At 65.0% G+C, this 56,084-nt stretch carries 54 protein-coding genes and 3 tRNA genes (1 of these 57 only partly in view); 17 read left to right on the top strand and 40 right to left on the bottom strand.

What is annotated here, in order from left to right; genetic code table 11:
• The 3 genes from AC3A4Z_RS18270 to AC3A4Z_RS18260 form a co-directional block, all read right to left on the bottom strand.
• Nucleotides 1-1,202: the 5' portion of a pyridoxal phosphate-dependent decarboxylase family protein gene (locus tag AC3A4Z_RS18270; RefSeq protein WP_498713059.1), read on the bottom strand. It extends 190 nt beyond the left edge of the window; only the first 1,202 of its 1,392 coding nucleotides appear in the window; the start codon lies at nt 1,200-1,202; its stop codon lies off the left edge, out of view.
• 63 nt (nt 1,203-1,265) lie between these two features.
• Nucleotides 1,266-2,063 carry a TSUP family transporter gene (locus AC3A4Z_RS18265; RefSeq protein ID WP_493970524.1) on the bottom strand — a complete coding sequence of 266 codons (798 nt, stop codon included), beginning with the start codon at nt 2,061-2,063 and terminating at the stop codon, nt 1,266-1,268.
• Nucleotides 2,064-2,071: 8 nt separating this feature from the next.
• Complete coding sequence (locus tag AC3A4Z_RS18260) at nt 2,072-3,883, bottom strand: proline--tRNA ligase (RefSeq protein WP_498713057.1); 1,812 nt, start codon at nt 3,881-3,883, stop codon at nt 2,072-2,074.
• 415 nt (nt 3,884-4,298) lie between these two features.
• Here AC3A4Z_RS18260 and AC3A4Z_RS18255 point away from each other — a divergent pair, with 415 nt between their 5' ends.
• The 3 genes from AC3A4Z_RS18255 to AC3A4Z_RS18245 are packed head-to-tail and all read left to right on the top strand — an operon-like array spanning nt 4,299 to nt 6,549.
• A complete protein-coding gene (locus tag AC3A4Z_RS18255; protein WP_498713055.1) occupies nt 4,299-5,114 on the top strand; it encodes an ABC transporter ATP-binding protein in 816 nt (271 codons plus the stop codon).
• An 11-nt stretch (nt 5,115-5,125) separates the two neighbouring features.
• Entirely contained in the window at nt 5,126-5,869 is a 744-nt protein-coding gene (locus tag AC3A4Z_RS18250; RefSeq protein WP_498713106.1) for an ABC transporter permease, read from the top strand.
• Nucleotides 5,866-6,549 carry a TetR/AcrR family transcriptional regulator gene (locus AC3A4Z_RS18245; protein ID WP_498713053.1) on the top strand — a complete coding sequence of 228 codons (684 nt, stop codon included), beginning with the start codon at nt 5,866-5,868 and terminating at the stop codon, nt 6,547-6,549. Before AC3A4Z_RS18250 ends, AC3A4Z_RS18245 begins: the two co-directional genes overlap by 4 nt.
• Here AC3A4Z_RS18245 and AC3A4Z_RS18240 read toward each other — a convergent pair.
• From AC3A4Z_RS18240 to dxr, 9 genes are all read right to left on the bottom strand, one after another.
• On the bottom strand, nt 6,526-7,272 hold the full coding sequence (locus tag AC3A4Z_RS18240; protein WP_498713050.1) for a hypothetical protein: 747 nt from the start codon (nt 7,270-7,272) through the stop codon (nt 6,526-6,528). The genes AC3A4Z_RS18245 and AC3A4Z_RS18240 overlap by 24 nt on opposite strands.
• Nucleotides 7,273-7,313: 41 nt before the next feature.
• Nucleotides 7,314-8,204, bottom strand: coding sequence for a GNAT family N-acetyltransferase (locus tag AC3A4Z_RS18235; RefSeq protein ID WP_498713104.1), 891 nt, complete (start codon nt 8,202-8,204; stop codon nt 7,314-7,316).
• Nucleotides 8,167-9,333, bottom strand: coding sequence for a flavodoxin-dependent (E)-4-hydroxy-3-methylbut-2-enyl-diphosphate synthase (ispG, locus tag AC3A4Z_RS18230; RefSeq protein ID WP_159824720.1), 1,167 nt, complete (start codon nt 9,331-9,333; stop codon nt 8,167-8,169). The genes AC3A4Z_RS18235 and ispG overlap by 38 nt, the downstream gene beginning before the upstream one ends.
• Nucleotides 9,334-9,361: 28 nt before the next feature.
• Nucleotides 9,362-9,655, bottom strand: coding sequence for a YciI family protein (locus tag AC3A4Z_RS18225; RefSeq protein ID WP_498713047.1), 294 nt, complete (start codon nt 9,653-9,655; stop codon nt 9,362-9,364).
• Nucleotides 9,656-9,797: 142 nt separating this feature from the next.
• Nucleotides 9,798-10,310: a hypothetical protein gene (locus tag AC3A4Z_RS18220; RefSeq protein WP_498713045.1), complete on the bottom strand. Its 513-nt coding sequence runs from the start codon at nt 10,308-10,310 to the stop codon at nt 9,798-9,800.
• Nucleotides 10,307-11,032 carry a MarR family transcriptional regulator gene (locus AC3A4Z_RS18215; RefSeq protein ID WP_498713043.1) on the bottom strand — a complete coding sequence of 242 codons (726 nt, stop codon included), beginning with the start codon at nt 11,030-11,032 and terminating at the stop codon, nt 10,307-10,309. The genes AC3A4Z_RS18220 and AC3A4Z_RS18215 overlap by 4 nt, the downstream gene beginning before the upstream one ends.
• 87 nt (nt 11,033-11,119) lie before the next feature.
• Nucleotides 11,120-11,800: a DUF4386 family protein gene (locus tag AC3A4Z_RS18210; protein WP_498713041.1), complete on the bottom strand. Its 681-nt coding sequence runs from the start codon at nt 11,798-11,800 to the stop codon at nt 11,120-11,122.
• Between the two features lie 57 nt (nt 11,801-11,857).
• The gene (locus AC3A4Z_RS18205) at nt 11,858-13,189 is read right to left on the bottom strand and encodes a M50 family metallopeptidase (RefSeq protein ID WP_498713039.1); all 1,332 of its coding nucleotides are present in this window, start codon (nt 13,187-13,189) and stop codon (nt 11,858-11,860) included.
• An 18-nt stretch (nt 13,190-13,207) separates the two neighbouring features.
• The gene (gene dxr, locus AC3A4Z_RS18200; RefSeq protein ID WP_498713037.1) at nt 13,208-14,392 is read right to left on the bottom strand and encodes a 1-deoxy-D-xylulose-5-phosphate reductoisomerase; all 1,185 of its coding nucleotides are present in this window, start codon (nt 14,390-14,392) and stop codon (nt 13,208-13,210) included.
• A 133-nt stretch (nt 14,393-14,525) separates the two neighbouring features.
• Between dxr and AC3A4Z_RS18195 the strand changes: the two genes are divergently transcribed.
• The gene (locus AC3A4Z_RS18195) at nt 14,526-15,992 is read left to right on the top strand and encodes a lipase maturation factor family protein (RefSeq protein WP_498713035.1); all 1,467 of its coding nucleotides are present in this window, start codon (nt 14,526-14,528) and stop codon (nt 15,990-15,992) included.
• On the opposite strand, the gene AC3A4Z_RS18190 is transcribed toward AC3A4Z_RS18195, so the two are convergent.
• The 7 genes from AC3A4Z_RS18190 to AC3A4Z_RS18160 are packed head-to-tail and all read right to left on the bottom strand — an operon-like array spanning nt 15,989 to nt 24,019.
• Nucleotides 15,989-16,828, bottom strand: coding sequence for an HpcH/HpaI aldolase/citrate lyase family protein (locus AC3A4Z_RS18190; RefSeq protein ID WP_498713033.1), 840 nt, complete (start codon nt 16,826-16,828; stop codon nt 15,989-15,991). The two genes, AC3A4Z_RS18195 and AC3A4Z_RS18190, sit on opposite strands and share 4 nt — an antisense overlap.
• Nucleotides 16,825-17,379, bottom strand: a complete 555-nt coding sequence (locus AC3A4Z_RS18185) for a MaoC/PaaZ C-terminal domain-containing protein (protein ID WP_493970510.1) — start codon at nt 17,377-17,379, stop codon at nt 16,825-16,827. Before AC3A4Z_RS18185 ends, AC3A4Z_RS18190 begins: the two co-directional genes overlap by 4 nt.
• A complete protein-coding gene (locus tag AC3A4Z_RS18180) occupies nt 17,376-18,140 on the bottom strand; it encodes a CoA transferase subunit B (protein ID WP_498713031.1) in 765 nt (254 codons plus the stop codon). The genes AC3A4Z_RS18185 and AC3A4Z_RS18180 overlap by 4 nt, the downstream gene beginning before the upstream one ends.
• A 2-nt stretch (nt 18,141-18,142) precedes the next feature.
• Nucleotides 18,143-18,964, bottom strand: a complete 822-nt coding sequence (locus AC3A4Z_RS18175) for a CoA transferase subunit A (RefSeq protein WP_498713029.1) — start codon at nt 18,962-18,964, stop codon at nt 18,143-18,145.
• A gap of 50 nt (nt 18,965-19,014) precedes the next feature.
• On the bottom strand, nt 19,015-20,178 hold the full coding sequence (locus AC3A4Z_RS18170; protein WP_493970507.1) for an acyl-CoA dehydrogenase family protein: 1,164 nt from the start codon (nt 20,176-20,178) through the stop codon (nt 19,015-19,017).
• 2 nt (nt 20,179-20,180) lie between these two features.
• A complete protein-coding gene (locus tag AC3A4Z_RS18165; RefSeq protein WP_498713027.1) occupies nt 20,181-22,406 on the bottom strand; it encodes an acetyl/propionyl/methylcrotonyl-CoA carboxylase subunit alpha in 2,226 nt (741 codons plus the stop codon).
• Nucleotides 22,407-22,411: 5 nt separating this feature from the next.
• Nucleotides 22,412-24,019, bottom strand: coding sequence for a carboxyl transferase domain-containing protein (locus AC3A4Z_RS18160; RefSeq protein WP_498713025.1), 1,608 nt, complete (start codon nt 24,017-24,019; stop codon nt 22,412-22,414).
• 181 nt (nt 24,020-24,200) lie between these two features.
• Between AC3A4Z_RS18160 and AC3A4Z_RS18155 the strand changes: the two genes are divergently transcribed.
• Nucleotides 24,201-24,893 (top strand): SACE_7040 family transcriptional regulator, encoded by a 693-nt coding sequence (locus tag AC3A4Z_RS18155; protein WP_498713102.1) that lies wholly within the window; start codon nt 24,201-24,203, stop codon nt 24,891-24,893.
• 76 nt (nt 24,894-24,969) lie between these two features.
• Here the strand turns inward: AC3A4Z_RS18155 and AC3A4Z_RS18150 are convergent, their stop codons facing one another.
• Genes AC3A4Z_RS18150 through pdhA form a run of 3 tightly spaced genes read right to left on the bottom strand, consistent with a single transcriptional unit; the run spans nt 24,970 to nt 28,582 of the window.
• Nucleotides 24,970-26,394 (bottom strand): dihydrolipoamide acetyltransferase family protein, encoded by a 1,425-nt coding sequence (locus AC3A4Z_RS18150; RefSeq protein WP_498713024.1) that lies wholly within the window; start codon nt 26,392-26,394, stop codon nt 24,970-24,972.
• On the bottom strand, nt 26,391-27,401 hold the full coding sequence (locus tag AC3A4Z_RS18145; protein WP_455833897.1) for an alpha-ketoacid dehydrogenase subunit beta: 1,011 nt from the start codon (nt 27,399-27,401) through the stop codon (nt 26,391-26,393). Before AC3A4Z_RS18145 ends, AC3A4Z_RS18150 begins: the two co-directional genes overlap by 4 nt.
• Nucleotides 27,401-28,582 carry a pyruvate dehydrogenase (acetyl-transferring) E1 component subunit alpha gene (pdhA, locus tag AC3A4Z_RS18140; protein ID WP_498713022.1) on the bottom strand — a complete coding sequence of 394 codons (1,182 nt, stop codon included), beginning with the start codon at nt 28,580-28,582 and terminating at the stop codon, nt 27,401-27,403. The genes AC3A4Z_RS18145 and pdhA overlap by 1 nt, the downstream gene beginning before the upstream one ends.
• A 194-nt stretch (nt 28,583-28,776) precedes the next feature.
• Between pdhA and AC3A4Z_RS18135 the strand changes: the two genes are divergently transcribed.
• A complete protein-coding gene (locus AC3A4Z_RS18135; protein ID WP_498713020.1) occupies nt 28,777-29,250 on the top strand; it encodes an Lrp/AsnC family transcriptional regulator in 474 nt (157 codons plus the stop codon).
• A 164-nt stretch (nt 29,251-29,414) separates the two neighbouring features.
• A complete protein-coding gene (locus AC3A4Z_RS18130) occupies nt 29,415-30,080 on the top strand; it encodes a hypothetical protein (RefSeq protein WP_498713018.1) in 666 nt (221 codons plus the stop codon).
• 94 nt (nt 30,081-30,174) lie between these two features.
• Here the strand turns inward: AC3A4Z_RS18130 and AC3A4Z_RS18125 are convergent, their stop codons facing one another.
• Nucleotides 30,175-31,791: a monocarboxylic acid transporter gene (locus tag AC3A4Z_RS18125; RefSeq protein ID WP_498713016.1), complete on the bottom strand. Its 1,617-nt coding sequence runs from the start codon at nt 31,789-31,791 to the stop codon at nt 30,175-30,177.
• Nucleotides 31,788-32,168: a DUF485 domain-containing protein gene (locus AC3A4Z_RS18120; RefSeq protein ID WP_498713014.1), complete on the bottom strand. Its 381-nt coding sequence runs from the start codon at nt 32,166-32,168 to the stop codon at nt 31,788-31,790. Before AC3A4Z_RS18120 ends, AC3A4Z_RS18125 begins: the two co-directional genes overlap by 4 nt.
• A 181-nt stretch (nt 32,169-32,349) precedes the next feature.
• Between AC3A4Z_RS18120 and AC3A4Z_RS18115 the strand changes: the two genes are divergently transcribed.
• From AC3A4Z_RS18115 to AC3A4Z_RS18095, 5 genes are all read left to right on the top strand, one after another.
• On the top strand, nt 32,350-33,558 hold the full coding sequence (locus AC3A4Z_RS18115; RefSeq protein ID WP_498713012.1) for a sensor histidine kinase: 1,209 nt from the start codon (nt 32,350-32,352) through the stop codon (nt 33,556-33,558).
• Nucleotides 33,559-33,601: 43 nt separating this feature from the next.
• Nucleotides 33,602-34,318: a response regulator gene (locus AC3A4Z_RS18110; RefSeq protein WP_493970496.1), complete on the top strand. Its 717-nt coding sequence runs from the start codon at nt 33,602-33,604 to the stop codon at nt 34,316-34,318.
• Nucleotides 34,315-34,665, top strand: coding sequence for a DUF485 domain-containing protein (locus AC3A4Z_RS18105; RefSeq protein WP_498713009.1), 351 nt, complete (start codon nt 34,315-34,317; stop codon nt 34,663-34,665). Before AC3A4Z_RS18110 ends, AC3A4Z_RS18105 begins: the two co-directional genes overlap by 4 nt.
• Before the next feature lie 52 nt (nt 34,666-34,717).
• Nucleotides 34,718-36,184 (top strand): sodium/solute symporter, encoded by a 1,467-nt coding sequence (locus tag AC3A4Z_RS18100; RefSeq protein ID WP_498713007.1) that lies wholly within the window; start codon nt 34,718-34,720, stop codon nt 36,182-36,184.
• Between the two features lie 82 nt (nt 36,185-36,266).
• Nucleotides 36,267-36,959, top strand: a complete 693-nt coding sequence (locus tag AC3A4Z_RS18095; protein WP_498713005.1) for a hypothetical protein — start codon at nt 36,267-36,269, stop codon at nt 36,957-36,959.
• 6 nt (nt 36,960-36,965) lie between these two features.
• On the opposite strand, the gene AC3A4Z_RS18090 is transcribed toward AC3A4Z_RS18095, so the two are convergent.
• The 6 genes from AC3A4Z_RS18090 to rpsB form a co-directional block, all read right to left on the bottom strand.
• On the bottom strand, nt 36,966-37,550 hold the full coding sequence (locus AC3A4Z_RS18090) for a DivIVA domain-containing protein (protein WP_498713003.1): 585 nt from the start codon (nt 37,548-37,550) through the stop codon (nt 36,966-36,968).
• 120 nt (nt 37,551-37,670) lie between these two features.
• Complete coding sequence (locus AC3A4Z_RS18085; protein ID WP_498713001.1) at nt 37,671-38,594, bottom strand: phosphatidate cytidylyltransferase; 924 nt, start codon at nt 38,592-38,594, stop codon at nt 37,671-37,673.
• On the bottom strand, nt 38,594-39,151 hold the full coding sequence (gene frr / locus AC3A4Z_RS18080) for a ribosome recycling factor (RefSeq protein WP_493970491.1): 558 nt from the start codon (nt 39,149-39,151) through the stop codon (nt 38,594-38,596). Before frr ends, AC3A4Z_RS18085 begins: the two co-directional genes overlap by 1 nt.
• 127 nt (nt 39,152-39,278) lie before the next feature.
• Nucleotides 39,279-40,016 carry a UMP kinase gene (pyrH, locus tag AC3A4Z_RS18075; RefSeq protein ID WP_050055739.1) on the bottom strand — a complete coding sequence of 246 codons (738 nt, stop codon included), beginning with the start codon at nt 40,014-40,016 and terminating at the stop codon, nt 39,279-39,281.
• A 124-nt stretch (nt 40,017-40,140) separates the two neighbouring features.
• Nucleotides 40,141-40,977 carry a translation elongation factor Ts gene (gene tsf, locus AC3A4Z_RS18070; RefSeq protein WP_133349998.1) on the bottom strand — a complete coding sequence of 279 codons (837 nt, stop codon included), beginning with the start codon at nt 40,975-40,977 and terminating at the stop codon, nt 40,141-40,143.
• Nucleotides 40,978-41,106: 129 nt separating this feature from the next.
• Complete coding sequence (gene rpsB / locus AC3A4Z_RS18065) at nt 41,107-41,976, bottom strand: 30S ribosomal protein S2 (protein ID WP_050055741.1); 870 nt, start codon at nt 41,974-41,976, stop codon at nt 41,107-41,109.
• A gap of 467 nt (nt 41,977-42,443) precedes the next feature.
• Here rpsB and AC3A4Z_RS18060 point away from each other — a divergent pair, with 467 nt between their 5' ends.
• The gene (locus AC3A4Z_RS18060) at nt 42,444-42,971 is read left to right on the top strand and encodes a M23 family metallopeptidase (protein WP_498712997.1); all 528 of its coding nucleotides are present in this window, start codon (nt 42,444-42,446) and stop codon (nt 42,969-42,971) included.
• A 39-nt stretch (nt 42,972-43,010) separates the two neighbouring features.
• Here the strand turns inward: AC3A4Z_RS18060 and AC3A4Z_RS18055 are convergent, their stop codons facing one another.
• A complete protein-coding gene (locus AC3A4Z_RS18055; protein ID WP_498712995.1) occupies nt 43,011-44,198 on the bottom strand; it encodes an acyl-CoA dehydrogenase family protein in 1,188 nt (395 codons plus the stop codon).
• Nucleotides 44,199-44,413: 215 nt separating this feature from the next.
• On the opposite strand from AC3A4Z_RS18055, the gene AC3A4Z_RS18050 reads away from it, so the two are divergent.
• Nucleotides 44,414-47,206, top strand: coding sequence for an AAA domain-containing protein (locus AC3A4Z_RS18050; protein WP_498712994.1), 2,793 nt, complete (start codon nt 44,414-44,416; stop codon nt 47,204-47,206).
• Nucleotides 47,207-47,382: 176 nt separating this feature from the next.
• Here AC3A4Z_RS18050 and AC3A4Z_RS18045 read toward each other — a convergent pair whose 3' ends face one another.
• From AC3A4Z_RS18045 to AC3A4Z_RS18015, 7 genes are all read right to left on the bottom strand, one after another.
• A complete protein-coding gene (locus tag AC3A4Z_RS18045) occupies nt 47,383-48,282 on the bottom strand; it encodes a tyrosine-type recombinase/integrase (protein WP_498712993.1) in 900 nt (299 codons plus the stop codon).
• Between the two features lie 121 nt (nt 48,283-48,403).
• On the bottom strand, nt 48,404-49,453 hold the full coding sequence (locus AC3A4Z_RS18040; protein ID WP_498712992.1) for an acyltransferase family protein: 1,050 nt from the start codon (nt 49,451-49,453) through the stop codon (nt 48,404-48,406).
• A 220-nt stretch (nt 49,454-49,673) separates the two neighbouring features.
• Nucleotides 49,674-49,747 (bottom strand) — tRNA-Ile (locus tag AC3A4Z_RS18035).
• Between the two features lie 77 nt (nt 49,748-49,824).
• Nucleotides 49,825-51,021 (bottom strand): glycosyltransferase, encoded by a 1,197-nt coding sequence (locus tag AC3A4Z_RS18030; protein WP_498712991.1) that lies wholly within the window; start codon nt 51,019-51,021, stop codon nt 49,825-49,827.
• Between the two features lie 125 nt (nt 51,022-51,146).
• The gene (locus AC3A4Z_RS18025; RefSeq protein WP_493970486.1) at nt 51,147-52,055 is read right to left on the bottom strand and encodes a DMT family transporter; all 909 of its coding nucleotides are present in this window, start codon (nt 52,053-52,055) and stop codon (nt 51,147-51,149) included.
• Entirely contained in the window at nt 52,055-52,675 is a 621-nt protein-coding gene (locus AC3A4Z_RS18020; protein ID WP_498712990.1) for a CDP-alcohol phosphatidyltransferase family protein, read from the bottom strand. Before AC3A4Z_RS18020 ends, AC3A4Z_RS18025 begins: the two co-directional genes overlap by 1 nt.
• 97 nt (nt 52,676-52,772) lie before the next feature.
• Nucleotides 52,773-53,627, bottom strand: coding sequence for a phage holin family protein (locus AC3A4Z_RS18015; protein WP_498712989.1), 855 nt, complete (start codon nt 53,625-53,627; stop codon nt 52,773-52,775).
• Between the two features lie 177 nt (nt 53,628-53,804).
• On the opposite strand from AC3A4Z_RS18015, the gene AC3A4Z_RS18010 reads away from it, so the two are divergent.
• The 3 genes from AC3A4Z_RS18010 to AC3A4Z_RS18000 all read left to right on the top strand — a co-directional run bounded on the left by AC3A4Z_RS18010 (nt 53,805) and on the right by AC3A4Z_RS18000 (nt 55,757).
• Nucleotides 53,805-55,028: a multidrug effflux MFS transporter gene (locus AC3A4Z_RS18010; RefSeq protein WP_498712988.1), complete on the top strand. Its 1,224-nt coding sequence runs from the start codon at nt 53,805-53,807 to the stop codon at nt 55,026-55,028.
• Nucleotides 55,029-55,047: 19 nt separating this feature from the next.
• Nucleotides 55,048-55,242, top strand: a complete 195-nt coding sequence (locus tag AC3A4Z_RS18005; RefSeq protein WP_142044722.1) for a hypothetical protein — start codon at nt 55,048-55,050, stop codon at nt 55,240-55,242.
• A gap of 107 nt (nt 55,243-55,349) precedes the next feature.
• Nucleotides 55,350-55,757, top strand: a complete 408-nt coding sequence (locus tag AC3A4Z_RS18000; protein ID WP_498712987.1) for a hypothetical protein — start codon at nt 55,350-55,352, stop codon at nt 55,755-55,757.
• A gap of 53 nt (nt 55,758-55,810) precedes the next feature.
• Here AC3A4Z_RS18000 and AC3A4Z_RS17995 read toward each other — a convergent pair.
• Nucleotides 55,811-55,883 (bottom strand) — tRNA-Asn (locus AC3A4Z_RS17995).
• Between the two features lie 124 nt (nt 55,884-56,007).
• Nucleotides 56,008-56,080 (bottom strand) — tRNA-Asn (locus AC3A4Z_RS17990).
• Nucleotides 56,081-56,084: the final 4 nt, after the last annotated feature.

Here is a 56,084-nt window from a genome sequence, read left to right as displayed (position 1 = left end):
CCGAACGCCACGCTCACCTGGGTGTACTCGACGTCGTTCAGCACCTCCACGCCGTCCAGCCCCGCCAGCCCCGCCGCGATCTCCGATGCAGCGGCCGCCAGCCCCCGTACCTGGGCTGCCACGCCGTCCCGGCCCAGGCTCTTCAGGGCCGCCCACACCGGCACGCCCCGGGCACGGCGCGACAGCTCCGGGACCTTCTCGAACGGGTCCCCCGGCCCTTCGGCGTCATGAATCAGGTAGCTGGTGTGCAGGCCCATCGCGGACCGGAGGGCGGAGGCGTCCCGCACGATCGCGATTCCGCAGTCGTACGGCACGTTCAGGGTCTTGTGCGCGTCGGTTCCCCACGAATCGGCGTCCTCGTACCCGCGGGTCAGGTGACGCAGTTCCGGTGCAGCCGCAGCCCAGAGGCCGAAAGCGCCGTCGACGTGGACCCAGGCGCCGTGCTCCCGGGCGACCCGGATGGCTTCAGGGAACGGATCAAAAGCGCCGGAATGCAGGTTCCCTGCCTGCAGGCAGACGAGGGCCGGCCCGCTCCCTACGGAAAGCGCGGCTTCCAATGCTGCGGGAACCAGGCGTCCCTGGTCGTCCGCGTCCACCACCACTGGCTTGCCCAGCCCGAGGTACCGGAGGCCGAGGTCCACGGTGTCGTGCCGTTCCCTGCCCACGAAGCATCGGATGCGGGGAGCGCCGGACAGCCCGTCATGGTCCAGGTCCCACCCGGCGTCCGCGAGCAGCCGCCACCGCCCCGCTGCCATCCCGGTGAAGTTGGCCATCGTGGCTCCGGTGACAAATCCGACGTCGCACCCGCCGGGAAGCCCCAACAGTTCCAGCAGCCAAGCGCCGGCACTTTCCTCGATGGCTGCCATGGCGGGGGTGGCGTAACGAAGTCCGGCGTTCTGGTCCCAGGCGCTGACCAGCCAGTCGGAGGCAAGGGCGGCGGGCAGGGTTCCGCCGATCACCCAGCCGAAGAAGCGGCCGGACGGCATGGCCATAAGTCCGGGTTCGGCTGTCCGGGCAAGGAGGTCCACAACGTCCGCTGCGGGCATACCGGAGGTTGGCAACGGCCCGCCGAACGCTCCGGTAAGGTCATGGGCCGGGAGGAGGGGGCCGACGTGGCGGTCCGGAAGGCTTCGAAGCCAGGCCGCGGCATGGCCTGCCGCTGCCGATAAAGCACTGGAGTACTCGTCGTCACCGTGGGGCATATCTGCATGCTACGCCCGCCGGTTCATTGCCACGAGGGCCGGTACTCCCCTGCCCGCTAACCCTTAATGCGCGAAGTTTTCCTGCCATACGTCATAGCCGAGCTTGATGATGAGGGCAGCCACCACCACGAGGAAGACCACCCGGACGAACTTGCTGCCTTGCGCCACCGCAGTCCGGGCACCCAGGTATCCGCCGGCCATATTGGCGGCACCCAGCAGCAGGCCCAGGGCCCACAGGATGGAGCCGTGTGGCAGGAAAAACAGCAGCGCCCCCGCGTTGGTTGCCATATTCACGATCTTGGCCTTGGCGCTGGCCTCCAGGAACGCGTACCCCATCGCCGACACCAGGGCGATCACCAGGAAGGAGCCCGTGCCCGGGCCGATCAGGCCGTCGTAGAAGCCGATCACGGCCCCGATCAGGCAGGCCACGACATAGTGTTTGTGGCCGTCGTGCCGGAGCGCGGTGATGTGCCCGGCGTCCGGTTTCAGCGCCGTGAACAGTGCCACTGCCACGAGCGCGGCGACGATGATGGGTTTGAAGACACTGGACGGCAGGCTGGCGGCCAGGACTGCGCCGCCAAAACTGCCGGCCAGGGCAATAACGGCCATCGGCACCGCCGTCCGCAGGTCCGGTCCCACCCGCCGGTAATACGTGACGGCGCTGGTGGCGGTACCAAAGATGGATCCCATCTTGTTCGTTGCCAGCGCCTGGACGGGCGTGATGCCGGGCACCAGCAGCAGGGCGGGGAGCTGGATCAGCCCGCCCCCGCCCACCACGGCGTCCACCCAGCCGGCAGCGAAACCGGCCACCACGATCAGGACCAGCGTTGTCAGCTGGATGGACTCAAGCCCGGGGAGCACTTCCGGGGTCAGGAGGCGCGGACAGCGTTGACCACGTAGTCAACTGCCTTGTCCACGGCAACGTTCTCGGCTTCGCCGCTGCGCCGGTCCTTGATCTCCACCACACCGTCCACCAGGCCGCGGCCGACGGCGAGGATGGTGGGGACGCCCACGAGCTCGGCGTCGCCGAACTTGACGCCCGGGGAAACCTTGGGCCGGTCGTCAAGCAGGACGTCGAGGCCTGCGGCTTCAAGGTCCGCTGCGAGCTGTTCGGCGGTGGCGAAGATGTCTTCGCCCTTGCCGACGGCCACCACGTGGACGTCCGCGGGCGCCACGGCGCGGGGCCATACCAGGCCCTTGGCGTCATGGTTGGATTCCGCGAGTGCTGCCACGGCGCGGGTGACGCCCACGCCGTAGGAACCCATGGTCACCGTGACCTGTTTGCCGTTCTGGTCCAGGACCTTCAGTTCCAAGGCTTCGGCGTATTTCCGGCCCAGCTGGAAGATGTGGCCCATCTCGATGCCGCGGGCTGTTTCCAGGGGTCCGGAGCCGTCCGGTGCGGGATCGCCTTCGCGGACCTCAGTGCATTCGATGACGCCGTCCCAGGTGAAATCCCGGCCGGCCACGAGCCCGAACACGTGCTTGCCCGCTTCATTGGCACCCGTGATCCAGGCGGTGCCCCTGACGATGCGGGGGTCCACGAGGTAGAGGAGCTTCGTGGCGCTTTCGGCGCCCAGCAGCGGTTCGTCCAGTGTCAGGCCGGGTCCAAGGTAGCCCTTGACGATGAGCGGCTGCTTCTTGAGGTCCTCATCGTTCGCGGCTTCCAGCCCGATCTCCCCGCCGATGGGCAGGAAGGATCCGATGTTCGCCTCGACGCGCTTCAGGTCCACCGCGCGGTCGCCCGGCACCCCGATGACCACGAGCTGGCGTTCGCCGGTGGGCAGGGTAACGGCGAGCACCACGTTCTTGAGCGTGTCCGCCCCGGTCCAGGCGCCGCCGTCGGCCTCCGTGCGCGGTGCGAGCTGGTTGGCTGCGGCCACCAGCGTGTCGATGGTGGGCGTGTCCGGGGTGTCCAGCACCTCTGCGGCGGGAGCGCCGGTGAAGTCGATTTCCGCAGGAGCCACCGTGGTCACGGCTTCAACGTTGGCCGCGTAGCCGCCGGCGGAGCGGACGAAGGTGTCCTCGCCGATGTCGGTGGGGTGCAGGAACTCTTCGCTCCTGGACCCGCCCATGGCGCCGGCCGTAGCAGTGACCGGGATGACCTCCAGGCCGAGGCGCTCGAAAATGCGCAGGTACGCGCCGCGGTGGGCAGCGTAGCTGGCGTCCAGGCCGGCGTCGTCCACGTCGAAGGAGTAGGAGTCCTTCATGATGAACTCGCGGCCGCGCAGCAGGCCTGCCCGGGGACGGGCCTCATCGCGGTACTTGTTCTGGATCTGGTACAGGCTGAGCGGCAGATCCTTGTACGAGGAGTACAGGTCCTTGACCAGCAGCGTGAACATTTCCTCGTGGGTGGGGGCCAGCAGGTAGTCCGCACCCTTGCGGTCCTGGAGGCGGAACAGCCCTTCGCCGTACTCGGTCCAGCGGTTGGTGGCCTCATAGGGTTCACGCGGCAGGAGCGCCGGGAAGTGGACTTCCTGGGCTCCAATGTTGGCCATTTCCTCGCGAATGATGGCCTCGACTTTCCGCAGGACGCTGAGCCCCAGCGGGAGCCAGGTGTAAATCCCGGGGGCAGCACGGCGGATGTAGCCCGCCCGGACCAGGAGCCGGTGGCTGGCCACCTCGGCGTCGACGGGATCTTCACGCAGCGTGCGCAGGAAAAGCTGGGACAGTCTTGTAACCACGGGTGGATATCCGTTTCTGGGGAGGTGCTGGATCAGCAGGGCCGGACAAATTCGTCTGGGTACTAATCTACCGGCACCGGACGCCTGGCCCCGATTCCCCTATAGAGCACCCGCCCTCCTGCGGACACAGTAGAGCCACGCCCGGAAAACAAAGCCCCTGGCCCCCCTCGAGGCTGGTCATCGTATCCGGGCGTGGCTCAACGCCGTTATCGCCTAAGTACTGGTGAGGACTGGTGAGACCGCCCACGCCACTCCAGCGCAGCTAGATCGAACCTAAGTGATAGCGGCCACATATATCAAGTACTTTCCGGTTCAAGGCTGTTGATTACCCGCAAATGCAGGCTTAAATTTATTTCATCAGGTGATGAATTACGGGCCTTCCGGCCCTGGCGCCTGCAAATCAGCGGAGGCTGCCATGTCACGTTCAGCAGTGGAGAACCCAGAGGAAACGGACGACGGCGGGGCGGTGGCGGCCAGCGCCCTGACGGTAGTGCGGGGACACGTTCCCGTCCTCCGCGAGCTGGACTTTGCCATTCCCGCCGGACAAATCACTGGGCTCCTTGGGCCGTCCGGAAGCGGGAAAACCACGCTGATGCGCGCCATCGTTGGAGTGCAGCGCATCACCTCAGGCTCGGTGCGGGTTCTGGGGCAGACTGCCGGCAGCAGGCAGCTGCGGCACCAAGTGGGCTATGTGACGCAGTCGCCAAGTGTCTATCCGGACCTCTCCGTGGAAGGCAACGTGCGCTACTTCGGGGCCATGCACCGTCAAGGGGCGGCCGACGCAGCCGAGGCGATTGCCGCCGTCGGACTTGAAGGCCAGGCGCGGCAGAAGACGGTGGACCTGTCCGGCGGCCAACTCAGCCGGGTGTCCCTGGCCTGCGCCCTGGTGGCCCGTCCGCGCCTGCTGGTGCTGGACGAACCGACGGTGGGACTGGATCCCGTGCTGCGCGCGGATCTCTGGGACCGGTTCCGTGCCATGGCCGCGCAAGGGACAACGCTGCTTGTATCAAGCCACGTCATGGAAGAGGCAAGCCACTGCGAGTCCCTGCTCCTCCTGCGGGAAGGCCGGCTGCTTGCCCAGCTCACACCTGCAGAGCTGAGCCGGCGCGGACACAGTGCCGACCTGGAGAAGGCCTTCCTGCACATCATCCAGGAGGCCGGGAAAGAACCGGGGCCTCCTGCCGGGTTCACAGCCCAGGACAATACAACCAGGGACGGGAGCGTGCGGTAATGGATGTCCTGATGATGCTTGCCACCACCCGCCGGGTGCTGGAGCAGCTGCGGCACGACCACAGGAGCATCGCCATGATCCTGGTGGTTCCGGCCCTGCTGCTCACGGCCGTGTACTTCCTTTACGAGAACGAGACGCTGCCGCCCGGGATGCCGCGCACATTCGACCGCGTGGGACTGATGATGCTCGCCATCTTCCCGTTTGTGGTGATGTTCCTGGTCACGTCCATCACCATGCTGCGTGAGCGGACCTCGGGAACCCTGGAACGGCTGCTCACCACCCCCGTCCATAAAGGGGATCTGCTCTTCGGCTACGCCCTGGCGTTCTCCATCATGGCTGCACTGCAGTCCCTGGTGGCTACCGCTGTGGCCTATTGGATTTTCGATCTTGATATTGCGGGCGCACCTGGCTTCGTGGTCCTGATCGCCGTCATCAACGCCGTCCTGGGGGTGGCCCTGGGCCTGCTGTGCTCAGCGTTTGCCCGGACCGAATTCCAGGCCGTCCAGTTCATGCCGGTGGTGGTGGTGCCGCAAATCCTCCTTTGCGGGCTGTTTGTGGCGCGGGACCGCATGAATGACGTCCTCGAGGCCATCTCGAATGTTCTTCCCCTGACGTTCTCCGTGGACGCCCTGCAGGAGATTGCCGCCAACCCGGAGGCTACTGAGCGGATGTGGCAGGACGCGGCCATCATGGGCGCCATTGTGCTGGGCGTCCTGGTGCTGGCGTCCCTGACGCTGCGAAGGCGGACTGAATGACCGTCCCGGAGGGGAATGGCCGGCCGGAGGGGAATGCCCGGCCCGAGGGTGATGCGTTGCCGGCACGGCGGGGGCGGCGCGGCGGAACAACGGCGTCCCGGGAGCGGATACTGGAAGCCGCCCGGCGCCTGTTCGCCGAACATGGTTTTGAGGGCACCAGCCTGCGGCAGGTGGCCCGTGCGGCGGGGGTGGATCCTGCCATGGTCCATCATTTTTTCAACGGCAAGGACGAGCTCTTCGCCCTGAGTGTGGAACTCCCTGCCGACCCGGAGGAGGTGCTGGCGGGTGTTTCGTCCGCCCGTCCCGAGCAGCGGGCCGAATTGATCGTCGGCGCAGTCCTGCGGCTCTGGGAAAGTCCGGCCCAGCCGAGCCTGGTGGCGTTCCTGCGCGGCACCCTGGGCTCAAAGGCGCGGACGGCGCTCCTCCGCGAACTGGTGACCCGCACTGTGGTCAGCAGGATCATGGCGGGCGTGCCGGGTCCGCCCCAGGACGTTGCGCTGCGTGGAGACCTGGTGGCCACCCAGATGGTGGGACTCATGATGGTCCGCTACGTGGTGAGGCTGGAACCCCTCGCCTCGGCCGCACCCGAGGATGTGGTCCGGCTGGTGGCACCGAACGTACAGCGGTACCTCACGGGCGACCTGGCCCAGGAACGGCTACTTGACCAGCGCGGCAGCTGAATCGAGCAGTGCGCCGGTACGCATAACAGTCTCCGCTTCGCTTCCACCACCGGAGGCCACAGCGGTGAGCACAACGCCCTCCTGGATGGCCTGGGCGGTGATGACGGACTGTACCTGGCCATCAGGCATCTCAGTCTGCGTCCGGTAGGCAACGGTGTCCGGCAGCCCGCCCACGCCGTCCAAAGCCGTGATGGTGACCGGGAGGCTGACGCCCGAAATGGTCACCGTCATGTTCGCGCACTGCTCAAGCTGGGCGGGGCGGCCGGTAACGCCGTCAAGGGTTGCCTCGTCGAGTCCGGACAGCAGGGACAAAGCCATGACGGCGCCGGTACTGGTGTCCGTACTGACGCCCATGGCCGTGGCTGCCCCGTCCATCGCCGGAGCGGTGCTTGACGTTGCGAGTTCCAGGCAGGCCGCAGGTGCCACTTCGAGCGACGACATCATGTCCTTTGACTGCTCCAGTGCGGCGGCCACGTCCGTTTCGGGGAGCACGGTCAGCCTCCGGTCAGCCGAGTCCCGCACCTGCCGCACAATGGCCGCCAGGTCGGCACTGGTAAACGCCTTCAGAACCGGAGTGGGTGTGACACTGGGGGCGGCCGTGGCAGTTGCACTTTCCGCTGCTGAGGCGCCTATCACGGGGGTGTCCGCCGGCCCTGCACAGGCCGGAATGGTCAAGGCGAGCAGGGCTGTGGCCGCGAAGGTTCCCAGCGCAAATGTCTTCAATTTTCCCCCAATTTTTCTGTCTGCCGGTATTCAGCAGCCAGCTAGAAAAGAACTGTAGCGAACGTCCCGACCTGCCGGAAGCCGACCCGCTCGTAGGTGGCACGGGCCCGCAGGTTGAAGCCGTTGACGTAGAGGCTGGTGATGGGCGCGACTTTCCGGGCTTGCTCCACCACGGCGGCCATGTATCCGGCACTCAAGCCCTGGCCCCGATAGAGCGGGTTCATCCACACGCCCTGAACTTGGGTGACCTCGGAGGTGACGGCGCCCAATTCGGCCTTGAACACCACCTCGCGGCCGTTGTTCAGGTGCACCAGGGAATGGCCTTGGCGGATCAGCCCTTCCACCCGCCGGCTGTAGAACTCCCGGCCGCCCAGGAAGGGGGAATACCCCACTTCTTCCTCGAACATGGCGGCGCAGGCGGGAAGGATGCGGTCAAAGTCGGCCAGGCTTCCCAGCTCAAGGCCGGGATTGGGTTTGATCGACGGCGGGTCCTCGATGGTCATCAGGGGCTGCTCGGCACGGACTTCGTGGGCCCGGTGGCCCAGTTCCACCAATTCGGCGTGCAACGCCAGGACCGCCTCCGCCGGGCCAAAGGCTGAAGCGTACCGGCGGCCGGAGGTGTTGGCCACTTCCGCCACCACCCCTGCAAGTTCCGGGTCCAGCTGGACCGGAACCAGGTTGGCCCCTGCCCAGCACGCACCCACGAGGACGCCGTCGTCGAAAACGCCAATGACGCCGGCGCCGCCGCTGGTGGGTGCGGCAGTGCCGGCAGTACGCAGGTGGGCAAGGATAAAGACGTTCGTGACCGGATCCTGCTGCGCCAGCATTCTGAGCGCAGCAGTATCCGTTCCGTCCAGGGTGCGGACGGAAAGTCCCGGAGGGTCGGGAACGTCCTTACGAGACGCTAACCACGGGGCTACCCTTGACAGCATCTTCGCCATCGGCCTCCCCCATCTCTTCCGCGATACGCATGGCCTCTTCGATCAGTGTCTCAACAATCTGACTTTCGGGCACTGTCTTGATGACTTCGCCCTTCACAAAGATCTGGCCCTTGCCGTTGCCGGAAGCAACGCCAAGATCTGCCTCGCGGGCTTCACCGGGTCCGTTCACCACACAGCCCATCACCGCGACGCGCAGCGGGATCTCCATGCCTTCCAGGCCGGCGGTCACCTGTTCTGCCAGGGTGTACACGTCCACCTGGGCCCGGCCGCAGGACGGGCAGGAGACAATCTCCAGCTTCCGCGGGCGCAGGTTAAGGGACTGGAGAATCTGGTTGCCCACCTTGATTTCCTCCACCGGCGGGGCGGAGAGGGAAACCCGGATGGTGTCGCCGATGCCCCGGGACAGGAGCGCGCCGAAGGCCGTGGCCGACTTGATGGTTCCCTGGAACGCCGGTCCGGCTTCGGTCACACCGAGGTGCAGCGGCCAGTCGCCCTTCTCCGCCAGCATCTCGTAGGCGGCCACCATCACCACGGGGTCGTTGTGCTTGACGGAGATCTTGAAGTCATGGAAGCCGTGTTCTTCAAACAAGGACGCTTCCCAGACGGCGGACTCAACCAGCGCCTCGGGGGTGGCTTTGCCGTATTTCTTGAGGATGCCCGGCTCCAGCGACCCTGCGTTCACGCCGATGCGGATGGACGTCCCGTGGTCGCGGGCGGCCGCGGCGATTTCCTTGACCTGGTCATCGAACTTCCGGATATTTCCGGGGTTCACGCGCACAGCGGCGCACCCGGCTTCAATGGCTGCGAAGACGTACTTCGGCTGGAAGTGGATGTCCGCGATGACGGGGATCTGGGACTTTTTGGCAATGATGGGCAGCGCCTCGGCGTCGTCCGCTGAGGGGCACGCGACGCGCACGATGTCACAGCCGGACGCGGTGAGCTCCGCAATCTGCTGCAGCGTGGCGTTGATGTCGGTGGTGGGCGTGGTGGTCATGGACTGCACGCTGATGGGGAAATCGGAACCGACCCCCACAGAACCAACCTTGATCTGGCGGGTCTTGCGGCGGGGGGCGAGGACGGGCGGCGGTGCTGAAGGCATTCCCAGGCTGACCGAGGTCACATGGACTCCTAAATCGAAAGGTGGGTGGCTACGCGGCGAGGCCGGCCAGCATGCCGGTGATGGGAGACCACTCCGTGATGCGGGTTCCGGCAATAACCCCGGCCGCCGCGAAGGGGTCCTGCTTGAGGATCGAGTTCAGGGCGGCCTCGTCTGCGGCCTTGAAGATCAGCAGCGCTCCCGCTCCGTCACCGTAGGGCCCGCTCGCCAGGATGGCACCGTCCTCTGCCAGGCCGGCAGTCCATTCCCGGTGTGCCGGGCGGGCCTCAGTGCGGGCTTCGGTGGAATCGGCGGCATAAACGTACTCAACGGCAAAAACTGTCATACGGCTACCCTATCGCCCTGCCTGCCGTTGCACGCACCTGAACAGTCCAACGGGATTCTTCCCACACCCGCACCGGATTTGTTCCCGGGATTTCGTTTCCCGACGTGTGTCAGCAGGACGTGTGCTTTTGGGACATGGGGCCCTAGGACAGGAACAGGACTTTGACGGCGGCCGCTGTTCCGGCCGCCCAGAGCATGGAGGTCAGGGTTCCAATGATGAAGCGTTCGGCCGCCACCGGCGTTTCCTTCAACTCCGCGAACCTTCCCAGGCCCTTGATGGCCACGATGTAGGCGATGGCCACGGGCTGCCCCGTGAGGATGGCCAGGCAGACCCCGAGCCTTTCCAGGATGCCGATGATTGCCCCGCCGCGCAGGATGCGCTGGGTTGGCGCCGGCGGCTCCGCAGCAGAACCCGCCGACGGCGGCGCGTCAGTGGCAGCGGTCAGCTCATCGTCCACGCTTTGCGTTTCGGCATGAGGGGCATCAACGGTGACGTCCGCGGCGGGATCCTCCGTTGCTTTCCTGGCCTCTTCCGCTGCCTTGGCGGCATCTGCCTTATCGTCGATGGTCCGGGCGAGCCGGAACACCAGGGCCGTTACGGGCCAGCCGGCGAGGCCGGCCACGAGCAGTGCGGCGGTGATCCAAAGCGCGGTCACGTGTCTCCTTCATCCCGGTGCCGGGCTGGCTCTGGCTTGGCTGATTCGGGCCGGGCCGGCTCGCTGCTGGCAATCCGGCTTTGCGCATACTCCAACAGCATGGCTGCTGCCGGCCTGGCTGCCCATTCTTCCGGCCAGCCGGAGCGAAGCACGGCACGGCTCACCGATTGCTCCGTTATTCCAAGCTCCCGGGCCACCTCTTTCTGGCTGCCATGCTTGCCGTCAGCGGACTGCAGGGCACGGAGAGTGTCCACTACCCTCCACTGGGCCTGCGTACGCTGCTGGACCAGGCGTCCGATCAACCGAAGCACCGCCTGGGCATTGGAGCCGGCCATGGCACCTTCCTTGGCTTGGGGCGGGACCTTCCTGCCACCGCCCATGGTGCCTGCCACCACTGACAACGGCACCTGGCCCGCAGCACCCTTAGCCAGTTCCACGGCCTTGCGGGCGGCAACAAAAGCACTTCCGGATCCTTCACGTGGGCTGGCTCCCGGAGCGAGCTGCACCACTCCGATGCCGATTCCTACATACCAGTGCCCGTCCCGGAGTGCATGCAGGGCGATATCCACGACCTCTTCGGGCTGTTCCACCACACCTTGGAGTTCGTCCCCCACCGAGCGTTCAAAGCGGCCGTGCGTGAGGCCCTCCAACGCGGCTATGAGCTCCGGGACCCGGTCGATGTCGGCAGTGCTGCCCCGCTGGTCAATGGTCAGAACGAACATGCCCTAACCGTACGCAGGTGATTCAGCATAATCAATCATATACAGCTGATTATCTGATATCAGCCGAAATAAACTGATATCTCCCAATCACCCACTGGACGCTGAGTAAGTCCCGCCATGTGATGATGCGTACCAAGCAATCCAGCCGCCGGCTGCCGCGAGGAGCAGCGCCCCGGCCGGCTGCGTTGGCAGGCTGCTCCCTGTCGTAACCAACCCGAGGACAACGCCCAGGACATAAAACAGAGCGGCGCCCGCCACCCAGAGCGCCCCTGCCCAGCGTGGCAGAATCCGGGAACGCCACACCGCGATTCCCAGCAGGACCGAACCCACAAATGCCAGCAGCAGTCCCAGCAGGAATGCTCCGGTCATGGACGCCGGAAACTCCAGCTGCATCACGTCCTGGTTTCCTTTGAGGTAGGCCCCTCCAATCGCGGGAGTGGCGAACGTGGAGATAACGGCCGGCACCAGCAGCAAAGCGGTACCGGCCGCAGCGATGGTCATCGAGGGTAATGCCAGGCGTCCTGACCGGCCAGGGGCCAGGAAACAGCCCAAAGCGAAGATCCCGAAGAGGGCCAGGAGGGTACCGGCAAAGGCGCCGAGCAGGTGGCTGAGCTGGTAAGCATCAGAGCTGACAAAGCGGGCCCAGGCAGCCGGGTCCTTCTCCTGGTCAGGCTGAGGCTCCAGCGCACCCCACGCTGTCACCAGCCACGCGACGGGCAACCCCCACAAACCTGCCCTGATCCAGCGGCCGGCATCCGTTGTGTTCACTGCGCCCACCTCTCTCAACCGGGGCCGGCTTGCCTGCCCCTTCATGCATCCCCGTTATCAGCCGAACAGGTTCACCGGCTTCACGATGTCGGCATAGATGAGGAGCGCGCTCATGCCCATCAGCAACGCAGCCACCACATAGGTCACCGGAAGGAGCTTGGCGATATCGAAGGCTCCAGGATCCGGCTTGCCGAACAGCCGGGCCACCCAACGCCGGGCGCCTTCGTAAAGCGCACCCGCCACGTGGCCGCCGTCGAGCGGCAGCAGCGGAACCAGGTTGAAGACCGCCAGCGCAAAGTTCAGCCCTGCCAGCAGCCCGATCAGGGTGGCCACGCGCGACTGGACGGGGACCTCCTCCATGGCCGCCACCTCACCGGCCACCCTCCCGACGCCCACCACGCTGATGGGGCCGTTGGGGTCGCGCGGTTCCTCGCTGAAGGCGGCCTTTGCCACACCAACCACCCGTGCCGGGAGGTTAAAGATCACACCCGCCACCTGCTTGATGTTCTCCCCCGCCATGGGCAGGACGGACGACGCCGGCTGGGGCACCAGTTCCGTCTGCGCGCCAATGCCCAGGAAGCCGACGTCCTGGTACAGGAGGTTGCCGCCGTCGTCCGTCGCCTGCCGGCCGTCCACTCCGATGATGGGCCGGGCAGACAGCACGGGGGTCACGGTGGTGGACACGGGCGAGCCGTCCCGCTCCACGGTGATGGCCACCTCCCGGCCGGCCGAGGCGCGGATCCACTCGGTCAACTGGTCCCAGCTGGTGACGGTCTTCCCGTCGAAGGAAGTGACGGTATCGTTCGGTTTCAGGCCGGCGGCGGCCGCCGGGGTGAGCTGGCAGTCGGCCGAATCCGGGTCCACTGTCTCACCGGCTGCCACCTGGCACTTGGAGACGTCGGAGATGGTGGTGGTGGCCGTGGCGAAGCCGAATCCCATCAGCAGGACGGCCGTCAGGATGACGCCGAGAACCATGTTCATGGCCGGACCGCCCAGCATCACGATGATCTTCTTCCATACCGGGAGCCGGTAGAAAACCCGGTTTTCGTCGCCCGGACCCACTTCCTCGTGCGCCATGGAGCGGGCTTCAGTGGCCAGCGTCTGGAACATCCCGGTGCTGGAGGGACGGACGGTCCCGTCCTCTTTGTTGGGCGGGTACATGCCGATCATGGACACGTAGCCGCCCAGCGGAATGGCCTTCACGCCGTACTCGGTTTCGCCTTTCCGCCTGGACCAGAGACTGGGACCAAAGCCGATCATGTACTTGGTGACCCGGACCTTGAAGAGCTTGGCGGGCAGGAGGTGGCCCACTTCGTGGAGCGCGATGGAGGCCGCGATGCCGATGGCTACAAAAACGACACCGAGGACAAAGAGGAGAACGGGGGTCATGGAGGTGCTTACTGCTTCCTAGAGACTGCTGACTGCTAAACGTTCATTGGCGCGCGCACGTGCCCAGCTCTCAGCATCCAGCACGGATTCCACTGTCAGCCCGGAAGACCCTGGGTGTTCGCTGAGAACGGCGGCGATGGTGTCCACAATGTCGGTGAACCGGATGCGGCCTGCGTGGAACGCCGTGACGGCTTCCTCGTTGGCGGCGTTGAAAACCGCAGGGAAGGTGCTGCCCTGCTTGGCGGCGTCCTTGGCCAGGTCCACCGCGGGGAACGCGCCGACGTCCAGGGGCTCGAAGGTCCAGGTGGCGGCCCGGGTCCAGTCGCAGGCGGCGGCCGCTTTGGGGACCCTGTCCGGCCAGCCCAGGCCCAGGGCTATGGGAAGGCGCATGTCCGGCGGCGACGCCTGCGCGATGATGGATCCGTCGATGAACTGGACCATGGAGTGCACCACGGACTGGGGATGGACCACCACGTCGATCCGGTCCAGCGGCACATCGAAGAGCAGGTGGGCCTCGATGACTTCCAGCCCTTTGTTGACGAGGGTGGCGGAGTTGGTGGTGACCATCACGCCCATGTCCCACGTGGGATGGGCCAGCGCCTCCTGCGGCGTGACATCGTGGAGCCCCTCCCGGTTCCGGCCCCGGAGAGGGCCGCCGGACGCTGTGAGGATCAGCTTCTCCACCTCGCCGGCCGAGCCCGAACGCAGGCACTGGGCGATGGCCGAATGCTCCGAATCCACGGGCACGATCTGGCCTTCGCGGGCCGCAGCCTTGACCAGTTCCCCGCCCACAATCAGGGATTCCTTATTGGCCAGGGCCAGGGTTGCGCCGGACTTCAGCGCCGCGAGCGTTGGCGCGAGTCCGATTGATCCGGTGATGCCGTTGAGCACCACGTCAGCTTCCACTTCCGCGATCCTGGTAGAGGCATCCGGTCCGGCAATAATCTCCGGCCGGTAGCCGTGCTTCCCGGCTGCCGCGGCGGCCTCGGCCACCAGCGTTGCGAGTTTGCCGGCGTCTCCGCCGGCAATGCCGATGGCGCCGGCACCGGTGTGCACAGCCTGGCGGGCCAGGAGTTCCAGGTTTCCTCCCCCTGCGCTGAGCGCCACCACCTCAAAAAGATGCGGGGCGCCGTCGACGACGTCTATCGCCTGGGTGCCGATGGAGCCGGTGGATCCGAGGAGGGCGATCTTGCGTGGCTGCATCCGTTAAGTATCGCGCACCATCCCTCACCCCCGCGCCCTGACGGATTGGACCTTAACCCACTGCTCCTTGCCCCGGCAGCGCTCCTTGACCCGGCTCCTTGACCACAGGACGGCCGCGCGTAACGTGGATTGCGTGGACTGGCTCACGTGGTTTGATGCCCCGGAATACGAGTTCGCCCGGCAGGTGCTGCAGCGCGGGGTGGCAGCACTGTATTTTGTTGCGTTCCTGTCCTCGCTGAACCAGTTCCCGGCGTTGCTCGGTGAGCGGGGCCTCCTGCCGGCGCCGGAGTACCTTGCCGGGTTCAGCCGTTTGCGCCGGCCCACCCTTTTCCGCTGGCGCTATTCGGACCGGTTGCTGCGTGGGGTATGTGCGGCAGGGCTTGTGATCTCCGCCCTGATCGTTGCCGGCATCCCGCAAGCAGGGCAGCCGTGGGTTCCGCTGATTGCGTTCCTGGCCCTGTGGCTGCTGTACATGTCCATAGTCAACGTGGGCCAGACGTTTTACGGCTTCGGCTGGGAGATGCTCCTGCTGGAGGCGGGATTCACGGTGGCGTTCCTGGGTTCAGACCAGACCGACCCGCCGCGCACCATCCTGATCCTGATTGTGTGGCTCGTGTTCCGGCTGGAATTCGGTGCGGGCATGATCAAGATCCGCGGCGGCAGGGAATGGCGGGACCTGACTGCCCTCTACTACCACCATGAGACGCAGCCGATGCCCGGGCCGCTGAGCCGGCAGGCGCACCTGCTGCCCAAACCGCTGCACAAGGTGGAAGTGCTGGGCAACCATTTCGCCCAGCTGGTGGTGCCCTTCTTCCTGTTCGCGCCGCAGCCTGTTGCCAGCGTGGCAGCCGCGGTGGTCATCCTCACCCAGCTGTGGCTGGTGGCCAGCGGGAATTTCGCCTGGCTGAACTGGATTGCCATTGTGCTGGCCTTCGCCGCGGTGAGCGATCCGGTGGCCAATACCGTGTTCCCGGTGATCCCGCTGGACTGGCACGGCGGCGGCGCGGACCGGGAGACCCCGCTGTGGTGGCTGGGCATCACGCTGACCGCCACCTTGCTGCTGCTGGTCCTCAGTTACTGGCCGCTGCGCAACCTGTTCTCCAAGCGCCAGCTGATGAACGCCAGCTTCAACCGGTGGCAGCTGGTCAACACCTACGGGGCATTCGGATCGGTGACGAAGCAGCGCATCGAGATCGTAGTGGAGGGGACGCTGGACGACACCCCGGACGACTCTTCGGACTGGCGCGAGTACGGCTTCAAGGGCAAGCCCGGCGACCTCCGGCGGGTGCCCCGGCAGTGGGCCCCTTACCACCTGCGGCTGGACTGGCTGATGTGGTTCCTTCCGTTACGGACAGTCCACGAGGAGTGGTTTTACGCCTTCCTCGGCAAACTGCTGGAGGCGGACCGCCAGACGCTGCGGCTGCTCAGGCATGACCCGTTCGACGGCGTGGCGCCGCATCTGGTGCGCGTGCGCAGCTACCACTACCGGTTCTCAACCCGGAAGGAGTTCCGGGAAACGGGGAACCGTTGGGTGCGGACGCTGGTCCACGAGCCCATTCCGCCCGTATCGCTGCGGGGGTTCAGCGGACGGCGACGCTAGACGCGCTCTCCCGCCCGCCGCAGGACGGACTCGGCGTGCTTAAGGATGGGCCCGTCGATCATCTGGCCGTTGTACTGGAAGACGCCCTGCCCCGCTGCCGCTGCGGCCTGCAACAGCGCTGTTGCGGCCGAGACTTCGGCTTCGGATGGCGCGTACGCTTCCCGGACCACCGCTGCCTGGCCGGGGTGGATGCAGGCCTTGGAACTGAATCCGGAGGCGACGGCGTCCGCAGCTTCGACTGCCAGTCCGGCAAGGTCGGGGATGTTGGTGTAGACGGCGTCCACCGCTTCCTTGCCGAACGCCCTGGCGGCGACGAGAACTGTAGAACGGGCGTGCAGCGCGACAGCCCGGTAGCCGCCGTCGTCCGTCCTGCTCGAGGTTCCGCCCAGTGATGCCAGCAGGTCCTCGGCGCCCCACATGAGCGCCACCACGTTGGGGGCTGCCGCGATGGCGGGAGCGTTCAGGACGCCGGCGGCCGTTTCGCACAGGGCGATCACCTGGTAGCCGGCCAGGGCTTCGAGCTGGGCGGCGCTCTCGGCCTTGGCGAGCATGACCGTCCGGTACGGCGTGTGGGCCAGGCAGTGCAGGTCCTTCTCGAACTCCTCCGTGCCTGACGGATTGACCCGGATGATGGTCCGGCTGGGATCCAGCTCGGGTACGTCGCCGGCGGCTCCGAGCTGGGCCAGGATGGCACCGCGCGCACGCTGCTTGTCCGCCGGGGCCACGGCGTCCTCAAGGTCGAGGATCACGGCGTCCGCGCGGGTGGCGGCCTTCTGGTAGCGTTCCGGCCGGTCGGCAGGGCAAAAAAGCAGGGCAGGGCCCATCACAAAGCTCATACCGGTATTGTGCCCCTTTCGCCGCCCGGCTGCTGCCGGTGCGCGTCGCGGGTCCACATCAGGCAGCTGCGCGTGGCCAGTGCCACCACCGTGCCGTCCTGGTTGCGGCCGGTGTGCTCCATGGTAACGATGCCCTGGCCGGGCCGGGATGAGGAGAGCCGCTTCCCGCTGATCACCGTCTCGGTGTACAGGGTGTCACCGTGGTACAGCGGATGCGGGAAGGAGACGTCCGTCAGGCCAAGCTGGGCGATGATGGTTCCCTGGGTCAGCTGCGAGACGGACTGGCCCACCATCGTGGCCAGCGTGAACATCGAGTTGACCAGCCGCTGGCCGAACGGCTGCCCGGCGCTCCAGGCCGCATCGAGGTGGAGCGCCTGGGTGTTCATGGTGAGGGTGGTGAACAGGACGTTGTCCGCTTCGGTGACGGTCCGGCCGGGCCGGTGGGCGTACAGCACCCCCTCTTCCAGCTCGTCGAAGTACAGCCCGCGCTGCTCGATGACGCGCTGCTCCCCCGGGCTGGAGCCGGTGGTCGAAACCCCGTTCCCCGTCATACCGTCAGTTCCCGGTCTTCCTCAAAGAGTTCGGCGCCGGTGGCGGCAGCCACTTCCTCCACCGAGACGTTGGGCGCCAGTTCCCTCAGCACCAGCCGGGAACCCGAATCATCCGCCACCACATCGATGACTGCGAGGTCGGTGATGATCCGGTCCACACAGCCTTTGCCGGTCACGGGCAAAGAGCACTGCTCGACGATTTTAGGGTTCCCGCTCCGGTCAACATGTTCCATCATCACAATGACCTTCTTGGCGCCGAACACCAGGTCCATGGCCCCGCCCATGCCCTTGACCATCTTCCCCGGGATCATCCAGTTGGCGAGGTCACCGTTCTGGGCCACCTCCATGGCACCCAGAACGGCGACGTCCACATGGCCGCCGCGGATCATCCCGAACGACATGGCGGAATCGAAGAACGCCGCCCCCTTGTTGACCGTGACAGTTTCCTTGCCCGCGTTGATCAGGTCCGGATCAACGGCATCATCCGCGGGATAAGGGCCGACGCCGAGGATTCCGTTTTCGGAGTGCAGCACCACTTCAACGCCGGCAGGGATGTAGTTGGGGATCAGGGTGGGCATGCCGATCCCCAGGTTGACGTACTGGCCGTTGCTGAGTTCGCGGGCCACCCGGGCGGCGAGTTCGTTCCTGGTCCAGCCTTTGGCGCCGGTGCCGTCTGCTGCCATTTCATGCTGTTGGGCCGCCCGGCGGTACTCGGGCCGGACGCCTTCGGGACGCGGGGCGTAGGGGCTGTTCGGGTCCATGGCTAGGCTCCTGCCTGCGGGTTGCCGCTGATTTGGTTGGACGCGTTCGGGTGGCTGCCGTTCCCGGCCCCCGCTGCCAGGGAGACCGTCCGCTTTTCGATGCGTTTCTCGGCATTCGCGGCCACCACCACACGCTGGACGAAGATGCCGGGCGTGTGGATGTGTTCAGGATCCAGCTCACCGGGTTCCACGAGCTCCTCCACCTCGGCAATGGTGATCCGGCCGGCCATGGCGCACAGCGGGTTGAAGTTCATGGCGGTGGCGTGGAACACCAGGTTCCCGTGCCGGTCGCCCTTCCAGGCGTGGACCAGCCCGAAGTCCGGGGTCAACGCCTCTTCCAGCACATAATCCACACCGGCGAAGGAACGTACCTCCTTCGGTGCCGACGCGATCGCAACCCGGCCCTCGGCGTCGTACTTTTGCGGCAGGCCGCCCTCGGAAACCTGCGTGCCTACCCCGGCCTTGGTGTAGAAAGCCGGAATGCCGGCACCGCCGGCGCGCAGTTTTTCGGCCAGCGTTCCCTGCGGCGTCAGAACCACCTCGAGTTCCCCGGCCAAATACTGCCGGGCGAACTCCTTGTTTTCGCCGACATAGGAGCTGATGGTGCGGCGGATGCGGCCGTCGCGCAGCAGGATGCCCAGGCCCCAGTCGTCCACGCCGCAGTTGTTGCTCACCGTTTCCAGCCCTGAGGTTCCGGCCTGGTGGAGGGCGTCGATGAGGGTGACCGGGATGCCGCACAAGCCAAATCCGCCCACGGCCAGGGATGCGCCGTCCGGGATGTCCGCCACAGCCTCCTCCGCGCTGGCAACAACCTTGTTAATCATCGGTGATCCTTTCAGGCCGGCTACAGTCCCTGCTCGTACAAACCCGGTTCCTACAGACCCAGTTCGCGGGCGATCAGCATCAGCTGGACCTCCGTGGTGCCCTCCCCCACTTCAAGGATCTTGGAGTCGCGGTAGTGGCGTGCCACGGTGAACTCGTTGATGAAGCCATAGCCGCCGAACACCTGGGTGGCATCCCGCGCATTGTCCATGGCCGCCTCGCCTGCGACCATCTTAGCGATGGCCGCCTGGGTCTTGAACGGCTTTCCGGCAAGCATGCGGGAGGCCGCATCGTAGTAGGCCAGGCGGGCGGTGTGGGCCCTTGCTTCCATCCGGGCAATCTTGAACGAGATGGCCTGGTACTTGCCGATCTGGTGTCCAAAAGCGCTGCGTTCCTTGGCGTATTTGACCGAGAGGTCCACGCAGCCCTGGGCCGCACCCGTGGCCAGGGCTGCGATGGCGATGCGGCCCTCGTCCAGGATGGACAGGAAGTTGGCGTAACCGCGGCCTTCCGCCCCCAGCAGGTTTGCTTCCGGAACCCGGACATCCTTCAGGGTGAGCGGGTGGGTGTCCGAGGCGTTCCAGCCCACCTTGTTGTACGGCTTCTCCGCCTTGAAGCCTGGCGTGTCGGTGGGCACCAGGATGGTGGAGATTTCCTTCTGGACGGAGCCGTCCGCGCGTTCCTTCTGCCCGGTGACGGCGGTGACGGTAACCAGGCGGGTGATGTCGGTGCCCGAGTTGGTGATGAACTCCTTGTTGCCGTTGATCACCCACTCGCCATCCTCCCGCCGGGCGTGCGTCTTGGTGCCGCCGGCGTCCGATCCTGCTTCCGGCTCGGTCAGGCCAAAGCCGGCGAGCGCCTGGCCCGACGCGAGCATGGGCAGCCACTGCTGCTTCTGTTCCTCTGTGCCGAAGCGGTAGACAGGCATGGCGCCCAGCGACACCCCTGCCTCGAGGGTGATCGCCACCGACTGGTCCACGCGGCCCAACTGCTCCAGTGCGAGGGCCAGGGCGAAGTAGTCCCCGCCCATCCCGCCGAATTCCTCGGGGAAGGGCAGCCCGAACAGGCCCATCTCCGCCATCTGTTTGACCACTTCGTACGGGAAGCTGTGCTCCTCGTCGTGCTTGGCCGATACCGGTGCCACTACTTCGTCCGCGAATTCCCGGACGGTGTTGCTGAGGTCCTGGTATTCCTCGCTGAGTTCAAAACCTGCCATGGCTAGGCTCCTTCGCCTGTTGCGTCTGTGTCTGGGATTGCGTCCGTGTGGCTGGTGCTGCCGGCGGCGCGATGCGGATGGATGGTGGCCAGCACCTGATCCGCCTTCACGAGGTCGCCGGGGCGGGTGCTGAGGTGCACGGTTCCGTCCAGCGGGGCCAGCAGCTGGTGCTCCATCTTCATGGCCTCCACGGACACGAGCACCTGCCCGCTGGTGACGGCGTCCCCGTCACTGACCGGAACGGACACCACCGTGCCCGGCATGGGCGAGCGCACGGCCGGATCGGCTGTGCCCTCCTCCCGCTCGATGGCGGCAAGCACCCGTTCAAGCCGCGCCTCCCGCGTCAGCACTTCCAGCCGGCAGGACCAGCCCTCGTTGCCGAGGAAGATTTCGGAAGCCACGGGGTTGTCCGGGCCGGATGGATACGGTCCGGGCTGCACCCTGGCCAGTGCGAACATTACGGACTCATCGTCAAGAGTGATCTCTGCGTGGCCGGCACCAGGAACACCCAGTGTGGCTTTACGCCGGGGGCCGCCATCCACAGCAACGGTCGCAGTCCCCTGCTGCGCGGATTCGAACACCTGCACTGTTGCCACACCGCCATCGGGCGTTCCGAGGCTGATCCGGCGCGGCGCGGGCGTGCCCAGCCGCCAGCCATTGCGGGCGTGCCACGGGCCGGGCGGTAACTCGCCACCCTCTGGCCCCTCGGCCGCAATTGCGAAGAGGGCTGCCGCCACCAGTTCGGCCTCACCCACCCGGCGGAAGGCGAGATCCGGCAGCTTCCGCTCGATCAGGCCGGTGTCCAGGCGGCCGGCGCGGACCTCGGGATCGTTGAGCAGCAGCCGCAGGTATTCGACGTTCGTGTCCAGGCCCAGGGCCGTGTAGCCGGCGAGCGCATTGTCCAGCGTGTCGAGGGCTGCTGCGCGGTCTTCACCCCAGGCGATGACCTTGGACATCATGGGGTCATAGCTGGAGGACAGCTCAAGGCCTTCCACCAGGGAGGAATCCACCCTGACCCGGCCCTTGCCGGCGGCCGCCTCCACGCCGGGGGTGACGCTGGACCGCTGCCTGGGCCCGGGCAGTTCGTCCAACAGGAGGACTGTTCCCGTAGACGGCAGGAAATTCTTTTCAGGCACCTCCGCGTAGACGCGGGCTTCCACGGCATGTCCCGTCAGTTCGACGTCGGCCTGCCGGAGGGTAAGTTCCTCGCCGGCGGCGATCCGCACCTGCCATTCGACCAGGTCCACCCCCGTGACCATCTCGGTGACCGGATGCTCCACCTGCAGTCGGGTGTTCATCTCCATGAAGTAGAACTCGTCCGGCGCCTCGTCAGACACCAGGAATTCCACGGTGCCGGCGCCGCTGTAATTGACGCTGCGGGCAGCGTTGCAGGCGGCGTCGCCGATGCGGGCGCGGATGGCCTTCCCCTCCGGCAGTGCTTCGAGCAGGGGCGAGGGGGCCTCCTCGATGACTTTCTGGTGCCGCCGCTGCAGCGAGCATTCACGCTCGCCCAGATGGATGACGTTGCCGTGGTTGTCGGCCAGTACCTGCACTTCGATGTGGCGCGGGGTGGTGACCAGGCGTTCCAGGAACAGCGTGTCATCACCGAACGCGCTCGCTGCGACCCGCCGGGCCGTGGCCAGCGTGCCCGGGAGGTCCTCCGGGCGTTCCACCACCTGCATGCCTTTGCCGCCGCCTCCCGCGGAGGGCTTGATCAGGAGCGGAAACCCGACGGCGGCCGCAGCCTCTACCAGTTCGGCGTCCGTCATGCCGGGGCGGGCCACCCCGGGGACCACCGGAACGCCGTAGGCCGCAACGTGGTTCTTGGACCGGATCTTGTCCCCCATCATGGTCAGCGCCTCGATGCCCGGGCCAATGAAGGTGATCCCGGCCTGGTCCAGGGCGCGGGCAAACTCAGCGTTTTCGCTCAGGAAGCCGTAGCCGGGGTGGACCGCTTCGGCCCCGGTCTGGCGGCAGGCTTCAATGATGGCATCGATCTTCAGGTAGCTCTCTGTTGCCGCTGCGGGGCCGATCCGCACGGCAGTGTCAGCTTCACGGACGTGCCGGGCACCGGCGTCGGCATCGCTGTATACGGCGACCGAACGGATGCCGAGGCCGCGCAGGGAACGGATCACGCGGCAGGCGATTTCACCGCGGTTGGCCACCAGCACGGTTCCGAAGAGCGGCTTAAACGCGGTGGGCGGGCTGGTAAGGGAAGGCGTGGTCATACCGCTCACATCCTGAAGAGGCCGAAGGAGGTTTCGGGCAGCGGGGTGCGGGACACCACGTCCAGCGCCAGGCCCAGGACGGTCCGGGTGTCGGCGGGATCAATCACGCCGTCATCCCACAGCCGCGCCGTGGAGTAGTACGGACTGCCCTGGTCCTCGTATTGCCGGCGGATGGGTGCCTTGAAGGCTTCCTCGTCCTCGGCTGACCATTCCTGGCCGGCCGCCTCGTACTGCTCACGCTTTACGGTGGCCAGCACGCTGGACGCCTGGTTGCCGCCCATCACCGAGATGCGCGCCGCAGGCCACATCCAGAGGAACCGCGGTGAGTAGGCACGGCCGCACATGGAGTAGTTGCCGGCGCCGAACGAGCCGCCGATGACCACCGTCAGCTTGGGCACCCGTGCGGTAGCGACCGCCGTGACCATCTTGGCGCCGTTTTTGGCGATCCCGCCCTGTTCGGAGTCCTTGCCCACCATGAACCCGGAGATGTTCTGCAGGAACACCAGCGGGATCCCGCGCTGGTCGCACAGCTCGATGAAATGCGCCCCCTTGAGCGAGGACTCACTGAACAGCACGCCGTTGTTGGCCACGATGCCCACCGGGTGTCCATGCAGCCGGGCGAAGCCGGTCACCAGGGTGGTGCCGTACTCCTTCTTGAATTCATGGAACCGGCTGCCGTCCACAAGCCTTGCAATGACTTCGTGGACGTCGTACGGGGCGTTGACGTCCGTGGGCACCGCGCTGTAGAGCCCGTCTGGTTCTAGGGACGGTTCGACGGCGGCACTTACGTCCCACGCAGACGGTCCGGGCGGCGGCAGCGTGGCCACAATGTCTCGGATGATCTGCAGCGCGTGTTCGTCGTTCTCGGCAAGGTGGTCGGTCACGCCCGAAATCCTGGAATGCACCTCCCCGCCGCCGAGCTCCTCGGGGCTGACGATCTCGCCGATCGCCGCCTTCACCAGCGGCGGCCCGCCCAGGAATATGGTGCCCTGGTTCCGGACGATCACTGTCTCGTCGCTCATGGCGGGTACGTAGGCGCCGCCGGCAGTGCAGGAGCCCATAACGGAGGCGATCTGCGGAATCTTGGCGGCGGAGAGCCGGGCCTGGTTGTAGAAGATCCGGCCGAAATGGTCACGGTCCGGGAAAACCTCATCCTGCTTGGGCAGGAAGGCGCCGCCGGAATCCACGAGGTAGATGCAAGGCAGCCGGTTCTCCAGGGCAATTTCCTGGGCCCTGAGGTGCTTCTTGACGGTCATCGGGTAGTAGGTTCCGCCTTTGACCGTGGCGTCGTTGGAGATCACCAGCACGTGGCGGCCGTGGACCAGTCCAATCCCGGCGATGACCCCAGCGCCGGGGGCCTCGTTGTTGTACATCCCGTTGGCTGCCAGCGGCGCGATCTCCAGGAACGGGCTGCCATCGTCCAGCAGCTGGTCGATGCGCTCGCGGGGCAGAAGCTTTCCCCGTGCCACATGGCGCTGCCTGGATTTTTCCGGGCCGCCCAGTGCTGCATCGGCCAGTTTCTTCCGCAGCTCTTCGGTGAGTTCCAGCTGGGCGGCACGGTTCGATGCGTATGCCTCGGCAGTTGCATCAAGCCGGGTGGCAAGGGTCTCCATCAACGGTCCGTTCCTGTTCCGGTCCGAGCACTTTTACGGCAACTCGGTTAGCGCCCAATAACTGAAATTCAGGTTAGTCTGGATTAACTGTGAAGTCCACCACATAGCTGCTCTTGCTAAGATCTGCGGGATCCGAGGAGGAAATGTGCGCAGCACCGATGCCACGCAGACGGGCCCGTCAATACAAGGGCCAACAACACAAGGTTCAACTCCACAGGGCCCGCCGACGGTTGGCCCTTCAACGCCTGGTCCTTCAACGCCTGGTCCTTCAACACAGCGGGGCCAGGCGAAGGAGAGCCGCCGGCAGGCGCTGCTCTCGGCTGCGGCGTCGCTTTTTGCGGTCAACGGGTTCAACCGTGTGTCGCTGGAGGACCTGGGGTCGGCGGCCGGGGTCAGCGGGCCCGCTGTCTACCGCCACTTTCCCGGAAAACAAGCGGTCCTCGCCGATCTTCTGGTGACTGTCAGCCAGGAGTTGCTCGATGGCGGCCGCGAGGTTGTTACCCGGAACCCCGACCCTGCTTTGGCCCTGCGGCGGTTGGTGGAATTCCAGGTGGACTTCGCCCTGGGCAAGCCGGACGTCATCCGCGTCCAGGACAGGGATTTCAGCAACCTCTCGGAACAGGACCAGGCAGCCGTGCGGGCGCTGCAGCTGGGTTACGTCGAGGTGTGGGTTGATGTCCTCGCCAAGCTGCACCCGGACACCGACGTCGGCGAACTCCGGATGCGGGCTCACGCCACCTTCGGACTGATCAACTCAACACCGCACTCGGTGCGCAGCCACGGCCGGAAAATGGCCGCCCGCTCCGCCCGGCCGCTGCTGGAAAGCATGGCCCTGGCCGCGCTGCTGGTGGACGCCCCGGAACCCGCCCCCTAACACTGGAGTTTTGTCCAGATATGCAGGGATAAACCGCCTCGAAGACTGCATATCTGGACAAAAACTCCCGGGCTGGCTAGACCATGGTGAGGACCATGCCCGGGTCAGCCAGGACGGCACCCACATCCGCCAGGAAGCGCGAGCCTTGTTCCCCGTCCACCAGGCGGTGGTCAAAGGACAGGCTCAGCGTGAGGACCTGGCGCAGGGCCACCTGGCCCTGGTACTCCCATGGCATGTTCCGCACGGCGCCGAGGGCGAGGATAGCGGCCTCCCCCGGATTGAGGATGGGAGTGCCCGCGTCAATCCCGAAGACGCCGATATTGGTGATGGAGATGGTTCCGCCGGACAGGTCAGCCGGTGTGGTTTTGCCGGCCCGCGCGGTTTCCGTCAGCTCGGTCAGCGCGTCCGCCAGCTGAAGGAGGGACAGCGCGTCAGCATCCTTGATATTGGGCACGGTCAGTCCGCGCGGCGTGGCGGCTGCGATGCCCAGGTTTACATAGTTGAAGGTGACAATCTCCTGCTTCGCCTCGTCCCACCGCGCATTGAGCGCGGGGTTCCGGCGCAGGGCGATCAGGACGGCCTTCGCCGCGAGGGTGAGCGGCGTCAGTTTGTGGCCGCTGAACTCACGGCTTCCCTTGAGCTTTGCCAGCAGCTCCATGGCCGGAGTGACGTCCACTGTAAGGAACTCCGTGACGTGCGGGGCGGTGAAGGCGCTCTCCACCATGGCCGCCGCCGTAAACTTGCGGACTCCCTTGATGGGCGTCCGGGTCTCCCGATCCTGCCGGGGCTGAACCCCGGCCGGCTGAACTATGTCCTGTCCGGACGAGCCGGCGTCCGCGGACTGTCCGTCCACAAAATGCTGGACGTCCTCGCGGGTGATCAGCCCTTGCGGGCCTGTCCCGGGCACCAGGGCGAGGTCGACTCCCAGGTCCCTGGCGAACTTCCGGACCGGAGGTGTGGACCGGGGCCGGGTTTCGAGGTGATGGGGTTCGGCAGGCTCAACCACCGGGGACCGCGTTTCGACAGGCTTGGTTTCGGCAGGCTCAACCACCGGCGGCCGGGTTACGGTTGTGTCAACCGATGAGGCAAGGTTGCGTTGGCGCCGCATTGGCCTGCCGGAACTTTCGACGACGGCGCCGTACCCCACCAGGTTAGGTTCCCGTTTGGCTGGTGCCGGCTCCTGTTCCTGTTCCTGCCCTGCCGGGGACGAAACGGGGGCGACGGCCGGCCCGGAGGAGGTTCCGGCGTCGTCCGCCACTTCAAACGAGACGATAGGCTTGCCCACCTCCACGATGGTGCCGGGCTGCTCATGCAGTTCTTTGATAACCCCAGCAAAAGGGGACGGAAGCTCCACCACAGCCTTGGCGGTTTCCACCTCTGCGATCACCTGGTTAAGGCTGACCGTATCCCCCACGCCCACCTTCCAGCTGAGGATTTCCGATTCGGTGAGTCCTTCGCCCAGGTCCGGGAGCCGGAATTCCTTGATCATGGTGTCGCTCATCCTTCCAGCCCGCTGAGGGAGTTCGGCCGGCCCAGGGCCCGGTCCACGCCGTCGAGGATCCGGTCCAGGCCGGGCAGGTGGTGCATTTCCAGCTTGGAATACGGGTACGGGATGTCGAAGCCCGTGACCCGGACCGGGGCCGCCTCAAGGTAGTAGAAGCAGCGTTCGGTGATGCTGGCCGCCACCTCGGCACCAAGGCCGCCCGACTGGCCGGCTTCGTGCGTCACCACCAGGCGGCCGGTCTTACGGACGGAGGCAACAACGGTGTCGTAGTCCACCGGTGCCAGCGAGCGCAGGTCGATGACCTCGATGGAGATCCCTTCATCGGCAGCGGCCGAAGCGGCATCCCGGGCAGTCTTGACCAGCGGGCCGTAGGCCACGAGGGTGACGTCGGCGCCCTCGGTGACCACGCGGGCCCGGTCCATGGGGACGGCTGTCCGCGGATCCATATTCTCGTCCACCTCGCCTTTGTCGTGGTAGCGGCGCTTTGGCTCGAAGTACAGCACGGGGTCGTCGCAGGAGATGGCCTGCTGGATCACCGTGTGGGCGTCCTGCGGGTTGGAGACGGTCACCACGCGCAGGCCGGACGTGTGCGTGAAGTACGCTTCCGGCGATTCGGAATGGTGCTCCGGGGAGCCGATGCCGCCGCCGAACGGGACCCTGATGGTGATGGGCATCTTGACGGCGCCCCGGGTGCGGTAGTGCAGCTTGGCCACCTGGCTGACGATCTGGTCAAACGCAGGATAGATAAAGCCGTCAAACTGGATTTCCACTACAGGGCGGTAGCCGCGGTAAGCCAGCCCCACGGCCGTGCCCACTATGGCCGATTCAGCCAGGGGCGTGTCCACAACGCGGTGCTTGCCGAAATCCTTTTGCAGCCCGTCAGTCACCCTGAAGACGCCACCCAGCGCGCCGATGTCCTCGCCCAGGAGGACCACTTTGGGATCGTTTTCCAAGGACTTTCGCAGGCCGGCGTTAATAGCGCGGGCAAAGGTCATCTGGGTCATCAGCGTGCACCTTCTTCTGATACGGCTTCTGCGGGATCGCCGAACGAAGCCAGGTAACGGGCGTAGTGGTCCTGCTGCCGGTCCAGCCAGGAGTTGGGTGTGCTGTAAACGTGCTTGAAAACGTCCAGCGGTTGCGGGTCCGGCATGGCGGTGCAACCTGCACGCATTTCCCGGGCGACGGCGTCGGCCTTGTCTTTGACCTGCTGCTGCAGTTGGGGGGTCAGCAGGCCTTTGCGGTCCAGGAGTGCTTCAACACGGGTGATCGGGTCCCTGGCGGCCCAATCCTCCAGTTCATTGGCATCCCGGTAGCGGGTTGGATCGTCTGCTGTGGTGTGCGGGCCCATTCGGTAACTGACGGCTTCGATGAAGGTGGGGCCCCCGCCGCGGCGCGCGCGGTCCAGGGCGACCCTGGTTGCGGCCATCACCGCCAGGACGTCGTTGCCGTCCACCCGCAGGCTGGGGATCCCGAAACCGGCAGCCCTGTCCGCCAATTGGATGTGCGACTGAAGCCGTACGGGTTCGGAGATGGCCCAGTGATTGTTGGTGCAGAAAAACACCACCGGCACCTGGAAGCTCGCGGCAAAAACCATGGCCTCGTTGACATCGCCCTCACTGGTGGCGCCGTCGCCGAAGTACGTCACCGCCACAGAATCTGCTCCGTCGTTCTGGATGCCCATGGCGTAGCCGGTGGCATGCAGGGTCTGGGCGCCGATGATGATCTGCGGCGTGGCCATGTTGATGGAGTACGGATCCCAGCCCGAGGAGGCGTTTCCGCGCCAGACCCGGACGATGTCCGTCAGGTCAACACCCCGGCAGTAGGCAACGCCGTTTTCGCGGTAGCTGGAGAAGACGAAGTCATCCTTGCGAAGGGCCCGGCCGGAGCCGATCTGCGCCGCTTCCTGTCCGAGCAGCGGGGGCCACAACGCGAGCTCACCCTGGCGCTGCAGGGCGGTGGCCTCGACGTCGATGCGCCGGATGACTGTCATATCCTCGAACAGCGAACACAGCTGTTCGTCGGTGATGTCCTGCACCCAGGGATCGAATTCCGGGTGGCTGATCCGCTCCCCTGAAGGGGTGACCAGCTGGACGAGTCCCCTTCCCGTTCCGGGAGTCTCCGCACCGGTGAAATCAGCAGCACTGGGGACACTTGCGCTGCCTTGGCCCATTCCGTCTGTAGACACGATAGCCGCAACCTCTCACGTCGTTGACCTGCGGATTCGAAGGACTTGTGGTCCCGCTGCCGCCGGCCTTCCGGGCGCCGTTGCCCCGGATAACTGTGACCCTACTCACAATGCTCATAGGGTACAACCACCATGGCCGCCACTGAGCAAAATGCTCTGTCCGGCCGCTCCGGACGGTGCTAACGTTGCGCATTATGCAAGCTCTGGATGGCACTGACACCCGCCTGCTTTCAGCCCTGGCCCAGGATCCGCGGCGGACAGTGGTGGCCCTGGCCCAGAAGCTCGGGCTGTCCCGGAATACCGTGCAGGCCCGGATGGCCCAGCTGGAGAAGAAGCACGTTTTCCTGTCCTTCGAACGCCGGATCAATCCGGTGTCGCTGGGCTACCCGCTGATGGCTTTTATTTCCGTCCACGTCCAGCAGCAAAAGCTCGCCCAGTTGGCCAAAGACCTGGCCGACGTACCCGAAATCCTCGAAGGCTACGGGCTTACCGGCTCCGCCGACCTGCTGCTTCGCGTGGTGGCCCTGGACGCGGAGGATCTTTTCCGGATCAACGGGAAGATCCTTGCCTGCGACGGCGTGGAGCGCACGGACACCGCCCTGGCCATGGGGGAACTCGTCCCGTTCCGGGTCCAGCCCCTGCTCGAGCGGGGTTCGCAGGGCGCTTAGGCCTGCGCGCAAGAGGCCGGAACACGCAGCTGCTGCACTGCCTGCCTGCCATAAAGTACGACGGCGGCCACGCCCGCTATAGGCTGTTGCAAGTTATCCACGGGTGCCGTCCACCGGCTCCCGCGACCAGGCGGTGCCATGCACCCCGCCGGAAAGGCTCCATCTTGAGCAATCCTCAGGAACCGTACCAGCCGGGAGACCCCGGGTCCGCACCGCAGCAACCGCCTGCCCCCACCCGGCAGCCGCCGGTGGACCGCGTGGAGGCGGCCTACCACGCGGCGTCCGGTGCACCCCAGACTCCCTCCGGTGCGTACCAGGCTCCGGTCGGTGGGTACCAGGCTCCAGCCACCAAGTACGAGGAAGCCACTCCGTTTGGCCTTCCCGGCCAGCAGCCCCCGGCCAAGGGCCGTCGCAAACTCTGGATCATCCTGGGCAGCATCGGCGGCGTACTGCTGCTGGTGGTCCTGGGGATCATCATCCTGGTGAACGTGGCGGGCAGTGCCACCAACGAGGCACGGGGCCTTGCTGACGGCTTCACCAAGCTGGTCATCGCTGGCGACAACGCCAAGGCCTATGACGACTACCTCGACCCTGCCCTGAAGGAGCAGTTGTCCAAGGAAGCCTTCGTCACCGGCGTCGGCAGCCTGGAAATGAACGACTCCTGCAAGCCGTCCTACAACGACCTCAAGGTAAGCACCGAAAACGGCGTCAAGGCCGCGGACGTGGCCGGCGTCATCACCTGTGACGGCAAGGAAGTTGACCTCGCCTACCGTTTCGAAGGCACGGACGAGATGAAGATGACCAACATCAAACTCCGGCCGAAGGCCTAGCAGCAACAGCATCAGGGATAACAAAAAAGTGCCTCTGCGCCGAAGCGCAGAGGCACTTTTTGTTGCCTGTATAGAGTGGCAGGCCCCGGAAAATTTAGTGGTTGACCGCTTTCTCCGCGCCCACGCCGGTAAGTGACCGGACCTCCATCTCGGCCTGCTTGGCCGTGTCTTCGCGCTTCTTGTCCAGGACCGTTCCCAGCCAGCCCAGGAAGAATGCCAGCGGGATGGACACGATGCCCGGGTTGCTCAGCGGGAAGATCGCGAAATGGGCGTCCTTGATCATGGAGGTTGCCCCGCCGGAAACCACCGGCGAGAAGATGATCAGGATAATCGCCGCACCCAGCCCGCCGTACATGCTCCATACTGCGCCCTGGGTGGTGAACTTCCGCCAGAAGAGCGAGTAGATGATGGTGGGCAGGTTGGCCGAGGCAGCCACGGCGAAGGCCAGTGCCACCAGGAACGCCACGTTCTGCCCGTTGGCGAGGATGCCGCCCAGGATAGCGAGGATGCCGATGACCACCACCGTGCGCCGGGCCACCCTGACTTCAGTGTCGGCGTCGGCCTTCCCCTTGGAGATCACATTCGCGTAGATGTCATGCGCGAAGGACGCCGCCGCGGTAATGGTCAGGCCGGCCACCACGGCGAGGATGGTAGCAAAGGCCACCGCCGAAATGAAGCCCAGCAGCAGCGGGCCGCCCAGATGGAAGGCCAGCAGCGGTGCCGCCGCGTTCACGCCGCCCGGCGCCGACTTGATGGTGTCCGCACCAACGAGCGCCGCCGCACCGTAACCGAGCACCAGGGTGAAGAGGTAGAAGAGCCCGATCAGCCAGATCGCCCAGACCACGGACTTGCGCGCTTCCTTGGCGGTGGGAACCGTGTAGAACCGCATGAGCACGTGCGGCAGGGCCGCCGTGCCCAGCACCAGCGCCAGGCCCAGGGACATGAAGTCCAGCTTGGAGGTTTCCGTCTTGCCGTACTGCAGGCCCGGATTCAGGACAGCTGGATTGTTGGCCGTTTCCACCGCACCGCCCAGGAGGGCCGACAGGTTGAAGCCGTAGATGGCCAGGACCCAGAACGTCATCACCGCGGCGCCCGCGATGAGCAGGATGGCCTTGATGATCTGCACCCAGGTGGTGCCCTTCATGCCGCCGATGAGCACGTACATGATCATCAGGGCGCCGACGACGATGATCACCAGCGCCTGTCCGCCCCAGTCGCTGATTCCCAGCAGCAGCGAGACCAGGCTTCCGGCGCCTGCCATCTGGGCCAGGAGGTAGAAGAAGCAGACAGCGAGCGTTGAAATGGCGGCGGCGATGCGGACAGGCCGCTGCTGAAGCCGGAAGGACAGGACGTCGGCCATGGTGAACTTGCCCGTGTTGCGGAGGAGCTCGGCAACAAGCAGCAGGGCCACGAGCCAGGCCACCAGGAAGCCGATGGAATACATAAAGCCGTCGTACCCGTTGATGGCGATGGCGCCGGTGATGCCCAGGAACGAGGCGGCCGAGAGGTAGTCGCCGGCAATGGCGGTGCCGTTCTGGGATCCTGTGAAGGAGCGGCCGGCGGCGTAGTAGTCCGCTGCCGTTTTATTGTTCCGGCTGGCGCGGAAGACAATCACCATGGTCACGGCGACGAAGAGGCCGAAAATACCGATGTTGAGCAGCGTGGTGTCCTTGAGGGCGGCAACATCCACCGCAGTTGCGATCCCGATCATTTACCTACCCCGCCTACCCGGTTGCCATCTTTATCAAATTCGTGTCCCTCGATCTCGTTGCGGATCTCCGCGGCGATGGGGTCGAGCCGCTTGTTGGAGTAGTGGACGTACCAGCTGGTGATGGCGAAGGTCGAGACGAACTGGAGCAGGCCCAAAATCAGGCCGATGTTGATGTTGCCCCAGACCTTGGTGGACATAAAGCCCACGGCGTAGTCCGCCAGCAGGACGTAAGCGAAGTACCACAGCAGGAATGCGACTGCCATGGGAAAGACAAAGCTGCGGTGACGCTTGCGCAGTTCCTGGAACTGCCCGGTCGACTGGACCTGTTCAAAGTCCACGGACGCCGCTGCGTCCGGAGTGTGGGCCTCGTTACCCATCGTTCCTCCTCATTGAGACTTGCCTTGACACACCCGCCGCAAATCCCGGACAGGAAAACCGCAAGCGTGACTGCAATCACTCTGCTTCCGGCGGCATCCCACATGCCATACCTGGCCCGCCCGGCGTCGCTCAACGGTCGGGATGCTGCGACAAACGGCACCCGCCGCTACGCTGGGCACCATGCTGGACTCCCCCCTCCTGACTGCCGCGGCCGTGGCCGTCATCGCCATGGCCGTCGCCGTCGTCGTCGGCGTGGGGCTCAAGGTCCTCCGCTCCTTCCGCGACCTGGGCACCGACGCGGAACGCGCCACGTACCACACCCTGCACGCCGCGTCCCAGGCCGGGCAGCACCTGCGCCGCGGCCTGAACCCCGCCGGCGCGGCGAAAGCCAGCCGGCACCTGCGGACGCTGCTGGGCTGCGAGGCGCTGGCCATCACCGACACCACCGGGGTACTGGCGTGGGACGGAGCGGCCGAAGAACTGAAACCGCAGGTGATGCGCCTGGCTGAAGGGGTGCTGGCGGGCGGCAGGACGGCCGTTCTTCCTGCCGGCAGCCCCACAGGTGCGGACGGCGTGCCAAAGGATGGAACCGGCGGTCCGCTGGCAGCGGTGATTGCGCCGGTGCGCGCGGGCACCCGAGTGGTGGGGGCAGTAGCTGCTTTCGCGCCGTCGGCGGGTGCCGGACTGGTCCGGGCCACCAGCGAAGTGGCCGACTGGGTGGCCGTCCAGGTGGAGCTCGCCGAACTGGACGCATCACGGACGCTCCTGATGGAAGCCGAGGTGCGGGCACTGCGCGCCCAGATCAGCCCGCACTTCATCTACAACTCACTGAACGCCATCGCGTCCTTCATCAACACCGACCCCGCCCGCGCCCGCGAACTGGTGGTGGAGTTCGCCGATTTCACCCGCTACTCCTTCCGGCGCCACGGCGACTTCACCACCCTTGCCGAGGAACTCCGCTGCATCGACCGCTACCTGCTCCTGGAACGCGCCCGGTTCGGCGAGCGCGTGCAGGTCAGCCTCCGGGTGGCACCCGAGGTCCTGAGCACCGTCATCCCCTTCCTCAGCCTGCAGCCGCTCGTGGAAAACGCCGTGCGGCACGGGCTGGAGGCCAAGGAAGGACCGGGGCACATCAGCATCACCGCCAACGACGCCGGAGCGTTCGCCGAAGTGACCATCGAGGACGACGGCGTGGGCATGGACCCCGCCCGGCTGCAGTCCACGCTGGCCGGCCATACCGACGGCGTCCACGTGGGCCTGCGGAACGTGGACGCCCGCCTCCGCCAGGTCTATGGCAACGACCACGGCCTGGTCATCGAGACCGCGCCCGGCGAGGGAACGATGATCACCATGCGTGTGCCCAAGTCCCAGCCCGGCCACGACGCGTGACGGCAGGCGCATCCGGCGCGGCCGCGGAAGCTAACCTAGGAGGATGATTAACGTCCTCGTCGTCGATGATGAGCTGCCCGCCGTCGAGGAACTGGCGTTCCTGCTGGGCCGGGATGACCGTATCGGCACCGTCCTGCGCGCCACCTCCGGCAGCGAGGCCCTCCGGGCACTGTCCGCGGGCCAGATCGACGCCGTTTTCCTGGACATCCACATGCCGGCAGTGTCCGGGCTGGATATCGCCCGCGCCATCAGCGGGAGCAGGAATCCCCCCGCCGTGGTGTTTGTGACCGCCGACGAGGACCACGCATTGAAGGCCTTCGAACTCGCCGCCGTGGACTACCTGCTCAAGCCGGTCCGTGCCGAGCGGCTGGCACGGTCCGTGGGGCGTATCAGTGAACTGCGCGACGGCGGGCCGGCGCCGGAGATGATCACAGTGGACCAGGGCGGTACCACCAGGATGATCCGGCGCGACGACGTGACGTACGTCCAGGCCCAGGGTGACTACGCGAGGCTGCACACGGCAGATGCGAGTTACCTGATCAGGGTCCCGCTGGCCGATCTTGAACAGCAGTGGGCGGATGCGGGCTTCATCAGGACCCACCGTTCCTACCTCGTTGCCCTGAAGCACGTGACCTCCATGAAGCTGGCAGCGGACGGGCCCAGCGTCACCGTCGCGGGGGCCGGACTGCCCATCAGCCGCCGCCACCTGCCAACGGTCCGTGAAAAGCTGGGGGCAACCCGGATCAGGCCGCACGCATGACCAGGGTGCGTGTCACTGCTCCGCGGTCCGCAGCCCTGGCCGCCAGGGAAACCCTGGAAGCCGCGCAGGACTCCGAGGTAGGGCAGCTGTTCGTCAGGTCCCTGATCAGGTCCCAGCTGCGGCTGGCCCTGGTGGTGGCCGGCGGGTTCCTGCTGATCCTCGGCGCCTTCCCGTTGCTTCTCGCCGTGGTGCCCGGGCTGTCGGAAACCCGCATCGCCGGGATCCCCTTCGACTGGCTTCTCCTAGGCGCGGGAATCTACCCCCTGATCGGGCTCAGTGCCTGGTTCTATGTCCGCACCGCGGCCCGCAACGAAGCGCGGTACCGGGACCTGGCCGGTGACCAGTGAACCGGAACCCCGCCGCTAAGAACATCCGCGGGCAGGGACCGGTGACGGCAGCATGAACCCTGGCGTGGCCATCGCCGCGCTCGCTGTGGTCTCCGTGGCCACCGCGGTCATCGGCTTCTACGGCCTGCGGATCTCCCGCACCACGGGAGATTTCTACGTTGCCTCCCGGACCGTCCGGCCCTGGTGGAACGCCTCGGCGATCGGCGGCGAATACCTCTCCGCCGCAAGCTTCCTGGGCGTTGCCGGACTGATCCTGCTCTCGGGAACGGACGCATTGTGGTTTCCGGTCGGCTACACGGCCGGGTACCTGATGCTGCTGCTGTTTGTTGCCGCTCCGCTGCGCCGGTCCGGCGCCTACACCATCCCTGACTTCACCGAGGCACGGCTGGACTCACTGGTTGTCCGCAAGGTCACCAGCCTCGTGGTGGTGCTGGTGGGCTGGCTCTACATCGTGCCGCAGCTCCACGGCGCCGCCCTGACCATCCGGATCACCACCGGTCTGCCTTCCTGGGTGGGATCGGTGGCGGTGGTGATCGTGGTGTGCCTGACAGTTGTAGCCGGCGGCATGCGCTCCATCACCTTCGTGCAGGCGTTCCAGTACTGGCTCAAGCTCACCGCGCTGGCCGTCCCCATCCTGTTCATCATCTTTATGCTCGCCGGAAACGGAACACCCGCACTGTCCCCTCCTGCGGTAAACCCCACCAGCCTGCCCCCTGCCGGCGCCTACCAGAACGTGTCACTGCTGGTGGCCCTGCTCTTCGGCACCCTCGGGCTGCCGCACGTCCTGGTCCGGTTCTATACCAACCCGGACGGGCAATCGGCCAGGCGGACCACGCTGATCGTCCTCGGCCTGTTGTCCGTGTTCTATCTTTTCCCCACCGCGTACGGGCTGGTGGCCAGGGTCTTCGCGCCGGGCCTGGCCCGCGCCAACCAGGCCGACGCCATGGTGCTGCTGCTGCCGGGGGAACTGGTGGGCGGTGCAGCAGGGGACCTGCTCTCCGCCCTGGTGGTGGCCGGCGCTTTTGCCGCCTTCCTGTCCACCACCTCCGGCCTGGTGGTGTCCCTGGCCGGCGTCATCAGCCAGGACGTCCTCGGCGGCGAAGTAGGCGGATTCCGGCTCGCTGCGGTGATCTCCGCCGTCGTACCCCTGGGGTTCGCCTTTATGACCGACTCCCTGGCCCTGGCCGGCAGCGTGGGCCTGGTTTTCGCGTTCACCGCCTCCACCGTGTGCCCGGTGCTCCTGCTGGGCATCTGGTGGCGGGGCCTGACCGACGCCGGAGCCATCGCCGGGATGGTGACGGGCGGAATCCTGTGCGGCGGGGCGATGATCGCCGGAGCCCTGGTGGGGGCTTCAAACCTGGCACCCTGGCTGGCGCAGCCGGCAGCGTGGACGGTGCCCGCCGCCTTCGCCGTGATGGTGGCCGTATCGCGCGCCACCACGCACAGGGTGCCCAAAACGATGGCGCGGGTCATGACCAGGCTGCACACTCCGGAAAGGCCGCTGGCCACGGAACGCTGATCCCGCCGTGGGCCGTCCGGGCTTTTGCCTGCAACGGTCCTTTTTCCTCGCGCCGCCGGCCGTGATGGGAGAGAATGGCGCCATGTCCATCGAGGGCGAAAGCCCGGCCGGAGTTCCTCCGTCAGTGCGGGCGCAACTGCTGGCCACTGAGCATTGGGGCCTGCTTGCCTCGCGCAGCACCACCCAGGGCGAGGTACTGACCCGGATCAGCATGTTCCTCACCTTCACCTCCGCCAGCGTGGTGAGCGTGGCGCTGGTAGGCCAGGCCACGAAGTTTTCGGAAGCCTTCGTGATGCTTGCGGTGATTGTCCTCTGCATCGACGTGGCCATCGGGCTCCTCACCCAGGTCCGGGTAATGAACGTGGCCCAGGAGGACCTGATGTACGTGACGGCGATGAACCGGCTGCGGGCGGCGTACGTGGATCTTGATCCTGGGGTGGCGCCGTACCTGATGGCCGCGTACCACGATGACCAGGCCGGTTCCGTGCAGACTTATTTCTTTTTCGGCAGGAGAAGCTCACAGAGCCAGGTAGCCGGGAGCAGCATGGTCTTTATGAGCGCCGCGAACGCGGCGCTCATCGCCATCCTCTCGGGCCTGCTGCTGACGCTCCTCGGGGCAGGGACGACGGCGGCCGTCATCACGGGCGCGGTCTTCGGCCTGGCTTTTTTGGCCGGTTCCGCCTACCTCGGGTACCGGGCCTATGCAGCGATCTGGCAGAGGTTCACGCCGCTCTCCCCCACTCCCGCTGGGCCTACTCTCCCGGGCGGGGAATGAACCGCCTCAGTCGATGGCTGCCATCAGTTCAACCACCCGGTCCAGGAATGCGTCCACCTGCGTTTCCTCGTAGCCGTCCCCTCCCACGGCGGGACGGAAGACTGCCCGGCGGACATTGTCCACGCTGAGCGGCTTGTCCTGTTCGAGGTACGCCACCAGTTCGCGGCACAGCCGGTCCACGTCGGCCGTGTTGTAGCTGCGGGCCTTCTTCTTGGCGGGCCTGCGGAATCGCTCGCCGTCGGGCCGGTGCAACCGGCCCCGGAGGATGCCGGACAGGTTCCCGATTTCGCGCAGCCACGCCTCCTCGCCCCGTTCAGCGATCAGCTCGTCCCGCTCCCGGCGCGCAAACGCGTCCTCAAGGCGGTCCAGGGCCGCGTCCACAACAGCGGCGGAATAGCCGCCCTTCACGGGGTCAAAGGAAACACCCCGGACATCGGAGCTGTTGATCGGGTGCGAGGCGGACTCGGGAGTTTCCAGGGAGACCCGTGCACGCTGCAGGAACTGGTCCACCTGCTTGGCGTTGTAACCGTATTCGCTGCGCTGCACACGCTCAAAGGACGCAGGGATCTGCCGATGAATGTCCAATGCCACTTTGATTCCTTCAATGCTCTTCGGCCGTATCGCTTCTGCCCCAGTTTAAGGGCGCCGGGACCGGCAAGGTTTGTGTCAGGCTGCGCGCGTCTCAGGTTGCAAGCGCGTGCTGCATACGTGTCAGGCTCCGGCGAGCAGCCCGTACAGGATGAATACCACCGGCGAGGCGAACACGATCGAGTCGAGCCGGTCCATCACGCCGCCGTGACCGGGCAGGATGCTGCTCATGTCCTTGACGCCAAGTTCGCGTTTGACCATGGACTCGGCGAGGTCGCCGGCCGTGGCGGCCGTTACCGTTCCGACTGCCAGGATGATGCCCACCCACCATGGTTTGTCCAGCACAAAGAGGCTGGCAAGGACGCCGATCAACATGGCGCCCGCCACAGAGCCGGCGAATCCTTCCCAGGACTTCTTCGGGCTGATCTTCGGGGCCATGGGATGCTTGCCCAGGGATGCGCCCACCAGGTAGCCGAACGTGTCGTTGGACACCACCAGCAGCAGCATCACCGCCACCTGCCACGCGCCGTCGGGAATGGCTCCGCCCGGCCAGAGCCCCAGCGGGGTGGCCCCTCCTGCGGCATGCAGCGGAAGCGCGGCGAAGCTGATGAAGAACGGCACCCAGCCCAGGGCGAACACCCCGGCGAAGATGCTGTTGGCGGAGCCTGCCGCGCTCTCAACGGACCGCCACAGCAGGACAGCCACCGAGCTCAGCAGCATGGCAAAAAGCAGGCTCTCGATGCCGCCCAGGTAGGCGCAGAACGGCATGGCCACGGTGCCCGTCATCACCGGCACGATGGGCATCCTGGTGCCGTTGGCTTCCAATGCCCGGTAGATTTCCCACACGCCAAAGACGGCGAACGTGGTGGTGACCGCCACGAACCCCAGCGGGAGGAACAGCAGTCCGCCCAGCACTGCGAACAGCATGGCCAGGCCCACCACCACCGCGGCCGGCAGGTTCCGTCCGGCCTTCGGCGTTGGATTGCTCCTGGGCTGCTTCCCCCGTGTGCGCGCCCGTTGTGCCGGGGCCTGCTCTGCCTGGCCCATCAGACTTCGAGCAGCTCTGCTTCCTTGCGCTTCAGCAGCTCGTCAATGCCGTCAACATGCGCCTTGGTCAGGCCGTCCAGTTCCTTTTCGGCCCGGGTGCCCTCGTCCTCGCCGGCCTCGCCGTCCTTGACCAGCCGGTCCAGGGTTTCCTTGGCCTTGCGGCGGATGTTGCGGATGGACACCTTGGCGTCCTCGCCCTTGGTCTTGACGATCTTGACGTATTCCTTGCGGCGTTCCTTGGTCAGCTCCGGAATGGTGATCCGGATGACGTTGCCGTCGTTGGACGGATTGGCGCCCACTTCGGAATCGCTGAGCGCACGCTCGATATCCCGCAACGCGGTCTTATCGAACGGGGTGATCAGGATGGTGCGGGCGTCCGGGATGGCGAAGGAAGCGAGCTGCTGCAGCGGTGTGGGGGAACCGTAGTAGTCCACCAGGACCTTGTTGTAGAGTCCCGGGTTTGCCCGGCCGGTGCGGATGGAAGCGAAGTCTTCCTTGGCTACTTCAACGGCCTTGTCCATCTTTTCTTCGGCTTCGAGCAAGGTTTCTTCTATCACGGTCTCTCCTGATGATTCTGGTGCAGTCCGGGGCGCCGGCTCCGTGCACGTGGTTCTCGGTTGCTGTTTTCCGTCCCCCGTCCGTAAAGGCGGGGGCGGAACTGTCCTGAAAACATCCTAGCCGCAGCTAGGTGGTGACCAGCGTGCCGAGCTTTTCACCCAGGATGGCGCGGGTGACGTTGCCTTCGCCCTCCATGCCAAAGACCACCATGGAGAGGTTGTTGTCCTTGCACATGGTCATAGCGGTCTGGTCCATCACGCGGATGTCGCGGCGCAGGGCGTCGTCGTAGCTGAGGGTTTCAAGCCGCTCGGCCGAGGGATCCTTCTTGGGGTCCGCGGTGTAGACGGCGTCCACCCCGCTCTTGGCCATCAGGACGACGTCGGCATGGACTTCAAGTGCACGCTGGGCGGCTACGGTGTCGGTGGAGAAGTACGGGAGTCCGGCGCCTGCACCGAAGATGACCACGCGGCCTTTTTCCATGTGCCGGATGGCGCGGCGCGGAATGTACGCTTCGGCAACCTGTCCCATGGTGATGGCGCTCTGGACCCGGGTTTCGACGCCGGCCTGCTCCAGGAAGTCCTGGAGCGCCAGGCAGTTCATCACCGTTCCGAGCATGCCCATGTAGTCGGCCCGTGAGCGGTCCATGCCGCTCTGGGACAGTTCGGCGCCGCGGAAGAAGTTGCCGCCGCCAACCACGATGGCAACTTCCACTTCAGGGACTGCTGCGGCGATCTGCTTGGCGACGTCGCGGACGGTCTCCGGGTCAACGCCCAGCTTCCCGCCGCCGAAAACCTCTCCGGAGAGCTTCAGGAGGACACGGCGTCGACTTTTCTCTGGTTGCATTACAGTGTTGACGGCTTCCATGATGCCTTCCGGTTGGGGGGGTCTGAAAAAAGGTTATCCTGCTGGGGCCCATGCTCGCTCGCCAAGTGGCCCGTTGCATGCAAAAGGGGCGGCCACCGAAGTGGCCACCCCCTTGCAGTACCGGCTAGGAGCCGACGCGGAAACGCGTGAACGCGGTTCCCTTGACACCGGCCTCTTCGAGGACCTGTGCAACGGACTTCTTTGCGTCCTTGGCAAATGCCTGGTCAACCAGCACCTCGCCCTTGTAGAAGCCGGTCACGCGGCCTTCCACAATCTTGGTGAGTGCGGCTTCGGGCTTGCCCTCGGCCTTTGCGGTCTCTTCGGCGATGCGGCGCTCGGACTCGACCAGCTCGGACGGAACGTCCTCGCGGGTCAGGTAGTTCGGGGCCATGGCAGCGATGTGGACTGCAACGTCGTGGGCGGCGGTGGCAGCAGCTTCGCCTTCACCGTCAACAGCGAACAAGACGCCAACCTGGGCCGGGAGGTCCTTGGAGGTCTTGTGCAGGTAAGCGTCAACCGTTGCACCCTCAACGCGGGAGATGCGGCGGACAACAACCTTTTCGCCCAGGACGGCGCCTTCTTCGACGACGACCTCGGAGAGCGGCTTGCCGTCAACTTCGGTGGCCAGCAGGGTCTCGAGGTCGGCTGCGCCGGACTCGACGGCAACGGCCAGGACCTTGTCGGCCAGCTGGATGAACTTGTCAGCCTTGGCCACGAAGTCGGTCTCGCAGTTGACTTCGATCATCACGCCGACGCCGTTGCTGACCTTTGCGGCCACCAGGCCTTCAGCGGTGGAGCGGCCCTCGCGCTTGGTAGCGCCCTTGAGGCCCTTGATGCGGATGATTTCGATGGCCTTCTCGGCGTCACCGTTGGCTTCGTCAAGAGCCTTCTTGACGTCCATCATGCCGGCGCCGGTGCGCTCGCGCAGGGCCTTGATGTCCGCGGCAGTGTAGTTCGCCATGTGAACCCCTCTGTCTAGAAATGTGTTGTGGTGTACGGACTGACAGGACGGCAGCCCACGAAAGTGGGCCGCCATCCTGTCAGCAGTCCGGCGCCGCAGGCGGCACCGGGAAATCCGGATGTACTTGTGTTACTTGGCGTCTTCTGCCGGAGCAGCAGCGTCTTCTGCCGGAGCAGCCTCAGCGGCCGGTGCTGCAGCTTCTTCTGCCGGAGCGGCGGGAGCTGCTTCAGCCTTGCTGCCTTCGAGGAGTTCGCGCTCCCACTCGGCCAGCGGCTCTTCCGGAGCTTCGGTGGTGCCGGTGGCGCGGTTGTTGCGGGCGATGAGGCCCTCGGCAACGGCGTCGGCAACAACGCGGGTCAGGAGGTTCACGGAGCGGATGGCGTCGTCGTTGCCCGGGATCGGGAAGTCGACCTCGTCCGGATCGCAGTTGGTGTCCAGGATGGCCACAACCGGGATGTTCAGCTTCTTGGCCTCATCAACGGCGAGGTGTTCCTTCTTGGTGTCCACGATCCAGAGCACGGAGGGTGCCTTGGTCAGGTTGCGGATACCGCCGAGGTTGGACTCGAGCTTGGTGAGTTCACGCTTGAGGAGCAGGAGCTCCTTCTTGGTGTAAGCAGAGCCGGCGACGTCGTCGAAGTCGATTTCTTCGAGTTCCTTCATGCGCTGGATGCGCTTGGCGACGGTCTGGAAGTTGGTCAGCATACCGCCGAGCCAACGCTGGTTCACGTACGGCTGGCCCACGCGGGTTGCCTGCTCGGCAATTGCTTCCTGTGCCTGCTTCTTGGTGCCGACGAAGAGGACGGTGCCGCCGTGTGCAACGGTGGCCTTCACGAACTCGTAGGCGCGGTCGATGTAGGACAGCGACTGCTGAAGGTCGATGATGTAGATGCCGTTGCGCTCGGTGAAGATGAAGCGCTTCATCTTCGGGTTCCAACGGCGGGTCTGGTGTCCAAAGTGGACGCCGCTGTCAAGCAGCTGGCGCATGGTTACGACGGGCATGCCGGCGCTCCTTCCGGCAGGTCATTCATGAGAAACCCCTGGGGCTTCTTACCCTGCCAATAGTTGACGGTTGATTAGCGTGGCCCGGGCGGGCCGTGCTCCTGGCGTCCATCGCGCTTCCCATCAGGACCGTGGTCCTGACCGCAAGAAGCCCGATCCTCCTGAAGGAGGGCTGGACACGCGTAGTCAGCCGCTGCTCCCCCACACTCCTGAATGAGATGTGCCGACGCAGGCCGGACAGGGGCATGTACCTTGGGAAAAACCTTTGGGTAGCCGCTGGACGGATAGCGTTGAGGGCGCAGCAAACTGCTCCATCAAGTGTACTACAGGCACCCGCAGGCGGAGGACAGGGACGGGGACAGGGACGGGGACAGGGACGGGGACAGGCACGACGCCGGCACCGCACCTTATCCACATAGGCGGACCTGCCCCTGCCGGCAGCATTTCAACCGCCGCAGGCTGGACTTATGAAACCACCGGCATTGCTTGCGGCCCTGCTCCTGTTGCCCGCGTCCCTGGCCCCCACGGGGGAAGCACTGGAATTCGGCCCCGCATCCGCAGTGCCTGCGGCCATCATTGACGCACCATCGTGGCGGTGGCCGCTCTCCCCGCGCCCGGCCGTGCTGCGGCATTTTGACCCGCCGCCCAAGCCCTGGCTCAGCGGCCACCGCGGCGTGGACCTGGAATCAGCGTCCGGCGGCGTCCAGGTCACCTCGCCGGCCGCGGGCACCGTCAGCTTCGTGGGCGTCGTGGTGGACCGGCCGGTGATTACCATTGACCACGGCAACGGCCTGCGCAGCAGCTTCGAACCGGTGGAGAGCAGCCTGGCCGCTGGAAGCGTGGTGGCCGCCGGGCAGCCGCTCGGGACGCTGCTTCCAGGCCACTGCACTCCCACGTCCTGCCTCCACTGGGGCGTCCGGCGCGGTGACGACTACGTGAATCCGCTGCAGTTCGTGATGGACCTGCGGCCGTCCATCCTTCTGCCGCTGAGTTAGGAAGCAAACACCGGGCCCGGCAGGTCCTGACGATCCGGCTCAGACGATGGCGGAGATACCCGTGATGGCCCGTCCGGTCACCAGCGTGTTGATCTCGTGGGTTCCCTCATAGGAGTAGATGGCTTCGGCGTCGGCGAAGATCTTTGCCATTTCGAAGTCGGTCACGATGCCGTTGCCGCCCAGGAGGTTCCGGCCGATGGCCACGCTCTCACGCATCCTGGCCGTGGTGAACGCCTTGGCCAGCGCTGACTGCTCGTCCTTGGCCTCGCCGAGGTCCTCCAGCTGCGACAACCTCACCATCATGCCCATGGAGCTGACGGCATTGCCCAGGATCTGCACCAGCTGGCTCTGGACCAGCTGGAAGGAGGCCAGCGGCCGCCCGAACTGCTGGCGTTCCACGGCATAGCGGCGTGCCACGTCGAAGGCGGCCAGCTGCTGGCCCACGGCCTGCCAGGCGACGCCAAGGCGGGTGACTTTGAGGACCTTGTTGACGTCGCGGAAGCTGTTGGCGTGGGCAAGCTTGTAGAAGTCCGGGACCACCACGTTGTCCAGCGTAATATCGGCGTTCTGTACCGTCCGGAGGGCAATTTTGTTCTCGATCTTCGCCGCACTGAAACCCTCCAGCGCGGTGTCCACAAGGAAGCCTTTGACCCGGTTGTCTTCAACATCGCGGGCGTAGATCACCACCCAGTCGGAGAAGGTGGCGTTTCCAATCCAGCGCTTGGCACCGTTAAGGATCCAGGAGTCTCCCTCGCGCCTGGCGGTGGTCCGCGTCCCGCCGGCAACGTCCGATCCGCCGAGGGGTTCCGTCAGGCCGAAGGCCCCGATTTTCTTCATGGCGTAGATATCCGGGAGCCAGGCGTCCTGTTGTTCCTGGGAGGCCAGCGCTTCAATGGAGCCGGTGAAGAGCCCGTCATGCACGCCCATAAAAGTTGAGATGGACGCATCGGCGCGGGTCACCTCAGCGTGCATCAGGCCGGCGAAGAGGTTGGAGTGACCCTGCCGTCGAACAGGGCTGACGAGATCGATGTCCGCAAGTTTCGGAATGAGGTCCATGGGGAATTCGCCCCGGTTCCAGCAATCGACGGCGATCGGCTTGACCTCGCGGGCCAGGAAGTCGCGGACTTCCGCCAGCCGGTCCTGCTCCTTGGCGCTCAGCATTTGCTCGAACGCATAGAAGTCGCCGTCGGCGTAAGGCAGTTTGAGGTCGGCAGCGGAAGTGGACATGGTTACCTCGCAAGTGATCAGCACAATCGGCAGGGTTTAGAGTCTGACCAGCCAAACCCACTAAGTTACTGGTCAGTAACATACCCTAAGCCCGTCCCTGTTGCAACGGATGGACGGCCCTCGGCAACCACCGGAAGACCTGACGGATGAACCGCGCGACGAAGTTCTGTAACGTCAGAGCGCAACGGAGCAGTTACTCACCTGGGGGCAATGTCATGATTGATCCGCGTCGCGAGGCCGTCCTGATCCGGCAAAAGGAACAGCCGGGCGTAGAGGACAAAACGGCGGACGTGCTTAATTACGAAGTCGACGGGGACTACATCCACATCACGTTCCGGACGGGCGGCGCCGGGCGCAAGTACAGGTACCTCGCACGAAATGTCGTGGTTCTCCGTGACCCCGTCAGCACAAGCGTTGGCAACAGGACCTGTATACGCGTCCGCGGCCAAGGCGTGCATGGAGTCACGGAACTGTTGTGCTTCCAGAGTCCGGCTGGGACTTGGTGGAGATACTTCTTCTCGAGCGGGGCAGGCGAAAGCTATCGGACGGTGAGACAGGAAGAAATCAGCATTACCCGAGGCTCTCTCGTCAGGGATGAAGCATACGAAGTTCTGAACTACTGGCACGACGCGGTGTCCCACTTGGAGCAGGACGATCCACTGCGAGGGCCTTATAAGAAGTTTCAATCGATCCCCCAGGAGAGCGTCCTTGATCTATATCTTCGGGGAATTTCTCCTGACGCTGCCTCAGGGGACGAAGAATATATCTTCCCCTTTTCATCGAACCTCAGTCAGCGCGAAGCGCTCAGGAAGGGCCTCGCGCACCGTATCTCGGTGATCGATGGGCCGCCTGGGACGGGGAAAACACAGACAATACTCAACCTGGTGGCAAACATCATCCGCGTCCCCGGAAAGAGTGTGGGCATCGTGTCGTCCAACAACGCTGCCGTGGAAAACGTTCGTGACAAACTGGCCAATGAGGGCTTCGGGTATGTCGTTGCAGACCTGAGGCGGAACGACCTGAAACGTGATTTCTTCGAGCGCCAACACGTCGAAAATGCTGCTATGCAACGCGCGGCGGGAGCCTCAGCTGTGGCCATTTCGCCCGCGGGGAGGATTTCAGAACTCGACGGGCGCCTGCAGCGGCTGCAAGCGTTGGACAGGGAACTGGCCGGGAAGCGGCAGCAGTTGGATGCGTACAGGCTTGAACAACGCCATTTCAGCCGCCACGTCGCCAACCATGACCTGGCTCCTCTGCCGGCCTTGGCTCTCCTGCGAGGGCCCTCGAGTCGCATCCTTGAGTTCCTGGCGGAAACGGCATCCGTTCCAGCGAACGAACCCCCAGTGCGGAGGGTGTTCCGGCGAATCAGGAGCCGTTTCCGCTACGGCTCGACACGGGATATCGATGCCGGCGACACCGACGTAGTCATGCAGCTTCAAGCTGCCTACTACGACACCAAAATTCGTGAGCTGGAAGAGCAGATTGAGCAAGCGGCCGGATTCCTCACCGAAAACGACTTCCCCGCTCTCGAACGAGAACTAAAAGAATTATCGCGGCAAGCGCTCGAAGCAAGTTTGTATCGGCGTTATGCCGGCACCCGGCCGCGAAACTATGCGGAGGGCACGTACCTCAGGCAGTTCAAGGCATTTACCAACAGCTACCCAGTGGTCTTGAGTACTTGCCATTCGTTGCGGCGCAGCGTCCCCGACGGGTATTTGTTCGACTACCTGATCATCGATGAGGCCTCCCAGGTAGACCTGTTAGCAGCAGGACTGGCTCTTTCCTGCGCACGGAACGTGATCGTGGTCGGAGACCTGCAGCAACTCCAGCACATCCCCGTCATGGGAGCCGCCAAACGTGCCAGACCAGCGCCGGCGCCCAGCTACGACTATGGGAGACACAACATCCTCTCCTCCATCATTGAGCGCTTCGGTACCGGAGTTCCACGCACCATGCTCCGGGAACACTATCGTTGCGATCCTGCAATCATCGACTACTGCAACAGGAAGTTTTACGGCGGGCAGCTCATCCCCTATACAAAAAGTGATCCGGAAGGTGCTCCCCTGGTGGTCGTCCGGACAGCGCCGGGTAACCACATGCGGCAGCACCAGGGCGGAGGGCGAACTAACCAACGGGAAGCCGACGTCATCGCAAAGGAAGTGCTCGCGCGGTTTTGCTCAGGCGTTCCACACGAAGACATCGGCGTGGTCACGCCCTATCGCCGGCAAGTCGACAAGGTCGCTGAGGCCCTGCTCAACAACATCCAGGCCGACACGGTCCACAAATTCCAGGGCCGCGAAAAGGACATCATCATCATGAGCTCTGTCCTGGATGAGAGCAGAGACGGAAACTCCGGGGTTGAATTCGTGGATAACCCACAATTAGTAAACGTTGCGGTGTCCCGGGCCATCAAGCGGTTTGTCTTGGTCACAAACCATGACATGCTGCCGGCGAGCCGCCACCTTCGCGACCTGGTCCAGTTTATCCAGTACCAGGATCCCGACCACGGCGTCTTCGAAAGTGCAGTCCTGTCGGTGTTCGATCTCCTCTACAAAGAGTACTCAGCCCTCTTACAACCTTTGGCTGCCCGGATGCAGACCGCATCCGCCTTCGCTTCTGAGAACATCATGTGGACACTTCTCCTCGACATACTTGCCGAGGAACCGTACAAGGACTTCGCTATCGCCCGGCAGGTGGTCCTCCGCAACTTGCTGCCTAACCTGTCCGGTCTCACGACGGCGCAAGTCGCCTATGTACGGAACCGTGCCAGCGTGGACTTTGTAATCTACAACCGCATCACCTATCGGCCGGTCCTAGCCATTGAGGTCGACGGATTTGCCTTCCATGAAGGTGACGAAAAACAAAAAGTCCGGGACAACCTCAAGGACGAGATACTACGTGCGCACAGTGTCCAGCTACTACGGCTTCCGACTACCGGCAGCGGGGAACCGCATCTTATCCGCCAGAGGCTCTCGGCTGCGACGCTCCGAAAGCCATCGCACTCATAATGCTCAGCCTGACTTGCCTCAGACCTGCGAGCATTCGCTGCTGGGCTTGAACGGTGTCGCTGAACTTCCCGATACAAAGTAGGCTACTCGGACTTGAACCGAGGACCTTCGGATTACTAGTCCTTGGGATAGTTTCCTGCCAGAGCTGCGAAGTACCACGATTGACTATCCTGCCGCTATCCACCGCCTAGAATGGAAGGTTGACCCAGCTGCGCTGCGCTCTCGTGCAGGTCGTCATCGAACAGCCCTGCGTATGTGTCCAGCGTCAGCAGTGCAGTGGCATGGCCGGCGCTCCGCTGCACCACCTTGATGTTTGAGCCGACCCGTATATGCAGGCTGACTGCCGAGTGCCTGAGGTCGTGCGGCGTTAGCGAGGGAAAGCCCTCAGCGCCCGCCTGCGCTGCCGCCACCAGTGGGTTGAAACCGTCCCTCCTGAAGTTCTCCGCGCGCAGCGTGTGAACCTCTGAAGACGTGAACAGCAGCTCTTCGGGCCTGCGGCCCTCCATCGCCCTGGCGAGGCGCTCGGCCAGCTTGACGGGCAGTGGCACGACACGGCCCGCGCCGCCCTTGGGGTCCTCCTCGAAGTGCCCGCCAAGGTCATTGGGTACGTCAGAGATGGAGGACTCGACGTTAATGGACGGACTATCACCCAGGGTGAGACTCCCAACGCGCGGCGCGGCTAGTCCGCCGAACCGGAGGCCACACAGGCTGGCCGTCAGAAGCATGTCCTCGTTTCGACCCGCCTTGCCAACAAGGTAAGCCAGCTGCTCCATCGACAGGTAGACGTGATTGGTCCGCTTCTGCGCCCTGGGCCTGTAGTCGATGGAGCCATCGCGCAGCTTCGCGGGGTTGGTTGGTAGTAGGTTCAGCCTGACTGCGTAGCCCATGAGTTGAGAAGACAGCTTGGCCACCTGCCGCTTGACGCTGTCCCCTGCGGGGCCGTCGTCCGACTCCAGCCCGCCTATCCAGTCGGAGACGTCAGCTTGACGGACGCTGGCAGCGGTGTATGACCCCAGCGAGGCTGGACGTACTTGGCGAACTGCGCTCGGTGCTTGGCCTGCGTTGGGGGCGCCCACGGCCTGCCACGGGAACTCACGTTCAGCTTGAATGGCATCAGACGGGAAGCAGCAACAAAGTTCACAAGAAAAGACCCGACCATAAGTCGCTAACCTACCTATTCCAGTTCAGATCCGATAGCTAATGAACTCGACGCTTCCATCGGTCGACGGCGGGAGCCAGCAAGTGATGTGCCAGTGCGGCGGCTGCAAGCGAAAGTGGCACCGACCCCCAAGCGGCATCGATGAGCCTCCCGCCCACCGTCCACGCGCACACCACCATGATGGGGTAATGCCAGAGGTACAGCTCGTAACTGATTCGACCTATGTAGGCCACCGGACGTAGGGCCAGCATCCGATACAACGCGCTGTCGTGCGAGGTGGCCATGGCAGCGATAAGGGCGACAGACCCTGTGACGGCCAAGAGCAGCGCAATACTGATTGGCCCTTCAGCAGTCCTATAGGCAACCGCTACGGCAATCAGGACTAGGCCCGCCCAGCCCAACTGGGGCGGAACTCCAAGCCTACCGCGGTTCCACAGGAGAGCGGCTAGCGCGCACCCAATAAACAAGCCGCCAGCTCGAAGCAGTTCAGAAGGTCGGCCGCCTCCCAGCTCAATGGCTAGGTTGCAAGCCATCATAAGAGACCCTATGGAGGCGGCAACAACGGCCAGGCCCCGGCCGTAGCTGAATTTGCGGAAGAGTAGCAGGAGAGCGACCGGCCAGATGAGGTAGAACATCTCCTCGATACCCAAGGTCCATGTATGGCCCCACGCCTGCGAGAAGGGCCATCCTAAATCACGCGCTAGGGGTGTTGTATAGGTCAGCGCCAGCACATTGTCGATGAGCCAGACGAGTTGAGCCGGCGCGAAGGTCAAACCTGGGATGAAGATGACGGAGACTGCCAACAGCAGCGCGGGGTAGAGCCGGATGAGTCGCCTGACGTAAAAGCGTTTGAGGCGAATGCCACCCGTCTGGACGCGTTCACGTAGGAGAATCGTCGTGATCAGGAACCCTGACAGGACGAAAAATACATCTACCCCGACTGCCCCGCCAAACGGCACTGGGGTGACCATATGGTGAACAAATACTAGGGTCACCCCGATAGCGCGCACCCCGTCGAGGGCAGGGTTATAACCGGACGCTGGCCGCCCGGGCGGAACTGAGCCTAAGGCTTCCAACCGTACGGACATAGCGACCCCCCAAGTATGCAGCCAAAACATCCTGAGTTTACAGGTATGAAAGACCGGCATAGTGACGTAACTTCATGTCGTAGTACCGGCAGCAAATAGACCGGGGACTGCCTTGCAGACCCGGCATGCGGCAACGTACTGGCAAGCATCCCGCTTGCCAGTACGTTGCGAAGAGCCCCACTTCCCTTTGTTTATCAGGGAGGTGGGGCTCTTGCGGTTGTAGGGCTACTCGGACTTGAACCGAGGACCTTAGGATTATGAGTCCCGCGCTCTAACCAGCTGAGCTATAGCCCCCCGTGCCCCGGGCCGGCCCTCCTGAAAAGTGGAGATGCCTGCGGGGCAAAATTACTCTAGCAAACCGTGGGATGCGCTTAGACCACTTTGTCCTCGAAGCGTGCGCCCCGGTACAGGTCCTCGAAGGTCTGCAGGGTGCCTTCGATGCTGTGCGGCTCCACCATCTGCCGGCTGACCTTGCCCATGGCTGCACGCTGGTCTGCGGGCAGCTCCAGGATCAGGGTGAGCTTCTTGGCCAGGTCGTCGCTGTCCCCGGGGGTGAACAGGTATCCGTTTTCGCCGTCGCGGACCAGGTGTGGCAGGGCCATGGCGTCTGCGAGTACAACCGGGGTGGAGGCTGACATCGCTTCCAGGGTGACCAGTGACTGGAGCTCCGCAGTGCCTGGCATGCAGAACAGGTCGGCCCGGATGTAGGCTTTCCGCAGTTCCTCGTCGCTGGCCAGTCCCAGGAACTTCACCCGGTCCCCCAGCCCGAGCCGCTGGACGAGGTTTTCGAGGTTGGACCGCACCTCCCCGCCACCCACGATCTCCAGGTGCACCTTCAGCTCGGAGGGCGTCTTGCTGACGGCCTCGATCAGCACGTCCACGTGCTTTTCCTCCGCCAGGCGGCCCACGAACAACACCGTGGGGTGCGGGTGCGGTTCGATCTGCTCGCCGGGCTGCAGTTCGTAGGCCGCGGAGTCAATGCCGTTGGAGAGCGGAAGGACCTTGCGCAGGAAAGCGTGCTGGTGCATGGCCTTGGCCGCCAGCGGCGTGGGGGTGGTCACCACGTCCGCCTGGCCCATGACCTTGCCCATGTCCTTCCAGGAGATGCGCCCGATGATGTTCTTGAACCACTGGGGGAACGGCAGGAACGGGTTGAGGTTTTCCGGCATGAAGTGGTTGGTGGCGACGATCCGGATGCCGCGCCGGACAGCTTCGTAGAGGACGTGTTCACCGATCATGTAGTGGCTCTGGATGTGCACCACATCGGGCTGGACGCGGTCGAAGAGGAGGCTGATTTCCTTCTTGATTTCCCAGGGGAAGCAGATCCGGAAGTACTCGTGCGTGGGGACACCGTGCGAGCGGAGCCGGTGGACCGTTGCCTCTGACCGGAATTCCGTGAAGCTCTTCCCGTTGTCCGCCCGGCAGGCCAGCACGTGCACGTTGTGGCCGCGGCCGGACATTCCCTTCGCCAGGCGGTAGCCGAACTGGGCTGCGCCGTTGATATGCGGCGGATAGGTGTCAGCAGCAATCAGGATGGTCAGGGGTTGCTGGTCTGCGGGCGTGGTCACGTGGAGGGCTCCTGATGGTCACGGTGCGGACAGCTGGTACTGACAGCACGGCCGGCCGCGGCTGGCGCCGGGGCCTCGTGTATTTACTGGCTGGAAGGGACGGGCTGGAAACTGGTCGGCAGGAACTATAGGACCGGCTTGCCCGCGGTTCGTCGCGCGTCCTTCTTGCGCTTCGTGACCTCGGGGTGGTGCCGGGAAAGGGCGATTACCCCCACGATAGCAAGGGAAGCGGCAGTTCCCATGGCAATGGCCATCACGGCGTGCACATCCGGACGGAGTTCTCCGAGGATGACAATCCCGATGGCGATTCCCACCAAGGGATCAATGACCGTCAGTCCCGCGATGACCAGGTCCGGCGGTCCTGAGGAGTAGGCGTTTTGGACAAACCATGACCCCAGTCCTCCTGCGGCGATGAGGGCAACCACTGAGTACCACTGCACGTTCAGCAGGAAGAGCCCGTTCGGATCGAGCAGGTGCTTGCCGATGATCCGGGTGAGTACGGCCACGAATCCAAAGAGCACCCCTGCCCCCAGAATGTAGACGAAGGCGTTGATCCGGTGCTTGAACATCACCGCCAACGTGCCGAAGAGGCCGACGGCGAGGGCCAGCAGCAGCACGATGGTGAGTTCGTCCGCGACGCTCACATGGTGGTTCTCCTGGGTGACGTTGACCGCGAGGATGACAAAGAGCGCCGAGCCTGTCACGCAGGCTGAGATGGCAACCACCGTTGCCCGGTTGATCGTCAGGTCCTGGTCCTTGGCATTGATGATGGTGGTGATCACCAGCGCGATGGCCCCGATGGGCTGGACGACGGTAAGCGGGGCTGACACAAGGGCCACGGCGTTCATGGCCATTCCGGCACCCAGCAGGAGGAGGCCAAACACCCAGCGCGGGTTCCTCAGCAGGCGGAGGAACCCGTTCGAGCTCAGGGCCAGTCCCCCGGTGTCGGCTTTGACGGCGCTTCCCTGGCGCTGGGCACCCAGGGCGAGGCAGAAAGCCCCGAGAAGCGCCAGTACAACGGCTACCCACACCATCAGGCGGTCCCGCCGTCGTGATGCAGCTTTCTGCCTTTGCGCAGGATGGCCCAGAAGTAGTTGTAGGCGGCGATCCAATGGCCGATCAGGCCAAGCCCCAGCACAATCCACGCCGCGACAAACAGCTCATCGGACCATCCCGTGTCCAGGCGCGAGAGGACCAGCAGCGGAGTGCCGAGCAGCAGCAGGCCGGTGCGGACCTTTCCCACCACGCTCACCGGAAGGTCCGGGTGGCCGCGGAAGAAGGACAACGTCAGCGCCAGCAGGATGGCGTCCGGGATAACCAGCGCGGCAAGGTAGAGCCAGTGGACGACGCCGGCAATCACCAGGGTGACGGCGACGGCTATCAGCGCCAGGCGGTCGGCAATGGGATCCAGGACCCGGCCGAGCTTGGAAGCCTGGTCGAAGCGGCGGGCAACGTAGCCGTCAATCCAGTCGGTGCCGGCCATAACCGCCAGGACCACCACACCGGCGGCGTATTCCTTCCGCCCCAGGACCAGCCAAATGAACAGGGGCACGCCCATAAAGCGCACCACGGTGAGCAGGTTGGGGATAGTGAAAACGCGGTCGTGGTCCACTTGGGGGCGGCCGGGACGGGAGCCGGCACCGATGAACTTCATCCCGTCCCCTTCCTTCCCGCTGCCCTCCGGCACCTACCAACGATTTGTATTGTGCCCGTGCATTACAGGCTGCCGGAGCAGCCCTGCAGAGGCGGTTCTAGTACGTCCGCAGGAGCTTGCGGACCAGCACAATGAAGACCGTTCCGGCGGCCGCGAGGGCAGCCAGCGGCTTCCACCGGTCGCCCAGGCCGCCGGCGGACTCTGAAAGACCAGCCAGCCGGCGAGCGGCGAGGTCTTTGCCGCGGCCCGCGAGGACCTGGCCTTCACGCAGCTTCCCCTGCGCGGCGGCCAGCAGGAACTGGGCCTGGGTTTTGACGTCGAGCTCCTCACCGAGGTCGTCGCGCACCTCGGTGAGGTGGTGACGGCGCTGGCCGAGGCGCCGGGCGAGTTCCGGCTCCGAGGCCTGCGGGAATTCCTTGCTGTGCTCCGCAGCTTTGGCTTCCTTCTCAGCTTTGGCCTTGGCAGCCGCCTCCGCCTTGGCCGCCTTGGCGGCTTTCGCCTCCGGGCTCTGGGGATCCAGCAGCGCGGGGTTGAAGGCCGATCCTTCTTTGGCGACGCCGATGTCGTACTTGATGCCGCGGATGGTCTCCTCCGGCAGCAGCGGCATGGCCTTCTTGAACCGGCTGACGCCGATCAGGCCGCCAATAAGTGCAATGAGCAGGAACGCCGCGGAAACCAGCAGGGCAGCCAGCCAGGCGGGCATGATGGTGGCCAGGCCCATGATGGCGGCAACGATCAGGGCCACCACGAGGAAGAGGGCAAAAATCAGGGCGACGGCGAGGAACGCGGCGGCAACTCCGACCTGGACACCTTTGCGCTTGAGCTCGATCTTTGCGAAGGCGATCTCGTCGTTCAGCTGGCGGGGCGCCAGCCGGAAAAGGAGTTTAAGCGTCCCGGGCAGCGCGGCGATGCGCACTCCCTGGCTGGTCCGCCCGCTGTGACGTCCGCTCATCGGTCCCGCCTTACTGTTTCATGGTGGATTCGGCTTCCATGGCTGCGGGAGGATGCAGCTGCACCGTCCCCGCCCCCAAAACTACCATTCAGGTTCAGGGCCAACTTCGGGGCTTGCCGGACGGCGTGGCCTACAACGCTGCAAAAATCCCCAGGCCCGGGCCTAGGATTGATATCTGTGACCATTCCCAGCAATCCGGGCGATCTGTTGACCCGCCGCCGCAAACTCCTGTACATCCTTCTTCTCGGCGCCCTGACTGCCCTGGGTCCGTTCACGATCGACCTCTACCTTCCGGCCTTTCCCGCACTTGAGGAGAGCCTGGGCGTCACGGAAGCCCAGGTTCAGCTGACCTTGGCCGGGACCACGGTGGGTTTTGCCTTCGGCCAGCTGGTGGTTGGACCGTTCAGTGACAAAGTAGGCCGGCGGATGCCGCTGATCCTGGCTACGGCACTGCACATTGCGGCGTCGCTGGGCGCCGCACTGTCCTCTGACATCACCACCTTGGGCATCTTCCGCGTCCTGATGGGTGTTGGGGCAGCCGGCGGCGGCGTGGTGGCCATGGCCATGGTGCGGGACCTGTTCTCCGGTTACGCCATGGTGAAAATGTTCTCCCGCATGTCCCTGGTCAACGGGCTGGCACCGATCCTGGCTCCGGTGATCGGTTCGCAGCTGCTCCTGGTGATGCCGTGGCCGGGGATCTTTGTGTTCCTCGCCGCGTACGGCACGATCGTCATTGTCGCTGCCCTGTTCCTGGTGCGGGAGACGCTGCCGCCGGAAAAGCGCCAGCAGAGCGGCATGACCGTTGGCCAGCGCTACCGCATACTTTTCAGCGACAGGATTTTTGTTGGCCTGTTGATGGTGGCAGGCATGAACTTCGGCGGCCTGTTTACCTACCTCTCGGCCTCCCCCTTCCTGTTCCAGGACGTGTTCGGCTTCTCCGCCCAGGAGTACGGCCTGCTCTTCGGCATCAATTCCCTGGGGATCGTGGCCGGGATCCAGACCAGTGCGCGCCTGATCCGGCGGGTGCCGCCGCAGTGGATCCTTGCCGGCGCCACGGCCTGGACCTTCCTGATGGCCATGCTGATCGTGCTGTTCGACCAGCTTGGGTTCGGTCTCTGGGGCGTGATGGTCCCCCTGTGGTTCTACATTATGGGAACGGGCTTTATGTTCCCCTGCGTGCAGGTCCTCGCTTTGGCCGGCCATGCCGCGCAGGCCGGTACCGCAGCCTCCCTCCTGGGCGCCGCGACCTTCCTGACGGCCGGGCTTATCTCCCCGGTGGTCGGATGGCTGGGCATCACCAGCGCCACCCCGATGGGCGCCGTCCAGGCCGCCTGCATCCTGCTGGCCATCGCGGCCCTGTGGCTCGTGGTCCGGCCCCGCACGGTCCCTTCCATACACTGACGCCGATCTACTGACCCGGATGCCTCAGAACCCAGCCAGGCGAAAGCCGCACCGGAACCCCCGGGGACTCTTCCTCGGGGCGGTGCTGGGCGCCGTCGTGGGCTATTTCGCCGGACGGGCCCTGGGCAATCCGGCCATGGGCATTGTGCTGGGTATGCTGGCCGGCTCCGCGCTGCTGTACCGGGTCAACCCGGGCCCCTGGAACCGCCCCTAAACCCCTTCGTGCCGCACTGAGCCGTACCGAGCCGTGCCACGCCCTGCCACGCCCGCTGTGCCGCGCCGGCTGCCGCCAGGCGCCCCTCCCGCGATAAAATGTTGTTCGTGCCCAGCTGGCAGGATCAACCGCAGCTCCCGGCCACGTGGCAACGGTGCGATACCCGGATCCTGCCACTGTGGTGGGAGCGGTTATGTGCCCGGAGCGGCGAGCAGTCAGCCGCCCTCTACGCTGCAGGACTGTTTACCGAAGACCGCCGCCGGCCGATCGCCCAGTGGTACAACCCCGCCTCCAATGCTGCGCTCCTGGTGGCCCCGGAAACCTCCCCCGAATGGCCCGTGCAGCGCTTCGGCATCTTCTACGCGCCGCCGGACACAGGATTTGTCCGGATCCATTCCGCACCGCATGAGTGGAACCCGCGCCAGCCTCGGAAGTCGCCCACCGAAAAGGAGGCGTTCCTGGCCGCCATCGCGGAAGCTGAGCGCTTCCTGCAGGTGGAAATGGACTTCGTCTGAAAGCAAAAAATCCCCGCTCCTGCCTTGGGCAGGAACGGGGATTTTTCTTGTTGCTCCTCCTGCTGGACTTGAACCAGCAACCCTTCGATTAACAGTCGAATGCTCTGCCAATTGAGCTAAGGAGGAATGAAGCAGGTATGACATTAGCAAAGGATCCGCACCAAAGTGAAATCGGCGGTTTTGCGGGCCGTACGGCCGCTTCCGGGCATAAAAAATCCCCGTTCCGGATGCCCGGAACGGGGATTGTGCGCTCCTCCTGCTGGACTTGAACCAGCAACCCTTCGATTAACAGTCGAATGCTCTGCCAATTGAGCTAAGGAGGAATGA

It is taken from the genome of Arthrobacter sp. Soil_C_49 (genome assembly GCF_057656635.1).
Note: the sequence above shows the minus strand (reverse complement) of the source record. Positions and strands in the feature narration are given on the sequence as shown.

Coding starts and splice junctions, on each gene's coding strand:
- AC3A4Z_RS18180 (WP_498713031.1), bottom strand. CDS start 18,140: ATGGACCCGAACAGCCCCTACGCCCCGCGTCCCGAAGGCGTCCGGCCC.
- AC3A4Z_RS18115 (WP_498713012.1), top strand. CDS start 32,350: ATGCTGGACTCCCCCCTCCTGACTGCCGCGGCCGTGGCCGTCATCGCC.
- AC3A4Z_RS18225 (WP_498713047.1), bottom strand. CDS start 9,655: ATGACAGTTTTTGCCGTTGAGTACGTTTATGCCGCCGATTCCACCGAA.
- tsf (WP_133349998.1), bottom strand. CDS start 40,977: ATGGCGAACTACACTGCCGCGGACATCAAGGCCCTGCGCGAGCGCACC.
- AC3A4Z_RS18095 (WP_498713005.1), top strand. CDS start 36,267: ATGTCCATCGAGGGCGAAAGCCCGGCCGGAGTTCCTCCGTCAGTGCGG.
- AC3A4Z_RS18175 (WP_498713029.1), bottom strand. CDS start 18,964: ATGATTAACAAGGTTGTTGCCAGCGCGGAGGAGGCTGTGGCGGACATC.
- AC3A4Z_RS18100 (WP_498713007.1), top strand. CDS start 34,718: ATGAACCCTGGCGTGGCCATCGCCGCGCTCGCTGTGGTCTCCGTGGCC.
- AC3A4Z_RS18055 (WP_498712995.1), bottom strand. CDS start 44,198: ATGTCCACTTCCGCTGCCGACCTCAAACTGCCTTACGCCGACGGCGAC.
- AC3A4Z_RS18020 (WP_498712990.1), bottom strand. CDS start 52,675: ATGAAGTTCATCGGTGCCGGCTCCCGTCCCGGCCGCCCCCAAGTGGAC.
- AC3A4Z_RS18190 (WP_498713033.1), bottom strand. CDS start 16,828: ATGAGCTTTGTGATGGGCCCTGCCCTGCTTTTTTGCCCTGCCGACCGG.
- AC3A4Z_RS18245 (WP_498713053.1), top strand. CDS start 5,866: ATGACCGTCCCGGAGGGGAATGGCCGGCCGGAGGGGAATGCCCGGCCC.
- AC3A4Z_RS18125 (WP_498713016.1), bottom strand. CDS start 31,791: ATGATCGGGATCGCAACTGCGGTGGATGTTGCCGCCCTCAAGGACACC.
- AC3A4Z_RS18145 (WP_455833897.1), bottom strand. CDS start 27,401: ATGACCCAGATGACCTTTGCCCGCGCTATTAACGCCGGCCTGCGAAAG.
- AC3A4Z_RS18205 (WP_498713039.1), bottom strand. CDS start 13,189: ATGACCCCCGTTCTCCTCTTTGTCCTCGGTGTCGTTTTTGTAGCCATC.
- AC3A4Z_RS18110 (WP_493970496.1), top strand. CDS start 33,602: ATGATTAACGTCCTCGTCGTCGATGATGAGCTGCCCGCCGTCGAGGAA.
- AC3A4Z_RS18150 (WP_498713024.1), bottom strand. CDS start 26,394: ATGAGCGACACCATGATCAAGGAATTCCGGCTCCCGGACCTGGGCGAA.
- AC3A4Z_RS18135 (WP_498713020.1), top strand. CDS start 28,777: ATGCAAGCTCTGGATGGCACTGACACCCGCCTGCTTTCAGCCCTGGCC.
- AC3A4Z_RS18060 (WP_498712997.1), top strand. CDS start 42,444: ATGAAACCACCGGCATTGCTTGCGGCCCTGCTCCTGTTGCCCGCGTCC.
- AC3A4Z_RS18015 (WP_498712989.1), bottom strand. CDS start 53,627: ATGAGCGGACGTCACAGCGGGCGGACCAGCCAGGGAGTGCGCATCGCC.
- AC3A4Z_RS18160 (WP_498713025.1), bottom strand. CDS start 24,019: ATGGAGACCCTTGCCACCCGGCTTGATGCAACTGCCGAGGCATACGCA.
- AC3A4Z_RS18185 (WP_493970510.1), bottom strand. CDS start 17,379: ATGACGGGGAACGGGGTTTCGACCACCGGCTCCAGCCCGGGGGAGCAG.
- AC3A4Z_RS18165 (WP_498713027.1), bottom strand. CDS start 22,406: ATGACCACGCCTTCCCTTACCAGCCCGCCCACCGCGTTTAAGCCGCTC.
- AC3A4Z_RS18170 (WP_493970507.1), bottom strand. CDS start 20,178: ATGGCAGGTTTTGAACTCAGCGAGGAATACCAGGACCTCAGCAACACC.
- AC3A4Z_RS18120 (WP_498713014.1), bottom strand. CDS start 32,168: ATGGGTAACGAGGCCCACACTCCGGACGCAGCGGCGTCCGTGGACTTT.
- dxr (WP_498713037.1), bottom strand. CDS start 14,392: ATGCAGCCACGCAAGATCGCCCTCCTCGGATCCACCGGCTCCATCGGC.
- rpsB (WP_050055741.1), bottom strand. CDS start 41,976: ATGCCCGTCGTAACCATGCGCCAGCTGCTTGACAGCGGCGTCCACTTT.
- AC3A4Z_RS18040 (WP_498712992.1), bottom strand. CDS start 49,453: ATGTCCGTACGGTTGGAAGCCTTAGGCTCAGTTCCGCCCGGGCGGCCA.
- AC3A4Z_RS18005 (WP_142044722.1), top strand. CDS start 55,048: ATGCCTCAGAACCCAGCCAGGCGAAAGCCGCACCGGAACCCCCGGGGA.
- AC3A4Z_RS18235 (WP_498713104.1), bottom strand. CDS start 8,204: ATGCTGTCAAGGGTAGCCCCGTGGTTAGCGTCTCGTAAGGACGTTCCC.
- AC3A4Z_RS18025 (WP_493970486.1), bottom strand. CDS start 52,055: ATGGTGTGGGTAGCCGTTGTACTGGCGCTTCTCGGGGCTTTCTGCCTC.
- pyrH (WP_050055739.1), bottom strand. CDS start 40,016: ATGGAAGCCGTCAACACTGTAATGCAACCAGAGAAAAGTCGACGCCGT.
- AC3A4Z_RS18085 (WP_498713001.1), bottom strand. CDS start 38,594: ATGGGCCAGGCAGAGCAGGCCCCGGCACAACGGGCGCGCACACGGGGG.
- AC3A4Z_RS18050 (WP_498712994.1), top strand. CDS start 44,414: ATGATTGATCCGCGTCGCGAGGCCGTCCTGATCCGGCAAAAGGAACAG.
- AC3A4Z_RS18255 (WP_498713055.1), top strand. CDS start 4,299: ATGTCACGTTCAGCAGTGGAGAACCCAGAGGAAACGGACGACGGCGGG.
- AC3A4Z_RS18105 (WP_498713009.1), top strand. CDS start 34,315: ATGACCAGGGTGCGTGTCACTGCTCCGCGGTCCGCAGCCCTGGCCGCC.
- AC3A4Z_RS18250 (WP_498713106.1), top strand. CDS start 5,126: ATGATGCTTGCCACCACCCGCCGGGTGCTGGAGCAGCTGCGGCACGAC.
- AC3A4Z_RS18215 (WP_498713043.1), bottom strand. CDS start 11,032: ATGTTCGTTCTGACCATTGACCAGCGGGGCAGCACTGCCGACATCGAC.